Annotated in this window: 44 protein-coding genes (1 of these 44 running past the window's edge); 20 read left to right on the forward strand and 24 right to left on the reverse strand. The window is 67.9% G+C overall.

Features of this window, described 5'->3' with window-relative positions; translation table 11 throughout:
- The first annotated feature begins 120 nt into the window (after positions 1–120).
- Positions 121–1,041, forward strand: coding sequence for a LysR family transcriptional regulator (locus Q0Q47_RS21470; protein WP_293864579.1), 921 nt, complete (start codon positions 121–123; stop codon positions 1,039–1,041).
- Between the two features lie 72 nt (positions 1,042–1,113).
- Here the strand turns inward: Q0Q47_RS21470 and Q0Q47_RS21475 are convergent, their stop codons facing one another.
- Positions 1,114–2,733 (reverse strand): amidohydrolase, encoded by a 1,620-nt coding sequence (locus Q0Q47_RS21475; RefSeq protein WP_293864582.1) that lies wholly within the window; start codon positions 2,731–2,733, stop codon positions 1,114–1,116.
- A gap of 149 nt (positions 2,734–2,882) precedes the next feature.
- Here Q0Q47_RS21475 and Q0Q47_RS21480 point away from each other — a divergent pair, with 149 nt between their 5' ends.
- Positions 2,883–4,325, forward strand: coding sequence for an amidohydrolase family protein (locus Q0Q47_RS21480; protein WP_293864585.1), 1,443 nt, complete (start codon positions 2,883–2,885; stop codon positions 4,323–4,325).
- On the opposite strand, the gene Q0Q47_RS21485 is transcribed toward Q0Q47_RS21480, so the two are convergent.
- A complete protein-coding gene (locus Q0Q47_RS21485) occupies positions 4,315–5,763 on the reverse strand; it encodes an amidohydrolase family protein (RefSeq protein ID WP_293864588.1) in 1,449 nt (482 codons plus the stop codon). The genes Q0Q47_RS21480 and Q0Q47_RS21485 overlap by 11 nt on opposite strands.
- A gap of 149 nt (positions 5,764–5,912) precedes the next feature.
- Between Q0Q47_RS21485 and Q0Q47_RS21490 the strand changes: the two genes are divergently transcribed.
- Positions 5,913–7,208 (forward strand): FAD-binding oxidoreductase, encoded by a 1,296-nt coding sequence (locus Q0Q47_RS21490; RefSeq protein WP_293864591.1) that lies wholly within the window; start codon positions 5,913–5,915, stop codon positions 7,206–7,208.
- A gap of 16 nt (positions 7,209–7,224) precedes the next feature.
- Here Q0Q47_RS21490 and Q0Q47_RS21495 read toward each other — a convergent pair whose 3' ends face one another.
- The 4 genes from Q0Q47_RS21495 to Q0Q47_RS21510 all read right to left on the reverse strand — a co-directional run bounded on the left by Q0Q47_RS21495 (position 7,225) and on the right by Q0Q47_RS21510 (position 11,904).
- On the reverse strand, positions 7,225–8,310 hold the full coding sequence (locus tag Q0Q47_RS21495) for an amino acid ABC transporter permease (RefSeq protein ID WP_293864594.1): 1,086 nt from the start codon (positions 8,308–8,310) through the stop codon (positions 7,225–7,227).
- 3 nt (positions 8,311–8,313) lie between these two features.
- Positions 8,314–9,465 (reverse strand): ABC transporter permease subunit, encoded by a 1,152-nt coding sequence (locus Q0Q47_RS21500; RefSeq protein WP_293864597.1) that lies wholly within the window; start codon positions 9,463–9,465, stop codon positions 8,314–8,316.
- 114 nt (positions 9,466–9,579) lie between these two features.
- Positions 9,580–10,617, reverse strand: a complete 1,038-nt coding sequence (locus tag Q0Q47_RS21505) for an amino acid ABC transporter substrate-binding protein (RefSeq protein ID WP_293864600.1) — start codon at positions 10,615–10,617, stop codon at positions 9,580–9,582.
- A 180-nt stretch (positions 10,618–10,797) separates the two neighbouring features.
- On the reverse strand, positions 10,798–11,904 hold the full coding sequence (locus Q0Q47_RS21510) for a GntR family transcriptional regulator (protein WP_293864603.1): 1,107 nt from the start codon (positions 11,902–11,904) through the stop codon (positions 10,798–10,800).
- A gap of 400 nt (positions 11,905–12,304) precedes the next feature.
- On the opposite strand from Q0Q47_RS21510, the gene Q0Q47_RS21515 reads away from it, so the two are divergent.
- The 8 genes from Q0Q47_RS21515 to arsC all read left to right on the forward strand — a co-directional run bounded on the left by Q0Q47_RS21515 (position 12,305) and on the right by arsC (position 20,557).
- Positions 12,305–13,324 carry a Gfo/Idh/MocA family oxidoreductase gene (locus tag Q0Q47_RS21515; protein WP_293864606.1) on the forward strand — a complete coding sequence of 340 codons (1,020 nt, stop codon included), beginning with the start codon at positions 12,305–12,307 and terminating at the stop codon, positions 13,322–13,324.
- A 124-nt stretch (positions 13,325–13,448) separates the two neighbouring features.
- Positions 13,449–14,690: an ABC transporter substrate-binding protein gene (locus Q0Q47_RS21520; RefSeq protein ID WP_293864609.1), complete on the forward strand. Its 1,242-nt coding sequence runs from the start codon at positions 13,449–13,451 to the stop codon at positions 14,688–14,690.
- Positions 14,691–14,774: 84 nt separating this feature from the next.
- Positions 14,775–15,668: a carbohydrate ABC transporter permease gene (locus tag Q0Q47_RS21525; protein ID WP_293864612.1), complete on the forward strand. Its 894-nt coding sequence runs from the start codon at positions 14,775–14,777 to the stop codon at positions 15,666–15,668.
- Positions 15,665–16,504: a carbohydrate ABC transporter permease gene (locus Q0Q47_RS21530; protein WP_293864615.1), complete on the forward strand. Its 840-nt coding sequence runs from the start codon at positions 15,665–15,667 to the stop codon at positions 16,502–16,504. The genes Q0Q47_RS21525 and Q0Q47_RS21530 overlap by 4 nt, the downstream gene beginning before the upstream one ends.
- A 19-nt stretch (positions 16,505–16,523) precedes the next feature.
- Complete coding sequence (locus Q0Q47_RS21535) at positions 16,524–17,597, forward strand: ABC transporter ATP-binding protein (RefSeq protein WP_293864618.1); 1,074 nt, start codon at positions 16,524–16,526, stop codon at positions 17,595–17,597.
- A gap of 141 nt (positions 17,598–17,738) precedes the next feature.
- Positions 17,739–19,322, forward strand: coding sequence for an MBL fold metallo-hydrolase (locus Q0Q47_RS21540; protein ID WP_293864621.1), 1,584 nt, complete (start codon positions 17,739–17,741; stop codon positions 19,320–19,322).
- 25 nt (positions 19,323–19,347) lie between these two features.
- Positions 19,348–19,953: a GIY-YIG nuclease family protein gene (locus Q0Q47_RS21545; protein WP_293864624.1), complete on the forward strand. Its 606-nt coding sequence runs from the start codon at positions 19,348–19,350 to the stop codon at positions 19,951–19,953.
- 181 nt (positions 19,954–20,134) lie between these two features.
- Complete coding sequence (gene arsC, locus Q0Q47_RS21550) at positions 20,135–20,557, forward strand: arsenate reductase (glutaredoxin) (protein WP_293864721.1); 423 nt, start codon at positions 20,135–20,137, stop codon at positions 20,555–20,557.
- Between the two features lie 58 nt (positions 20,558–20,615).
- Here arsC and Q0Q47_RS21555 read toward each other — a convergent pair whose 3' ends face one another.
- The 4 genes from Q0Q47_RS21555 to Q0Q47_RS21570 form a co-directional block, all read right to left on the reverse strand.
- Positions 20,616–21,074, reverse strand: a complete 459-nt coding sequence (locus Q0Q47_RS21555) for a MaoC family dehydratase (RefSeq protein ID WP_293864627.1) — start codon at positions 21,072–21,074, stop codon at positions 20,616–20,618.
- Between the two features lie 85 nt (positions 21,075–21,159).
- Positions 21,160–21,540, reverse strand: a complete 381-nt coding sequence (locus Q0Q47_RS21560) for a hypothetical protein (RefSeq protein ID WP_293864630.1) — start codon at positions 21,538–21,540, stop codon at positions 21,160–21,162.
- A gap of 96 nt (positions 21,541–21,636) precedes the next feature.
- Entirely contained in the window at positions 21,637–22,506 is an 870-nt protein-coding gene (locus tag Q0Q47_RS21565; protein WP_293864633.1) for an NADPH-dependent oxidoreductase, read from the reverse strand.
- 78 nt (positions 22,507–22,584) lie between these two features.
- Positions 22,585–23,601, reverse strand: coding sequence for an alpha/beta fold hydrolase (locus tag Q0Q47_RS21570; protein ID WP_293864636.1), 1,017 nt, complete (start codon positions 23,599–23,601; stop codon positions 22,585–22,587).
- Positions 23,602–23,747: 146 nt separating this feature from the next.
- Here Q0Q47_RS21570 and Q0Q47_RS21575 point away from each other — a divergent pair, with 146 nt between their 5' ends.
- From Q0Q47_RS21575 to phnE (Q0Q47_RS21600), 6 genes are all read left to right on the forward strand, one after another.
- A complete protein-coding gene (locus Q0Q47_RS21575; RefSeq protein ID WP_293864639.1) occupies positions 23,748–24,947 on the forward strand; it encodes an enolase C-terminal domain-like protein in 1,200 nt (399 codons plus the stop codon).
- 174 nt (positions 24,948–25,121) lie between these two features.
- On the forward strand, positions 25,122–26,147 hold the full coding sequence (phnD, locus tag Q0Q47_RS21580; protein WP_293864724.1) for a phosphate/phosphite/phosphonate ABC transporter substrate-binding protein: 1,026 nt from the start codon (positions 25,122–25,124) through the stop codon (positions 26,145–26,147).
- A 9-nt stretch (positions 26,148–26,156) separates the two neighbouring features.
- A complete protein-coding gene (gene phnD / locus Q0Q47_RS21585; protein ID WP_293864642.1) occupies positions 26,157–27,209 on the forward strand; it encodes a phosphate/phosphite/phosphonate ABC transporter substrate-binding protein in 1,053 nt (350 codons plus the stop codon).
- A gap of 68 nt (positions 27,210–27,277) precedes the next feature.
- A complete protein-coding gene (gene phnC / locus Q0Q47_RS21590) occupies positions 27,278–28,069 on the forward strand; it encodes a phosphonate ABC transporter ATP-binding protein (RefSeq protein WP_293864645.1) in 792 nt (263 codons plus the stop codon).
- A complete protein-coding gene (phnE, locus tag Q0Q47_RS21595; protein ID WP_367278284.1) occupies positions 28,066–28,866 on the forward strand; it encodes a phosphonate ABC transporter, permease protein PhnE in 801 nt (266 codons plus the stop codon). The genes phnC and phnE (Q0Q47_RS21595) overlap by 4 nt, the downstream gene beginning before the upstream one ends.
- Positions 28,863–29,675, forward strand: coding sequence for a phosphonate ABC transporter, permease protein PhnE (gene phnE / locus Q0Q47_RS21600; RefSeq protein WP_293864648.1), 813 nt, complete (start codon positions 28,863–28,865; stop codon positions 29,673–29,675). The genes phnE (Q0Q47_RS21595) and phnE (Q0Q47_RS21600) overlap by 4 nt, the downstream gene beginning before the upstream one ends.
- 13 nt (positions 29,676–29,688) lie before the next feature.
- Here the strand turns inward: phnE (Q0Q47_RS21600) and Q0Q47_RS21605 are convergent, their stop codons facing one another.
- From Q0Q47_RS21605 to rocF, 11 genes are all read right to left on the reverse strand, one after another.
- The gene (locus Q0Q47_RS21605) at positions 29,689–30,183 is read right to left on the reverse strand and encodes a DUF3237 domain-containing protein (protein ID WP_293864651.1); all 495 of its coding nucleotides are present in this window, start codon (positions 30,181–30,183) and stop codon (positions 29,689–29,691) included.
- Entirely contained in the window at positions 30,180–30,305 is a 126-nt protein-coding gene (locus Q0Q47_RS21610; protein ID WP_293864654.1) for a hypothetical protein, read from the reverse strand. The genes Q0Q47_RS21605 and Q0Q47_RS21610 overlap by 4 nt, the downstream gene beginning before the upstream one ends.
- 43 nt (positions 30,306–30,348) lie before the next feature.
- The gene (locus Q0Q47_RS21615; protein WP_293864657.1) at positions 30,349–30,939 is read right to left on the reverse strand and encodes a cupin domain-containing protein; all 591 of its coding nucleotides are present in this window, start codon (positions 30,937–30,939) and stop codon (positions 30,349–30,351) included.
- Between the two features lie 120 nt (positions 30,940–31,059).
- A complete protein-coding gene (locus Q0Q47_RS21620) occupies positions 31,060–31,554 on the reverse strand; it encodes a heme-binding protein (protein WP_293864660.1) in 495 nt (164 codons plus the stop codon).
- A gap of 4 nt (positions 31,555–31,558) precedes the next feature.
- Positions 31,559–32,959: a Xaa-Pro peptidase family protein gene (locus Q0Q47_RS21625; protein ID WP_293864663.1), complete on the reverse strand. Its 1,401-nt coding sequence runs from the start codon at positions 32,957–32,959 to the stop codon at positions 31,559–31,561.
- A 52-nt stretch (positions 32,960–33,011) separates the two neighbouring features.
- Positions 33,012–33,827 carry an ABC transporter permease gene (locus tag Q0Q47_RS21630; RefSeq protein ID WP_293864666.1) on the reverse strand — a complete coding sequence of 272 codons (816 nt, stop codon included), beginning with the start codon at positions 33,825–33,827 and terminating at the stop codon, positions 33,012–33,014.
- Complete coding sequence (locus Q0Q47_RS21635) at positions 33,820–34,650, reverse strand: ABC transporter permease (RefSeq protein WP_293864669.1); 831 nt, start codon at positions 34,648–34,650, stop codon at positions 33,820–33,822. The genes Q0Q47_RS21630 and Q0Q47_RS21635 overlap by 8 nt, the downstream gene beginning before the upstream one ends.
- Before the next feature lie 21 nt (positions 34,651–34,671).
- Positions 34,672–36,897, reverse strand: coding sequence for an extracellular solute-binding protein (locus Q0Q47_RS21640; RefSeq protein ID WP_293864672.1), 2,226 nt, complete (start codon positions 36,895–36,897; stop codon positions 34,672–34,674).
- A gap of 338 nt (positions 36,898–37,235) precedes the next feature.
- The gene (locus Q0Q47_RS21645; protein ID WP_293864675.1) at positions 37,236–38,351 is read right to left on the reverse strand and encodes a succinylglutamate desuccinylase/aspartoacylase family protein; all 1,116 of its coding nucleotides are present in this window, start codon (positions 38,349–38,351) and stop codon (positions 37,236–37,238) included.
- Positions 38,352–38,456: 105 nt separating this feature from the next.
- A complete protein-coding gene (locus Q0Q47_RS21650) occupies positions 38,457–39,503 on the reverse strand; it encodes an ornithine cyclodeaminase (protein WP_293864678.1) in 1,047 nt (348 codons plus the stop codon).
- 1 nt (position 39,504) lies between these two features.
- Positions 39,505–40,434, reverse strand: a complete 930-nt coding sequence (gene rocF, locus Q0Q47_RS21655) for an arginase (protein ID WP_293864730.1) — start codon at positions 40,432–40,434, stop codon at positions 39,505–39,507.
- 140 nt (positions 40,435–40,574) lie between these two features.
- On the opposite strand from rocF, the gene Q0Q47_RS21660 reads away from it, so the two are divergent.
- Positions 40,575–41,030, forward strand: coding sequence for an Lrp/AsnC family transcriptional regulator (locus Q0Q47_RS21660; protein ID WP_293864681.1), 456 nt, complete (start codon positions 40,575–40,577; stop codon positions 41,028–41,030).
- On the opposite strand, the gene Q0Q47_RS21665 is transcribed toward Q0Q47_RS21660, so the two are convergent.
- Both Q0Q47_RS21665 and Q0Q47_RS21670 read right to left on the reverse strand, forming a co-directional pair.
- On the reverse strand, positions 41,031–43,343 hold the full coding sequence (locus Q0Q47_RS21665; protein WP_293864684.1) for an EAL domain-containing protein: 2,313 nt from the start codon (positions 43,341–43,343) through the stop codon (positions 41,031–41,033).
- A complete protein-coding gene (locus Q0Q47_RS21670; RefSeq protein WP_293864688.1) occupies positions 43,340–44,500 on the reverse strand; it encodes an FIST signal transduction protein in 1,161 nt (386 codons plus the stop codon). The genes Q0Q47_RS21665 and Q0Q47_RS21670 overlap by 4 nt, the downstream gene beginning before the upstream one ends.
- A 194-nt stretch (positions 44,501–44,694) precedes the next feature.
- Here Q0Q47_RS21670 and Q0Q47_RS21675 point away from each other — a divergent pair, with 194 nt between their 5' ends.
- Entirely contained in the window at positions 44,695–45,096 is a 402-nt protein-coding gene (locus tag Q0Q47_RS21675; protein WP_293864691.1) for a hypothetical protein, read from the forward strand.
- A gap of 204 nt (positions 45,097–45,300) precedes the next feature.
- On the forward strand, positions 45,301–45,780 hold the full coding sequence (locus tag Q0Q47_RS21680; RefSeq protein WP_293864694.1) for a copper chaperone PCu(A)C: 480 nt from the start codon (positions 45,301–45,303) through the stop codon (positions 45,778–45,780).
- 51 nt (positions 45,781–45,831) lie between these two features.
- On the opposite strand, the gene Q0Q47_RS21685 is transcribed toward Q0Q47_RS21680, so the two are convergent.
- A protein-coding gene (locus tag Q0Q47_RS21685; protein ID WP_293864697.1) for a hypothetical protein crosses the window boundary here: on the reverse strand, positions 45,832–57,671 show its 3' portion. It continues 6,073 nt past the right edge of the window; 11,840 of the gene's 17,913 nt are visible here — the last part of the coding sequence; its start codon lies off the right edge, out of view — the gene reads right to left on this strand; it ends in the stop codon at positions 45,832–45,834.

Genomic DNA, 57,671 nt, shown 5'->3' on the forward strand with positions numbered 1-57,671 from the left:
CGTAAGGAGTCGTCGGCAGCGTCAGATGTGTATAAGAGACAGCACCAGGACAGGCCCCCTCACCCAAAGCAACAATGAGAAGGCTGTTCAGCCCATTGTTTTGCATCTAGGAATGATCGGATGGATCGCCTGCAGGAAATGGAAGTCTTCGTGACCGTGGCCGACGCAGGCAGTTTTGCCGGCGCAGGAGCCCGCATGAGGATCTCGCCGCCGGCGGTCACCCGCGCGATCGCGTCCCTGGAGGATCGGCTCGGGGGCCGGCTGTTCAACCGAACGACCCGCAGCCTCAGCCTGACGGAAGCGGGCGCCCGCTTCCTGGAGAGCGCCCGCCGCCTCCTCGCCGACGTGGAGGAGGCCGAGAAGGCGGCGGTCGGGGAGACCGCGATCCCGCACGGGCACCTGACCATCACCGCGTCCGTCACCTTCGGCCGGTCGGCGCTCGCGCCCGTCGTCTCGGCCTATTTCAATGCCCATCCGCGCGTCAGCGCCTCCGTCGTCCTCCTGGACCGTGTCGTGAACCTCGTCGAGGAAGGGTTCGACGTGGCGGTCCGGATCGCGCCGATGCCGGATTCCGGCCTGATGGCGCGCCGCATCGGCGAAATCCGGCGCGTGCTCGTCGCGAGCCCGGACTATCTCGCCCGGCGCGGCCGGCCCCAAGTCCCGGCCGACTTGAAGCAGCACGCGTTCATTGCCTTCACGCCGCTCCTGCCCAACCGCGAATGGCGCTACACCGATGCCCGGGGCACGAACAGTGTCACCCTCGCGCCGCGCTTCGAGATCAACGACGCGGTTGCCGCGATCAAGGCCTGCGAGGCCGGCGACGGAATCACCATCGCGCTGTCCTACATGGTCGCCGAGGCGGTCCGCGCGGGGCGTCTCGTCACGGTCCTCGACGAGGTGACGCCTCCCCCGGTGCCCGTCCATCTCGTGCACGCGCAGTCTCGGCTCGTGGCGCCGAAAATCCGGTCCTTCGTGGACTTTTCGACGCCCCTTCTGAGAGCGACGCTTCAGGCTCTCACGATCGGGCCCACGGACGCATGAGACTGTCCGTCGACCCTGCTTCATGCCCCCCGCCTGGCATTCCGCGACCGGGCACACCCGCCGGCGACGCCCTCACGCCCTCTCGTACACCACCTGCCCGCCGAGGATCGTCAGGTCGCAGCGGGTGTCGCGGAGGATGTCGGCGGGGTCGGCCGTGAGCAGGTTGCGCGAGAACACGGCGACGTCGGCGAGGAAGCCCGGGGCGAGGCGGCCCTTCACGCTCTCCCGCCTCTGGGCGAAGGCGCCGTGCTCCGTGTAGGCCTGCAGGGCCTCCTCGATGGAGACGCGCTGGCGCTCGTCCATCACCGTTCCCTTCCAGGTCTGGCGCGTGAGCATGGCGTGGAAGTTGGGGAACGGGTTGGGGTCGCACACCGGGGCGTCGCTGCCCGTCGCGGGCTTCAGACCGAGATCGAACCAGGTGCGCAAGGGGTAGCTCGGCAGCGCCCGCTCGGGCCCCAGCACCTTCACGTAGGCGTCACCGAAATCATGGATGAAGACCTGCTGCGGGCAGGGATAGATGCCGGCCTTGACCATGCGTTCGTGCTGCGCCGGGGTCGAAAAGCCGCAGTGCTCGATGCGGTGGCGCCGGTCGGGATCCGGATGGGCGGCGAGGGCCAGCTCGTAGGCGCGGATCAACTGCTCGATCGCGGCATCGCCGATGGCGTGGCAGGCGAGCTGATAGCCCTTCACATGGGCGTCGAGCACCATGCGGTTGAGCTCCGCATCGTCCCACATCCACACGCCCGTCGTCCGGTCGTCCCCGAGATAGGGTGAGGTCATCCAGGCGGTGCGCCCGCCAGCCGACCCGTCGAGGAAGAGCTTCACGGCGCCGATCATCAGCATGTCGTCGCCCGCGCCGGTGATCAGTCCGGCCTCGTGGCATTGCGGGACGATGGAGCGCCCGTCGTCGCCCAAGAGCGTCAGCCAGGTGCGCACCGGCAGGCGGCCGTCGCGCTTGGCACGATGGTAGGCTGCGATCTCGCCGAAGCCGCCCTTCTGCCCGACCGCGGCATCCATGCAGCTGGTGATGCCGAGGGAGAGCAGGTAGCGGCCGCCCGCCTCGATGCCGGCGATCAGGTCCTCCTGCGTCGGGGCGGGAATCGCGGCCTGCACGGGTCCCATGGCGTTCTCGGCAAGCAACCCGGTCAGGCGCCCGTTCTCCTTCTCGATGAGACCGCCCTGCGGCGTCGGCGAGGTCTCGTCGATGCCGGCCTGCCGCAGCGCCGCGGAGTTGCAGATCGCGATATGGCCGCAGGTCCGCACCAGCATCACCGGATGGTCGGGAGCGGCGCGGTCGAGCTCATCGCGGCGGGGGTGGCGGCCCGTGTCGAGCTTGGTCTGGTCGTAGCCGCGCGAGAGGATCCACTCGCCCGGCTGCGCCGTGGCGGCGCGGGCCGAGATGGCCCCCAGGAGGGCATCCAGGGTCGGCGCGGCCTCGGGCTTCGAGTCGACCCACTGCATGGTCATGCCGAGCGAGATGAGGTGCAGGTGCGAATCGTTGAGCCCCGGCGTCGCGAGCCGCCCGGCGAGATCCACGACGCGCGTCCGGGGCCCGATCAGCGGTGCGATCTCTGCGTCGCGCCCCGCCGCCAGCACCTTGTCCCCGAAGATCGCGAGGGCCTCCACGACGCCGTCGCCGCGCCCGCACCAGATGGGCCCGTTGCGCAACACGACATCGGCTTGAACCGCCATGGCTTCCTCCCGTTTCGTTCGTCTTCGCCGGCCCTGGTCCGGCACGACGTTTTCGGACGGGGCCGCCCGCGAGGCAAGCGCAGCGTTGCGATTGACTTGAGCGGATGGGTTCGCCGACAGTCTCGCGCCTTTCAACCGCGAGCATGCGCATGGCCACACCCGTCACCGTCGTCCGCAACTGCGCCTGGGCCGTCACCCGTGCCGACGGGGAGGTGTCCCATGGCTACCGGCAGGCGATCGACATCGCGTTCGCGGGGAACACGATCTGCCATGTCGGGCCAGGCTTCACCGGACAGGCGGACACGGTCATCGACGGTCGGCGCCTCCTGGCGATGCCGGGCCTGGTCAACGTCCACTGCCATTCCGGCGACGAGCCCATCGCCAAGGGCCTGTTCGAGGATGTCGGCACGGCGGCGCTGTGGGGCAATGCGCTCTACGAGTTCTCCGCGCTGATCGACTCCGATGCCGACGCCAAGGATGCCTGCCAGACCGTGATGCTGGCCGACCTGATGCGCTCCGGCGTCACCAGTTGCCTCGACATCGCCGGCGTGCACCCCCACTGGCTCTCGCTGGCCGTCCAGAGCGGCATGCGGACCTGGCTCGCGCCGGGCTTCCGCGAGGCGGCCTGGCGGATGGAGGGCAGCCACCGGCTGGACTACGACTGGAACGCGGCGCGCGGGCGCGAGCGCTACCAGGAGGCCCTGCGCTTCGTCGACGAGGCGAGAGCCCATCCCTCCGGCCGAATCGGGGGCGTGGTCGCGCCCTCGCAAATCGAGACCTGTTCCGAGGCGCTGCTGCAGGAGGCCGCCGATGCCGCCCGCGCCAGGGGCGCCCGCATCACCATCCACGGCGCGCAGACCATGGCGGAGCACGAGGAGCTGCTGCGCCGAACCGGGGAGACGGCGCCGCAGATGATGGAGCGGCTGGGCCTGCTCGGCCCCGACCTCATCATCGGCCACTGCATCTTCCTCGACCACCACGGCTGGACGCGCCAGCGCACGCGTGACGACCTCGCGCGACTGGCGCGGTCGGGCACCACCGTGGCGCATTGCCCGGTCACCTTCGCACGGTCCGGCATGACGCTGCAGACGCTGGGCGGCTACCGGCGCGCGGGCGTCAACGTCGGTCTGGGCACCGACAGCTACCCGTTCAACATGCTGGAGGAGATGCGCGAGGCCCTCATCTGCTCGCGCGTCACCGCGGGATCGGTGTTCGACCTCGACACCGGCACGCTGTTCGACGTCGCCACCACGGGGGGCGCGAAGGCGCTCGGCCGGAACGATATCGGACGCATCGCCGTGGGAGCCAAGGCCGATCTGGTTCTGGTCGATCTGGACGAGCCGACCATGCAGCCCGTGCACGATCCCCTGCGCAACCTCGTCCATTGCGCCGCCGAGCGTGCCGTGCGCGACGTGTTCGTCGACGGCCGGCCGGTGGTCCGCGACCGGCGCGTGACGACGCTGGACGTCGAGGGCGCCGTTCGCCAGTTGCAGGATGCCCAGAAGCGGGCCTGCCGCGTCGCGGAGCAGGCCGATCCCCAGCTCCGCCCCCTCGCGGCGCTGGCGCCCCTCTCCCTGCGCCTCAATCCCTGATCGGGAACACGCGCGGGCTGAGCTGGTCGAGCCTGCGTCCGGCCCAGTCATGGCCGGGCGCGGCGGCGATGGCCTCGCTTTGGGCCTGCCGCAGCAGCTCGATGTCCTCCTCGATGTCAAAGTCGACCACGTCGCCGTTCTTCACCACCTGGCGCCCGTCGACGTAGACGTCCCGGATGGCCCGGTCGTTGGCGGAGTAGACGAGGCTGCGCAGCGGCTCGTAGTCGGGCTGCATGTAGGGGTTGCGCATGTCGACCACGGAAAAGTCAGCCTTGCAGCCGGCCGCCAGCCGGCCGAGATCCGGCCGCCGGATCATGTCGGCGCCGACGGCCGTGGCCGCCATGAACACGTCGTGGGTGGTCGAGGCCGTGAAGCTGCCGGCCACGATGCGACCGGCGTAGCAGGCCATGCGCATCTCATCGAGCATGTTGTGGGGGAAGCTGTCGGTCCCGATGCCGCAGCGGATGCCGGCCTTCACGTAGCGCGACAGCGTGTTGAGGGCGATGCCGCGCCGCGCGAACACGACGGGGCAATGGGCGACCATGGCGCCCGACTCGCGCAGCCTGTCGAAGTCGCTGGCGTGCGGGTAGTGGATCCAGGGATGATCGTTGAGGAAGATGCAGTGGCCGATGATCGTGTCCGGCCCGAGCGCCCCGATCCGGTCGAGCCACTCAATCGGGGTCGCGCCGTAGCGACGCACGATCTCCTGGAACTCGACGATGCTCTGGGCGGCGTGGATCTGAATCGGCTGGTTGCGCTCCCGCGCGGCGGCCAGGGCGTCGCGGATCTGCCCCTCGGAGCAGGTGTCGATCTGCGCCGGGCCGAAGAACCCGGTGATGCGGCCCGAGGGATGGCGCGAGGCCTCGTCGGCGATCGCGACGGCGTCCTTCAGCGCCTTGTCGCCGGCCGCGAAATCGAGCGCGTACTCCACGGAATGGCCGTTGGTGGTCTTCCACGGGCCGGACCGGAACATGCCCCACAGCACGGCCCGGATGCCGGTCTCGGCGTATTCGTCGGCCCATGTCGCGCGCGGGCGACCCAGGTCGCAGATGGTCGTCACGCCGCTCTTCAGCAGTTCCGAGACGGCCACGCGCAGGCAGGGCCTGGTGTACTGCGTGCCCACCTGGAACACCGGCATGAACTCGTAGAGCGAGCTTTGCCCGAGCTTGGGCGACCCCAGTTCCTCCAGCATCCCCTTCCAGCCGGGCTCGTGGCCCGGATGGCTGTGGATGTCGACGAAGCCGGGGATGATCATGAGATCGCTGGCGTCGATCTCTCGCGCGACCGGCCCGCGGTAGTCCCTGCCGACATGCACGATGTCCTGGCCGGAGAAGGCGAAGTCGGCTCCGCGCAGGTAGACGTGGGAGCCTGCAGCCTCGTCCCAGGCCACCAGCCAATCACAACGGCGGAAAACGGTAACGGCGGCGGCTTCGCTCATCTGCAACTCTCTGGTCGACGGATCGGGAGGGGGAGTTTAACGGGGTGCCGCGGCTTCGCCAGACCTTCCCGGGTGGAGCGCCATGCGCCTGGCATGGAGCTCGCCCCGGGCGCGTGCAACGGCCGGTGTTGTTCGACTATGGTGAGGGCATGAGCGCATACGTCGATTCCTTCTACTCCCGCACCCGCCGGCCCACCGCCCCGCGCGCCGCCTTGCACGGCAGCGTCGCGGTGGACGTGGCGATCGTAGGCGGCGGGCTGGCCGGCCTCACCGCCGCCATCGAGATCGCCCGCGCGGGACGCAGCGTCGCGGTGATCGAGGCCGAGCGCATCGGCTGGGGCGCATCGGGCCGCAACGGCGGCTTCGTCGGGCCGGGCTATGCCACGAGCCTCTCGCACATCGCCCTCATGGCGGGACGCGACGCCGCCCATGAGCTCTACCGCCTCTCGATCGAGGGCGTGCGCATCGTCGAGGAGAACCTCGCGGCGCTCGGGCCGACCGACAACGTCGCGACCTACGGCAAGCTGAGCGTCCTGCGCTATTCGGACGCCCCTGCCCTGCTGGTGCGCCAGGAGATGATGGCGCGCGACTTCGGCTATGCGCTCGAGTTCCGCGACCGCGCGCAGGTCCGCGGCATGCTGCGGTCGAAGAAGTACTACGAGGCTCTGTTCGACCCTCAGGCCTTCCATTTCCACCCGCTGAACTACGCGGTCGATCTCGCGGCAGGCATCGAGGCGCTGGGCGGACGGATCTTCGAGGGCGCGCCGGTCGTCGCCTGCGACCTCGACGGTGCGACCAAGGTCCTGCGCACGCCAGGCGGCGAGGTCCGGGCGCGGGACGTCGTCTTCGCCACGGGCGGCTACACGGGCTCGGTGACGCCCCAGCTGCGCGGCGCGATGCTGCCCATCGCGACCTACGTGCTCGTCACCGAAGTCGCCCCGCAGCGGATCGCCGAGGTGATCGGCGTGCCCTACGCCATCAGCGACAACCGTCGCGCCGGCGACTACTACCGCCTCGTCGACGGGGGCCGGCGGCTGCTGTGGGGAGGGCGTATCACGACGCGCACAAGCGAACCGGCGCGGCTCGCCGAGCAGCTCCGCGCGACGATGGTCTCGACCTATCCGGAGCTCGCCGGCATCGGCATCGACGCGGCCTGGTCCGGGCTGATGTCCTATGCCCGCCACCTCATGCCGATGATCGGGCAGGCGAAGCCGAACGTCTGGCACTGCTTCGGCTTCGGCGGCCACGGGCTGAACACGACCGCCATCGGCGGGCGGGTCGTCGCCGAGGGGATTTTGGGCACGAGCGACCGCTACAGGCTCTATGCGCCGTTCGGGGTGAACTGGGCCGGCGGCCCGTTCGGGGTCGCGGCCGCGCAGATGACCTACTGGACCTACCAGGCGATGGACTTCGTCCGCGAGTTCCGCTCCGCTCGGGCGGGGTGAAGGTCCATCCCGCGCGTCAGTCGTGCCCCGTGCGGAGCCTGCGCTCCAGGTAGCGGCTGTAGGCGCCCATGCCGTACGAGAACACGAGGTAGACGGTGGCGGCGAACAGATAGGCCTCCAGCACGGCCGCGCCGACCCATTGCGGATCGAGCATCGCGGTGCGGATCGTGGACAGGAAGTCCAGCAGGCCGATGATCGTCACCAGGGTCGTGTCCTGGAAGAAGCCGATCGAGATGTTCACCAGCGGCGGGATGACGATCCGGAGCGCCGGCGGCAGCACGATGAGCCGCATGGCCTGCCAGTAGTGCAGGCCCAGCGAACCGGCGGCCTCGTACTGGCCGCGCGGGATCGCCTGCAGGCCGCCACGCACGGCTTCCGCGATGTACGCCGCCGCGAAGATGATGATCGCGATCTGGGCCCGCAGCAGCTTGTCCACGGTCATGCCGGTCGGCATGAAGAGCGGCAGCATCACCGAGGCCATGAACAGGATCGAGATCAGCGGCACGCCGCGAATGACCTCGATGAAGAAGATCGCGATGACGCGGATGGCGGGCAGCTTCGACGCCCGCGCGAGGGCGAGGACGACACCGAGCGGGAAGCCCAGCGCCAGACCGACCGCGGTCAGGATGAAGGACAGCGGCAGGCCGCTCCAGAGCGTGGTGGCAACCGGCCTGAGGCCGAAGACGCCGCCCGCGATCAGCACCATGCCGGCCACGACGACGAAGGCCCAGAGCGCGAGGAGCCAGCGCCCCCAGAAACGGGGCGCCATCGAGATGCCGACGGCGACGAAGAACAGCGCCATCGCCAGTGCCGGGCGCCAGTGCTCCTCGTAGGGATAGACCCCGAAGATCATGAAGCGGGCCTTGGCGGCCAGGAAGGGCAGGCAGGCCCCGCTCCCGGCCCGGCAATCCGCCGACGTGCCCTCGACGACGGCCCGCGTCACCATCCAGCCCCAGGCGCCCTTGGCCGCGAGCCAGAACAGCCAGAGACAGGCGAGCGAGATGATGGCGTTGACCGGCGTGCCGAACAACGGCTTGCCCAGGCGCTGCCAGTATCCGGGCTTGGGAGGCGGCGCGATGGCCGCCGTGTCCGTCGACGGCATGGCTCAACGCTCCTTCAGCGCCACGCGGGCGTTGTACCAGTTCATGAACAGGGAGATGATCAGCGATATGCCGAGATAGACCAGCATCATGATGGCGATGCCCTCGATGGCCTGGCCGGTCTGGTTCATCGTCGTGTTGGTCACGAGGACCAGGTCGGGATAGCCGATGGCCGTCGCCAGGGACGAGTTCTTGAACAGGCTCAGATAGGCGCTGGTGAGCGGCGGGATGATGACCCGCAGCGCCTGGGGAAGCACGACGAGGCGCAGGGCGAGGCGGCGGTCGAGCCCGAGCGATCGCGACGCGTCCCACTGGCCCCTGTTCACCGACAGGATTCCGGAGCGGACCGTCTCGGCGATGCCGGCCGAGGCCGACAGCGTCAGGCCCATCAGGAGGGCCGTGAACTCCGGCTTCAGGTGGGCGCCGCCCGTGAGCCGGAACCGGCCCTTCTCGGGATAGTCGATGGTGATCTCCGGCTGGAACACCAGGAGGGCGACGAGCGCCGGCCCGAGCAGCGCCAGCAGCACCCACGGCCACACGCGGCGCTCCACGCCGGTGGCAACGCGCGTCGCCACCATGCGCCGGCGCACCGCGAGGGACAGCACGGCGCCGGCGACGAGGGCCAGGAGCACCTTGGTGTGCGCCGGTGTCCAGTTCATCGCCGGGATGGTCACGCCGCTGTTGGAGATGAAGACGTGCGGCGCCAGCTCGATCGCCTCGCGCACCGGCGGCAGCGTGGTCACGATGAGCCCGTACCAGAGGAACAGGTAGAGCAGCAGCGGCACGTTGCGCAGCGCCTCGACGTAGACGAAGGCCAGCGCCCGGAGCAGCGGATTGGCCGACAGGCGGGCGACGCCGACGAGCAGGCCGATGATCGTCGCGAAGACGACCGCGAGCGTCGAGACGAAGATGGTGTTGAGAACCCCCGTCAGCAGCGCCCGCGCAAAGCTGTCCGTGGGCTTGTAGTCGATCAGGCTGGTGCTGATGACGAACCCGGCCTCGCGGCCGAGGAAGGCGAAGCCCGTCGCGATGTTCTGGTCCGCGAGCTTCTGCGAGACGTTCGAGGCGAGATACCAGCCCAGCGACACGACGCCGAGGACCGCCAGCACCTGGTAGAGGACTGCGCGCACGCGCAGATCGTAGAACAGGCGCGTCATCGCGGCGTGCTCGTTCGGCTGGACGGGACAAGGGGGGATGAACGGGCAGACGGCCTTCGCGCCGCCTGCCCGCAGGTTCGGTCAGGTCCGATCAGGGACGATCGGCCGGGCCGCTCAGCGGAACGGCGGCGAGTAGAGCAGGCCGCCTTCGGTCCACAGCTTGTTCGGGCCGCGGGTCAGGCCGATGGGCGTGTCGGGTCCGACGTTCTTGTTGAAGATCTCGGCGTAATTGCCGACACCCTTGATGACGTTGTAGGCCCACTTGTTGTCGAGGCCGAGCATCTTGCCGAAGTCGCCGTTGACGCCCAGCAGGCGCTGGACTTCCGGATCCTTGCTGGTCAGGAAGGTGTCGACGTTCGCCTGCGTGATCTTCAGCTCCTCGGCCGCCACCATGGCGTAGAAGGACCAGCTCACGATGTCGCGCCAGTTGGCGTCGTTCTGGCGCACCACGGGGGCCAGCGGCTCCTTCGAGATCGTCTCGGGCAGGATCACGTGGGCCTTGGGATCGGGCGCCACCGCGCGCACCGACGCGAGGTCGGAGCGGTCCGTCGTGATCGCGTCGCAGCGGCCGGTGAAGTAGGCGTTGCGCCACTCGTCCGAGTTCTCGAACACCACCGCTTCGTACTTGATGTTGCGGGGCCGGAAGTAGTCCTCGAGGTTCTGCTGCGTGGTCGTGCCGGGCAGCACGCACACGACGGCGCTGCCGAGTTCACCGGCGCTCTTCACGTTCAGCTTCGCCGGCACCATGATGCCCTGGCCGTCGTAGAAGACGATCGGTCCGAAATCGAGGCCGAGCGAGTTGTCGCGCGTGAAGGTCCAGGTGGTCTGGCGCGAGAGCAGGTCGACCTCACCCGACTGCAGGCCCTGGAAACGCACGTTGGTGCTGAGCGGGATCGACTCGACCTTGTCCGGATCCCCGAACACGGCGGCCGACACGGCCCGGCAGACGTCCTGGTCAAAGCCGCGCCGGACGCCCTTGTTGTCGGCGTAGGAGAACCCGGCCGCCACGGGCGACACGCCACACAGCACCTTGCCGCGCTTCTTGACGGCATCGAGCGTGGCCTGCGCATGCGCGGGCGCAGATACGACCATGCCGAGACCGAGTGCGATGCCGACGCCTGCAACCAGACCCAACGCCTTGTACTTTTTCATGAAGATCCTCCCTGCGCGGAGTTGGAACACCCCGCTACACGCCAAAGCTATATCAGTGCAATCGGCTCGACAATTCGCGTGCAGCCTGCGTCACCAGCCATCTCTTCGTTGTGCCGGCGGGCGTGCGGCACCGCCCGCATCCGGCCGGTCGCGGTGCGCTGGAGCGGCGCCTCGGGAAGGCTAGCGCGACGTCGTCCCGTCGACGTTGTCCACGGCAGCGTGGGTCGACGACCTGACGATCAGGTCGGGCTCAAGCATGGCGCGAACCGGAGGCCCGCCGTAGCGGCCATGAAGGCGGTCGGTCAGGAGGCGCATCGCGACCTGGCCGACCGACGAGGGATGAGAGTCGACGCTCGTCAGGGGCGGATCCAGGGATCGCGACCACAGATTGTTGGCAATCGAGACGACCGACACGTCGAGCGGAACGCGGAGCCCCGCCAGGCGCAAGCCCTGCAGAACGCCCATGGCCGTCACGTCGTTGCGGGCAAAGACGGCGGTGAACCGAACGCGCTCGCGCACGAGGTCCTCGACGGCCGATCGCCCGGCCAATTCGGACGGTACATCGTAGCGCCGCACGAGCCGCGGGTCGATCGACAGGCGACGGTCGCGCATGACGTCGCTGTATCCGTCATAGGGCGAAAAGCCCGGGAGACGGGGAAGACCCTCGACATAGGCGATCCGTTCGTGTCCGAGCTCGGTCAGGTGGGCGACGGCCTGGCGGGCCGCCACGCGATAGTCGATGCAGACGCCGTCGCATGCCACGCCGTTCGGCCAGCGCCCGATATACACCAAAGGCTTGCCCGACCGCAGAAACTGCAGGACGCCCTGCGACGCCCGATCCACGGACCCCGGCACGACGAGCGCTCCGCACACCGCCGGATCCGATGCCGACTGGATCAACTGGAGACTTTCGCTGTCGGCGGAGTAATCGGACTGCCCGACGGCCAGGCGAAGCTCGGACAGGCGCGCCTCCTTCTCGATCCCGTCGATCATCTCGCCGTAATAGGGATTGGCGAAAGTCGGGATGATGACCGCCACGGACTGCCGCTGCATTCCGCTCGACAGCTTGGGGCCGCCGGCCGCGTCGGCGACGAATGTCCCCCGCCCCGGATGGCGCTCCAGCCGTCCTCTTTGGACCAGATCGTCGATGGCGCGACGGACGGTGGTTCGCGACAGCCCGAACTCCTCGACGAACTGCCGCTCGGACGGCACCGCCTGTCCCGCCGGATAGCGCCCGCTTTCGATCCGCTCCAGCAGTGAGTCCACCAGGATACTGGTCTTGTTCATGCGGCCTATTGACGGTTGGTATGGTACATGTATCTTTACTGGTATACCTTTCGCAGGCGGGGTGCCAGCGTCAGGCGTCACGGCTCGACCGATGTCGCTGAACAAGCATACACATGACGAGCGAACTGGGACAACCCTTGCTTCTTGTCGTGTCGTAGTGCATCCCGAGCCCTGAAAAGACAGGGGAGGATAAAATGGGACGCGGTTGGGCCCCTCCCTCAGGGGCGCCGATTCTGCTGGCGCCGTTTGGCGCTGGGACGAAGAGCGGGGCGCCTCCCGGTCTTTTTCAGATGATACCAGTATAAGATACCGGTCTGAGCCTACGCGCTCCTCGGGCCCGCCCCGCCCGAAGCCGTCGCGGATGAGCACGACCGTCCAAATCTCCTCCAGAGAGGTCAGCATGAAGACCGGTTTTGCATTGATTGGCGCGGGCCTTTTCGGAGAGCGGCACGCCCAGGCCTACAGCCGCCACCCCCTGGTCGACTTCAAGTATGTCTGCGACCTCGACGAGGCCCGTGCCCGCTCGATCGCCGACACCTACGGAGCGGCTCGCTTCACGACGCGCCTCGAGGAGGTCCTCGCGGACCCGGAGGTGGTCGCCGTGTCGATTGCCACGCCCGATCATGCCCACAGGGCCGTCACGCTCGCCGCGGCGGCCGCCGGCAAGCACATCCTCGTCGAGAAGCCGCTGGCGACGACCGTCGAAGACGCGGAAGCCATGATCGATGCTGCACGGCGCGCCGGCATCAAGCTCATGGTCGACTTCCACAACCGCGCCAATCCTCCGATGGTCGCCGCGAGGGATGCCGTCGCGCGGGGAGACATCGGCAGGCCCTCCTATGTCTATGCACGGCTGAGCAACACCGTGGCCGTCCCACGGGACATGCTGAAGTGGGCCAGCAATTCCTCGGCGCTGTGGTTCCTGGGAAGTCACATGGTCGACATCGTCGGCTGGATCCTGAACGACAAGCCGGTCAAGGCCTATGTGGTCTCGCGCGAAGGCGTCCTGCGCGACCTCGGCATCGATGCTCCCGACTTCCATGTCGCGACCGTGGAGTATTCGAAGGGGACAGTCGTCGTCTTCGAGCACGCCTGGATTCTTCCGACGACCTACAACACGGTCAAGGACCTCAAGATCGAGCTCCTCGGCAGCGAGGGAGCCATCAACATCGATGGCTCCCACAACAGGACGATGGAGCTCTACACGAGCCGCAAAGGCACCTTTCCCGACATGCTGGTCCCTCCCTTCGGCCCGCATCTGACGGGGTTCGTGCTCGACGCCGTCGTCCACTTCATCGAGGCCGTGATCGACGACAGGCCCGTCCTGGCCACCGGCGAGGAAGGCCTCGAGAACACGAAGGTGATCAGCGCCCTGATCGAGGCCGCTCGCCTGGGGCACCCGGTCAGGCTGGACCTCTGACCCGCCTGCCCCGACGTCGGGTCCCTGCGAGGCGAGACGTCACTTCAGCACGCCTTCGGACCGACGAACGGTTCGATCCATTGAACCCGCCTCCAACACCCCATGCCCCGAGGAGAAACCCGAGATGAAGAAAGTCATCGTGTCTGCGGCCCTTGCCGTGGCTCTCATGTCCGCCACAGGGCATGCCAAGGCCGCTGACCTGAACGTTCCCAGCTGGATGTGGGAAGAAGGCCAGGTCGGGCAGTGGCTCAAGGCCAACACGGCCCTGTTCGAGAAGGCGTCGGGCGCGAAGGTCGTCCCGACCCAGATCCCGCCGGCGGATTTCGAGAAGGTCGTCATGACCCAGATCGCCGGCGGCGCCGCTCCGGACCTGATGACCGCCTTCACGAGCATGCTTCCGCCGATGATCAAAGCCGGGACGCTGGCGCCACTCGATCAGTGCATCGCGACCGGGGGCTTCGGCGACCGCCTGCTGCCGTCCGTGGACTTCGCGAAGGTGGACGGCAAGACCTACGGCGTCCCCTTGACGATGAGTCCCTGGTCGGTGGTCGTGAACAGGAAGCTCCTTGCCCAGGCCGGCGTGGAGATGCCGAAGACGGTCGATGAGCTCTACGCCGCATCGAAGGCCGTCAAGGCAAAGACGGGCGCCTATGGCTATGCCTTCGGCAACGACCTCGCGGCCCCGCTGCACGTCTACATCAACGCGATGCAGTGGGTCCTCGGCTTCGGTTCGGACTGGTCGAAGGCGGACGGTACGATCACCGCGAACGACCCGAAGAACATTCAGGCCATCGGCTGGATCAAGCGCTTCATGGACGAGGGGCTCGCCCCCACCGGACTGGGCGTGACCCAGGCGCGCGACCTGTTCGTCGCAGGCAAGGTCGCCATCATGTTCGAGGGTCCCTGGCTGATGACGCAGATTCAGCAGCAGAAGCCCGACCTGATGGCGGACGTCGATTTCGACGTCGTCCCCACCCCGACCCACGTGGCGGTCACGGGCGGGGCCTTCTACGTCATCCCGGCCAAGTCCCCGAACCCGAAGGAAGCCTGCAACCTGCTCACGACCTACATGAAGGAGGATGCGCAGCGCCGCTGGCTCGAGGACCTGAAGCAGATCCCCGGCACGAAGGTGCAGGCCAGCGCCGACTTCCTCGCCAAGAATGCCTGGGTCGGCAAGATGGCCGACATCGCCGCGAAGTATCCCGGCGGAATCGGCTATGCTCCTCCCGGATACACCATCCAGGCGGCCGAATTCCGCCAGATGGTCGTCGACGCCCTCGCGAACATCTATTCGGGAAAGACGTCCGTCGAGGCAGGGCTGAACGCCCTGCAGAGCAAGCTCGTGGCCTGGAAGAGCACGCTCTGAAGACGAGGCCCCAAGGACCTCGCGGAGCGGGGGCGCCCGCCTCCGCTCCGCGTGGGATCAGGACCAGGTCCGAGGACAGACGCCATGTCGCTTTCCCAGGTACGACGCCAGAACCTCTTGCAGCTGTGGCTGCTGGGGCCGGTGGGCGCCGTCCTCATGGTGATCCTGATCTGGCCGATCCTCCAGGGGGTCGCGCTGAGCTTCTACAACACCAGGATCCTGACCTACTCGGAAGGCCGCTTCATCGGCCTCGCCAACTTCCAGGTGCTGCTGCAGGACGAATACTTCTGGAATTCGCTCCAGGTCACCGCGATCTACGGCGCCGCCACGGTCGTGCTGACCTACGCGCTCGGCCTGAGCTTTGCCCTGATGCTGAACCGCTCGATCCCGGCCAGGGGAATCATCCGCACGCTGTTCATCCTGCCCTGGGCCATTCCCGAAGTCGTGGCCGTCATGATCTTCGCCTGGATGCTCGATCCGCAGTTCGGCGTTCTGAACTATCTGTTCGTAACGCTGGGCTTTATCGACCGTCCGCTGGCCTGGCTGTCCCAGGCAAACCTGGCGCTGCCCGCCGTGGTGATGCTGACGGCCTGGCAGCAGTTTCCGCTGGCCATGCTGATCCTGCTCGCGGGTCTCCAGATGGTGCCCCGCGAAGAGTATGAGGCGGCGATGATCGACGGCGCCGGCGCGCTGTCACGCTTCATCCACGTCACGCTGCCCGGCCTGCGCTCGGTCAACATCATCCTGATCCTGCTGCTCATCCTGAACTCGTTCAGGCGGGTGACCATGATCTACGCGATGACGAAGGGCGGGCCCGCACGATCGACCGAGACCTTGTCGGTCATGACCTACAACACGGCCTTCGAATACCAGAAGATCGGCTATGCCGCGGCGGTCGGGACGGCGCTGCTCGCCATCCTCCTGGTGTTCAGCCTCGCCTATTTCCTGATGATCATGCGGAGCAGGCCATCGTCATGACGACCGACCGCCAGAAGCGATCCCCCCTGCAGATCGCCATGCTCGTGGCCACCCTCGCTTGCGCCGGCGTGGTCGTCTTTCCGTACTACTGGATGTTCGTCTCGTCTGCGGAGACGGCAAGCATGTTCAGCTGGCCTCCCCACCTTCTTCCCGACCGCCCGACGCTGACTTCCTATTGGACCATCTTCAAGGAGCGGGCCCTCGGCCGCTGGTTCGTGAACACGCTGATCGTCGCGGGATCCACGTCGATCTTTTCGACGGTGATCGCGATCAACGCGGCCTACGCGCTGTCGCGGTTCAAGACGAGGATCACCTCGTTCTTCACCTTGATCATCCTGTTCTCCCAGCTGCTGCCCGCCGCGCTGATCGTCGTCCCGCTGTTCGTCATCTTCCAGCAGCTCGGGCTTTACAACTCGCTCGCCGGTCTCGTCATCGCGGACACGGCTTTCATCCTTCCCGTCGCGATCTGGCTCCTGAAGGGGTTCTTCGACCAGATCCCGGTCGAGATCGAGCAGCAGGCCATGATCGACGGGTGCTCGCAGCTGGGGGCCTTCTATCGCGTCGTCCTCCCCCTGGCGCTTCCAGGACTCGTCGTCGTGGTCGCCATGTCCTTCATCTCGGGCTGGGACGAGTTCTTCCTCGCCAGAACCCTCATTGCCTCGCAGGACAAGTGGGTGCTTTCGGTGGGCCTCACGTCATTTCGGGGCGAGTACACGCTGGACTGGAGCCAGATGATGGCCGCCGCCGTCGTCTTCACCCTGCCGGCGCTGGTGTTCTTCCTGTTCGTGCAGCGCTACCTCGTCGCCGGCCTCGCGTCGGGCGCGGTGAAGGGCTAGACCTCCGGAGAATAGTCACGTGGCGAATGTAAAGGTCCGGAATCTCAAGAAGGTGTTCGGGTCCGTCGAGGTCATTCCCGGCATCTCGATCGACGTCACCGATGGCGAGTTCGTGGCCCTTGTCGGACCGTCGGGCTGCGGCAAGTCCACCTTGCTGAGGATGATCGCGGGACTGGAGGCGATCGACGCCGGGACGATTGCGATCGGGGAGCGGATCGTCAACGACGTTGCCCCGAAGGACCGCGACATCGCCATGGTCTTCCAGAACTATGCGCTCTATCCGAACAAGACGGTCGCCGCCAACATCGGATTTCCCCTCTACATGGCCGGGATGGGGCGCGCCGAGAGGACTGAAAAGGTCAACGCCGTCATGCGCGCGCTGGCTCTGGAACCGCTGGCCGCGCGGTATCCCAAGCAGTTGTCCGGCGGCCAGCGCCAGCGAGTCGCGATGGGGCGGGCCATCGTACGCAACCCGCAGGTCTTCCTCTTCGACGAGCCGCTCTCGAACCTCGACGCGAAACTTCGCGTCAAGATGCGTGCCGAGATCAAGGAGCTCCACCAGCGCCTGAAGGTCACGACCATCTACGTCACTCACGACCAGGTCGAGGCCATGACGATGGCCGACAGGATCGTCGTCATGCGCGCGGGGCACATGGAACAGGCCGGCAGGCCGCTGGACCTCTACGACCGGCCGGCCAACCGGTTCGTTGCCGGCTTCATCGGCTCTCCGAGCATGAACTTCGTCGATGGGAGCGTGACGGTCACCGGCAACGGCGCGTCCTTCGTCAGCACCAACGGGCTCGCAATTCCCCTGCCTGCCAAGGACGCGGAGCGACTCTCGGGGGCGAAGACGCTCGGCATTCGTCCCGAGCACATCGACATGCAGAACGAGGAGGCGGAGGGCTTCATTCCGATGTCGGTCGTCATCGTGGAGCCCACCGGAAACGAGGCGACGTTCATCGTGCGCTCCGGTGCCGACGAGCTGGTCGTAGCCCTCAACGGCCGGCACGATCATCGGCCCGGAGATACGGTCTGGTTGCGCCCCGCCGCCGGAAAGCTCCATTTCTTCGACGCAAAGGGTGACACGGTCTGATTTGATCTGGCCCGCGGCGGAACGGGCGCGTGCCCAGGACGGTCGCTTGCGAATGCGCAATCCCCCCGCCGCCGATCTCGGTCATACTGCGCGCCTGAACGCGCCGGCGGCCTCGCGGCGCGCGGCAAGGAAGGATGCCCGATGATCCGCCTCAGCTTCCATGGAGCCGCACTGGGCGTGACGGGGTCGTGCTTCGCGCTCGACACGGGCCGGAGCCGGATCCTCGTCGATTGCGGCCTCTTCCAGGGATCGAAGACCGAGAAGGAACTGAACTACCGGGACTTCCCGTTCGATCCGCGATCCATCCAGGCCGTCCTCCTCACCCACGCCCACATCGACCACAGCGGGCTCCTGCCGCGGCTGGCGCGGGAGGGGTTCTCCGGGCCGATTCACGCGACCGCGGCGACCGTGGACCTGTGCTCCGTCATGCTCCCCGATTCCGGGCACATCCAGGAGATGGAGGTCGAGCAGTTGAACCGTCGCAACGCGCGGCGGGGCAAGGCGGCGGCGGTGGAACCGATCTACACCGCGCAGGACGCGGTCGCCTGCCAGCGCCTGTTCAGGCCGGCCGCGTTCGGCACCTGGATCCAAGCCGCGCCCGACATCCGCGCCCGCTACTGGAACGCCGGCCACCTGCTGGGCTCAGCCTCCGTCGAGGTGGAGGTGACGCAGGACGCCGTCGCGACACGGCTGCTGTTCTCCGGAGACCTCGGCCCCGCCAACAAGCTCCTGCAGAACGAGCCGGAGGGACCCGCGGGCCTCGACTACGTGATCTGCGAGGCGACCTACGGGGACACGGACCGGCAGGATGCGACGCCGCAGGCCCGGCGCGCGCTGCTGCGGGCGGAGGTGGGCGCGGCGGCCAGGCAGGGCGGCGCCCTGCTGGTCCCGTCCTTCGCCGTCGAGCGGACCCAGGAGCTGCTCGTCGACCTCGTGGGCCTGATGGAGGCCGGGGAGGTGCCGCAGGCGCCGGTCTTCATCGACTCGCCCCTGGCCACGCGCGCCAGCGCCGTCTTCGAGGCGCACGCCGCGGACGGCGCCAACGGCGAGGCACTGCTGCGGGCCTTGCGCTCGCCGCACGTGCGCTTCACGGAGACGGTGGACGAGAGCAAGGGCATCGCCCGGATGCGCGGCTTCCACATCGTCATCGCCGCCAGCGGCATGTGCGAGGCTGGCCGCATCCGCCACCACCTGAAGGAGTGGCTGTGGCGCGACCGCGCGACGGTGCTGCTCGTGGGCTACCAGGCGCAGGGCACGCTCGGCCGCATCCTCCTGGACGGCGCGACACGGGTCCGCATCCAGGGCGAGGAGATCGACGTCCGCGCGCGCATCCGCTCCCTGGACCTCTATTCGGGGCATGCCGACGGGCCGGAACTGGCCGCATGGCTGGACGCCCGCCGGCCCATCCGGCGCGCCCTGTTCCTGGTGCATGGGGAGGAGGCGGCGATCTCGGGCCTGCGGAGCCGCGCCGCCGGCCTGCTCGATCCGGACAGGATCGTCGTGCCCGGTCTCGACGCGGCCTTCTCGCTGACGGCGGACGGCGCAGCGCCGATCGCCCCCGACCGGCCGGGCCGGATCCGGCCGAAGCAGGTCGCCCGCCTGGACTGGCACAACGATCTGTCGCGTCTCCTCCTCGACATCGGGGACGCTGTCCGCGACGCGGCCGACGAGCGAGGGCGACAGACGATCATCCGCCGCCTGCGGCGAGCACTGGACGACGAGTGACGGGGGCGGGGTGGCCGGTGAACACATGATTCAGGCTCGTGCGGCAGACTGCACGCGCACGACGCTCTTCATCGTCCTCACCGGAGCCACCATGGCGCCCCATGAAGATCTCCTGCTGTCCCGGATGAACCACTGGAACCGGGCCGTCCCCGAACGGGGGGCGGGAGTGTATCTCTACGCCACGCGCGAACCGCTGCCGTGGCCATCGCTCGGCGCCATTGGCGCCAACCTCTACGTGGGCAGGAGCGACAGTTCCCTCGCAGCCCGGTGCCATTTCGACCACGCCCACAGCGGCTTCTCGACGTTGCGCCGATCCCTCGGCGTCCTTCTCCAGAACGAACTCGACCTCGTTCCCAGGCCACGCGCGCCCGGGCCGTCCCGCTCGAACCTCCTGAACTTCCGCTTCGACGACGCCGGCGAGGCGCGGCTGACCCAGTGGATGCGCGACACCCTCCAATACGCGCATGCGGCCGTGGACGAGAACGTCGCAGCGGTCGAGAAGGATCTGATCGCCTCGTTGCAACCGGTCCTGAATCTCACCGGGTGGAAGAACCCGAACAGGAGCGTCCTCAAGAGCCTGAGGGCGGAGGCCGTCCGACGTGCCGCCAAGGGAAACGAGGCGGTCAGCTGACGGGTGGAGGGTCCGACGACAATTGACGTGGCCATCGAGAACGCCTCTCTGGAGCGGTCGACCCGATTGGATGAGGTCGACCGCTCCAGGTTGTTGTTTTGTCGCATGTCCGTTCGACGAACCGGAATCCACTTCGTCGGAAAATGCTCCAGGCCGCGTACGATGAGAGGAGGCACTCATGATGGACGTCGTCATCCACCACAACCCGGACTGCGGCACCTCGCGCAACGTGCTCGCGATCATCGAGGCGGCAGGGTACCGGCCCACCGTCATCGAGTACCTGAAGACAGGCTGGACCCGGCCGCAGCTTCTCGCCCTCTTCGCGGCGGCCGGCCTCACGCCGCGGGACGCCCTGCGCACGACGAAGTCGCCCGCCGCCGAGTTGGGCCTGCTAGATCCCTCCGTCGCGGACGAGGCGCTGTTGGATGCGATGCTCGCCCATCCCGTGCTGGTCAACCGGCCGATCGTCTGCACGGCGAAGGGCGTCCGCCTCTGCCGTCCGAGCGAAACGGTCCTCGACATTCTCGAGCGGTGGCCGGCCGGTCCGCTGACCAAGGAAGACGGATCGCCGCTCATCGACGCCGAAGGCCGCAGGGTGGGCTGAGCAGCGCCCGCACACAGCCGGCTCCGCCGGTGATGTCATACCGCCTTCAGCGGGACGCCTAGGCCTTCGGTCGTTTGCGCTGCAGGCCAGTCCGCTTGCAGTGCGCCACGAGCTCGTTGCGCTGGTTGTAGGCGCGGTGGAGAAAGACGACGATCCCTGCATCCGGGCGCGACCGGCTTTCGCGCAGCTCGACGACCTCCGTCTCCACCCGCACGGTGTCGCCGTGGAACAGCGGCTTGGGGAAGCGCACCTCGTCCCATCCCAGGTTGGCGATGGCGGTGCCGAGCGTCGTGTCGCCGACGGAGATGCCCACCATCAGGCCCAGCGTGAAGCCGCTGTTGACGAGGCGCTGGCCGAACTCGGTCTCGGTGCGGCAATACTCTTCGTCGAGATGCAGGTAGGCCGGGTTGTGGGTCAGCGCGCTGAACCAGACATTGTCGGCCTCGGTGATGGTGCGGCGGATCTCGTGCCGGAAAACCTGCCCCACCACCATCTCGTCGAAATACAGCCCGGCCATTGGTCCACCTCCCGCGTGACTGCCCCATCAGTGAGGGCAGTCACGGGGGGAGTCCAGCCCGGCGGCCGAAGATCCGGGGGAGCCCTCAGCGCTCCGGGAACTTCCGCGTGGCGGTCGCCGTCGCGAGCACGCGGCCGGAGGCGTCCATGGCCTTGGCCGTCCACTGGTAGTCGTGGACCTGGGGGAACGGCGGAGAGGGTCCCTCGTAGCCGCTGAACGGGATCGAGCCGCACGGGATCGTCTTGCCGCCCTTGTAGGCGACTTTCCCGCCGCCATGCCGGTAGGTCTGCACCTGCAGGTCCATCATCTGCAGATCGAACTGGGTGGTTTCCTTCGGCACATTGGCCACGGTGAATTCGGGCGTCTGCGATCCGCACCATTTCACCGCCAGCGTCATGTCGGCGGCCTGCGCCTGCGCCGCACACGCCGCCGCGAACACGCCGGCCAATACGATCCTCGTCGTCATGTCTCACTCCCGGTTACGCAACCGGGGTCATTGCACCACGAAATCGTGTGAAATCCGTGAGTCGCCCCGGACACGCGCGCGTCACCGCCCGCGCGCTCACTTCAGGCCAAAGCCACGCGCGACCAGGGCCTCGCGCAGCCGGTCTCTGCCGCTCAGCGCTTCCGGACCGCGGACGCGGTGCAGCATGGTGTCCGACCAGCCCGACTGGGTCATGCCCTGTTCGGCCTGGAAGCTGCGCAGGGCCGCGTCGTAGTCCGCCACGAGCGCCGCCGGCACAGGACCGGCATACTGCTCGCGATGGAGCACGGCTTCGACCGGCAGGCGCGGCTTCACCGAGGCCGGGCGCGTCTCGTCGGGGCGCCCGACGCACAGGCCGAACACGGCCACGACGTCCGGCGGCAAACCGAGAACCTGCGCGACGTCCTCCGGCCGGTCGCGCATGCCGCCGATGTAGACCGTGCCGTAGCCGAGCGACTCGAACGCAGCCACGGCGTTCTGGGCGGCGAGCGTCGCGTCGACCACGCCGAGCATCAGGCCCTCCAGATAGTCCAGGCCGGTGGTCGGCTTGCCGCGCTCGGCACCGAGCACGCGCAGGCGCGACAGGTCGGCGAGCCAGACGAGGAACAGCGGGCATTCCTCGATGTGGCGCTGCCGACCCGCGAGTTCGGCCAGCCGTGCCTTGCGTTCCCTGTCCTCGACCGCGACCACGCTCCAGACCTGGAGATTGGAGGACGTCGAGGCGGACTGGGCCGCCGCCATCGCCATGGCCAGCACCGGTGCGGGGACGGGATCGGGGCGGTAGGCCCTGACAATGCGGTGGGAGAGGAGCGTCGCCAGCACCTCGTTCCAGGGGAGCGGCCCGGCGCCGGGCTCCCGGCGGTAGCGTTCGACGAGGGCGGCCGCGGCGGCGGGCTCGCGCGGCATGCGGTTGTCGTTTCCCGATGTCATCTCTTCAGCGCGCGTCATCTCGGTGTCCGATCGGTCGGGGGGGCAAGGAGCGTCCGGTTCGGACGGAAGCACGTCGCGGGCGGCGAAGGGCCACCCTCATCCGCGCGCCAGCCAGTCGGCGACGGCGTTGCGCAGGAATGCCTTGTCGGCCGGGTTCGCCGCAGGGTTGCCCGCCCTGTGGCCCCAGATGCTGGGAATCGGACGCAGCTCGGCGTGCCGCAGGTGGGGAAGCTCCGCGGCGTTGTCGGCGACTGGGAAATACTGGTCGGTGCGCGAGGGCAGGAGGAGGACACGCGCCTCGATCGCCTGAAGGGCGCGCACGAGGTCGCCGCCGTAGAGGGCATTCGCGCTGATGTCCGATGCCAGCCATGTGGAGCATTGGGCGTAGAGGTTCTCGGCCTTGCGGCGCAGGAAGCCGGGCGCCCAGACACGGTCGAGGAAGTCGTCGAGCGAGGTGGCGCCCGAGGCCTGGAGGTGCAGGTTCTCGCGATACCAGTCCTGGCTCAGCGCCATGGTCGCGTAGATCCGGGCGAAGGCCCGCATGGCCGCGTCGGGCTGGCGCGAGAAGCGACCGCCGCCCAGATGCTCGGGCGCGGCCTCCAGCGTCGCCTGCAGCGCGTGCAGGAACACCCTGTTGTGGACGGACGTGCGCGCGGTGCCGCAGACGGCGATCGCGGCGCGCACGGCCTGCGGAAACAGTGCAGCCCAGTGATAGGCCTGCTGGGCGCCCATCGAGAAGCCGTAGACGCAGGCCACCGTCTCGATGCCGAACACCTCCGTGAGCAGCCGCCGCTGCGCGCGCACATTGTCCGCCGTCGTCACGAGCCCGGGATAGTCCTCGGTGGTGCTGGGGCTCGACGACAGGCCGTTTCCGAACATGTCGGGGATGACGATGAACCAGCGCGACGGGTCGAGGATCCCGTCGGGACCGATCAGCCATTCCTGGTCCATGTGCTGGGCCGAGTAGCTCGTGGGAAACACGATGGCGTTGTCGCGCGCCGGCGACAGCGCCCCGTAGGACTTCCAGCTCAGCGTGGCGCCCTTCAGGAGGGCACCGGACTCCACGACGAGGTCCCCGAGCTCGAAACGTCCGGTCTTCGTGTCTGCGGTCATCGGCGCGGAACTCCTCTTCCTGTCGCGGGCGACGTTAGGCCCGCAGCGCGCGGCACGCCAGACCGGACCCTCGTGCATGCGTGGACGCCTTCACGCGGTGTGGTCGCACCTGTAGCGTGGGCAGCGCAATGCCTGCGGAGGACGCGATGTCCCGGATCACCTCGCTGCGTCCCGTCCTGCTGAGCGCGCCCTATGCGGATCCGGTCGGCAACGCCGAGGTGCTCCTGCACCTCCCCCATGGCCTGCGCACGACCGGTCTCATCGAGATCGCGCTCGAGGGAGGCATCCGGGGCCTGGGCGAAGCCTACCTCGCGGTCTTCGCGCCGAAGGTCTTCCTGGAGACCGCGAAGCTCCTGGCGCCGCTCGTCGAGGGGCGCGACGTCGGGGATCTTCCAGGCATCGTCCGGGCGCTGCAGACGGCGACGGGATATTGGAGCTACCAGGGGGCGGCGCAGCACGTGTTGAGCGCCTTCGAGATCGCCCTGCAGGACGCCCGCGCGCAGCTCATGGGCGTGCCGCTGTGGAAGGCACTCGGGGGGACGCAGGCCCGTGCCCTGCCCGCCTATGCGAGCGGCGGCGATTCCGTTTCGCCGCGGTTCATGGAGGACGAGTTCGCCACCGTGGCCGGGTTGGGCATCGACGTCTTCAAGATCCGTGCGCGCGGGTCGCAAGTGGCCAAGGCACACTGGTGCCAGAGGGCCGGGAGCGCGGGAGGCCGGGGGATCACCGTCGCCGTCGACATGACCCAGAACCTCGCGGTGCCGTCGCAGAGCGTCGACGAGGTGCTCGCCTTCGAACGCAGCTTCGCCGAGGCGGGGCTGCGGGCGCCGGCCTTTCTCGAGGAGGTTCTCGGGCCGCTGGCGGTGAAGCAGTTGCCCGCCCTGCGCCAACGCGCGGCGACGCCGATCGCCGGCGGGGAGATCGTCACGACGGCCACCGAGCTCAACGACCGCATCGAGGCGGGCAGCTACGACATCGCGCAACCCGATGCCACGGTCATCGGCGGCGTCGGGCCGGTGATGGAGGTCTTCGGCGCGGCGCGCCGTGCGGAAACGGCGGTCTACGTGCACTGCTGGGGCGCGGGCGTCGGCATGCTGGCCAACTATCATGCGGCGCTGGCCGGCGGCGGCGAACGGGTGGAATGGCCCGTGCCGCGATACCCCCTGCGCGAAGCGCTGTGGGCCCATGCGCCCCGGATGGAGAACGGCCGGGTCACGCTGGCCGACGTGCCCGGCCTGGGCGCCGCCCTCACGCCGGCGGTGGAGCGTGAATTCCCGTTCCGGGAGGAGGCGGTCTACCACTGCCTGGTCGACCCGGCGCGGATCCCTCCGGCCGACTGGATTTGACTCGTCGTCTCGCGCCGGCCCGCAGACTGCCGGTTGGCGAGACGGGCCGGCCTGCTTACGATGGCGTGGGAGCAATCGAGAGCGCGGGTCACCGCGCCGCACCGTCGAGAGGAAATCATGCCCAGCCCGATCCGCCATCTCCGCCGCGCCCTGTGGAGCGGCAGCGCCGTCGCCATGCTCGCGTTCGTCCCCTGGTCGCCCGCCGCGGCGCAGGACGCCTGCAGCCATCGCGGGCAGCTCGACACGCTGTACTGCGACGCCGACAACGACCTCGTCGCCGACGCGCCCAAGGACCCCAAGCGGTGGCGCGATCCGTCCACGCTGGTGTGGGCCTACACGCCGGTGGAGGACCCCGCCGTCTACGCCAACATCTTCAAGCCGTTCACCGACCACCTCGAGAAGTGCGTCGGGAAGCGGACCGTCTACTACCCGGTGCAGTCCAACTCGGCCGAGATCGAAGCCATGCGCTCGGGCCGCCTGCACTTCGCGGGCTTCTCGACGGGGCCCACCGGCTTTGCCGTCAACCTCGCCGGCGCCGTGCCGTTCGCGGCCAAGGGACTCGGCACAGAGGTGCGCGGCTACAACCTGGCTGCCGTGGTGAAGGCCTCGAGCCCCTATCAGAAGCTCGCCGACCTCAAGGGCAAGAAGGTCGCCCACACCTCGCCGTCGTCCAACTCCGGCAACCTGGCGCCGCGCGTGCTGTTCCCGGACCAGGGCCTCAAGACGGACGAGGACTACAAGCCGCTGATGTCCGGCGGGCACGACAAGTCGCTGCTGGGCGTCGTGTCGGGCGACTACGACATGGCGGCGGTCGCCTCGGACGTCATGGAGCGCATGATCACGCGCGGAACGATCAAGCAGGCCGACATCCGCGTCCTCTACCGCAGCCCCGTGTTTCCGACGTCCTCGTTCGCCTATGCCCATGACCTGAAGCCCGAGCTCGCCGAGAAGCTGAAGGGCTGCTTCTTCTCGTTCCGGTTCACGCCGGAGATGCAGAAGGAGTTCAACGGCGACGACCGGTTCCTGCCGATCTCGTACGCCAAGGACTGGGCCGTCGTGCGGGAAGTGGCGGAAAAGTCCGGCACCCCGTACAACAAGGCCGCCTACGATGCGGAGAGCAAGCGGGAAGCCGCCGAAGCCGCGAAGAAGGCCGCCGAAGCCGCCAAGCCCGCCGAGCAGCCCGCCGCACCCAAGCCCTGAGGACCACCGATGACCCGCACCACCCTCCTCGCCGCCCTCCTGCTCGCCGGGGCCGCTCTCCCGGCGTCCGCGCAGGACACCTGTTCCAACCGGGGCCAGCTCGACACGGCGTATTGCGACGCCAACAACGACCTCGTGGCGGACACGCCCACCGATCCGGCGAAACAGAAGGATCCCTCGACGCTGATCTTCGCCTACTCGCCGGTCGAGAATCCCGCCGTCTACCAGGTCGTCTACCAGCCCTTCATGGACTTCCTGGGAACCTGCACGGGCAAGAAGATCGTGTTCTTCCCCGTGCAGAACAACGCCGCGCAGGTGGAAGCCATGCGGTCCGGCCGGCTCCACATTTCTGGTTTCGCCACGGGCGTCGTCGGCTTTGCCGTCAACCTCGCCGGCGCGGTCCCCTTCGCGGTGATCGGTTCGGAGAAGGGCGTGTCCGGCTACAAGCTCTTCGCCCTCGTGAAGAGCGACAGCCCCTACAAGACGCTGGCGGACCTGAAGGGCAAGAAGGTGGCGCACACCGCCCCGTCCTCCAATTCGGGCCATCTCGCGCCGAAGGTGTTCTTCCCCGAGCAGGGGCTGAAGCCCGACGAAGACTACAAGGTCCTGATGTCGGGCGGCCACGACAAGTCGGTCCTGGGCGTCGCCTCCGGTGACTACGACATGGCGCCGGTCGCGTCCGACGTCTACGAGCGCATGGTCGCCCGTGGCGCGGTCAAGGCCGACCAGTTCCGCGTGATCTGGCAGAGCGAAACCTTCCCGACCTCGTCCTGGTCGATGCCGCACGACCTGAAGCCGGAACTCGCCAGCAAGATCAAGGGCTGCTTCATGGACTACAAGTGGTCCGAGGGCCTCAAGAAGGAGTATGCGGGCGAGGATCGCTTCCTTCCGATGACCTACAAGGACACCTGGCGGCCGATCCGCGAGGTCGCCGAGAAGTCGGGCACCCCCTACAACAAGACCGCCTACGAGGCGCAGACGAAGCGCGAGGCGGAGGCCGAGGCCAAGAAGGCCGCCGAGGCCGCGGCCAAGGCGGCCCAGCCGGCCGCGCCGAAGCCCTGACGTTCCCTGGACGGCGGGCTCGGTCCCGCCGTCCGCTTCCTGTCCGCGCGCCCGGCGAGACCCCTTTCATGACGATGTCCGTGTCCGCCACCGCTCCCGTCGCGGGCAGCCTGCTCAGCGTCCGAAACCTCCGCAAGGAGTACCGTGCCGGCCAGCCGGTTCTGAAGGACATCACGCTGGATTTTGCCCCGCGCGGCATCACGGCGATCATCGGTCCGTCCGGGACCGGCAAGTCGACCCTGATCCGGTGCATCAACCGCCTCGTCGATCCCACCTCGGGCGAAATCATGTTCGAGGGGCGTGACATCGCGAGGGTCAGCGGCAGTGCCCTGCGGCTGGTGCGCCGCCGCATCGGCATGGTGTTCCAGGAGTACAACCTCGTCGAACGCCTCTCGGTCATCGAGAACGTGCTGTCGGGCCGCCTCGGCTACGTGCCGGCCTGGCGGGCCTTCCTGCGCAAGTTCCCGGCCGAAGATGTGACCCGCGCCTTCGACCTGATCGACGCGGTGGGGCTCAACGAGGAGTTCGCGACGCGGCGGGCCGACAAGCTCTCGGGCGGCCAGCGCCAGCGCGTCGGAATTGCCCGCGCCATCATGCAGGACCCGGCCGTCGTGCTGGCGGACGAGCCGACCTCGTCGCTGGACCCCAAGACCTCGGTCGAGATCATGGAGCTGATGGCGAGCCTCTCCGCCTCCCGCTCGATCCCGATCATCGTGAACATCCACAACGTCGATCTGGCGCGCCGCTTCGCGAGCCGGGTGATCGGCATGACGGGCGGCAACGTCGTCTATGACGGCCCGCCCGGCGGGCTGGAGAGCCACCACCTCGCGACGATCTACGGTGGCGAGGACTGGCAGTGAGCGCAGCCCCCTCCCCCCGGGTCCGTCCGGCGGCCTTTCCGGCCAACTGGGTCGCGCGCGGCGCGCTGCTCGCGCTCGTCCTCTACACGGTCTACGCGACCTCGATCCTGGCCATCACCTGGGAGCGCTTCGCCAAGGGGCTGGACAACGGCGCCCGCTTCCTCGGCCGCATGTTCCCGCCCAACATGGCCGCCGACAAGCTGGCGCTCATCGCCGACGGCATGGTCGAAAGCATTCAGATCGCCATCCTGGCGACCTTCTTCGGCGTGCTCCTGTCGCTGCCGCTCGGACTGATGGCGGCGCGCAACCTCGCGCCCGGCTGGCTGTCGTGGTCGGCACGCGCGCTCATCGCCGTGCTGCGCTCGTTCCACCCGGTGATCGTCGCCATCCTCTTCGTCAAGTCGGTCGGCTTCGGCGCCCTGGCGGGAGTTCTCGCGCTCATCATCTCGTCGATGGGCTTCGTCTCCAAGCTCTTCGCCGAGATCGTCGAGGAGATGAACCCGAAGCAGGTCGAGGCCGTGCGCGCGACGGGCGCGTCCTTCTTCAACGTGCTGATCATGGCGGTGGCGCCGCAGGTCATGGCCCGCTTCATCGGGCTCTCGGTCTACCAGCTCGACTCGAACCTGCGGAACTCGACGATGGTGGGCATCGTCGGCGGAGGCGGCATCGGCGCCGCGCTGTTCACGGCCTACCAGCGCTTCGACTACGACGTGGTGCTGACGATCCTGATCATCATCATCGCGATCATCATGCTCATGGAACTCGTCTCGGCCCGGGTGCGGAGGGTCTTCCAGTGAGTGCCCCCGCTTCCACCGGCGCGCAGCGGACCTGGCAGCGCTTCACGCCGACCGAGCGCGTCGCGCGCTCCATGGTGTACATCGTCACGGCAGTGGCGGTCGTCTGGTCCGCCCGCACCGTCGAGGTCATCCCCGAATTCCTCTACGACGCGCCGGAGCAGACGGCGGACCTGTTCAAGCGCATGTGGCCGTTCGACTGGGGCTTCTACCCCAAGGTCGTGCACGAGACGCTGATCGAGACGTTCCACATCGCGACGCTCGGGACGATCCTGGCCATCGTGCTCGCCCTTCCGCTCTCGTTCCTGGCGGCGCGGAACTTCACGTCGAACCCCTTCCTCAACATCCTCGCTCAGTTCATCTTCGTCTCGTCCCGCTCGGTGAACTCGCTCATCTGGGCGCTGCTGTTCGTGGCCGTCTTCGGCCCCGGCGCCCTGTCGGGCGTGATGTCCATCGCCTTCCGGTCCATCGGCTTCATCGGCAAGCTCTTCGGCGAGGCTCTCGAGGAGGCGCAGACCGGCCCCATCGAGGCGCTCACGGCCACCGGCGCGCCGCGGTCGATGATCCTCGTGAAGGGCTACTGGCCGCAGGTGGAGCCGGCCTTCTGGTCGGTGGCGCTGCTGCGCTGGGACATCAACATCCGCGAGTCGGCCGTGCTCGGCCTGGTCGGTGCCGGCGGCATCGGCGTGGCGCTCGATGCCGCCCTGAACAATCTCTACTGGGACCAGGTGGGGCTGATCCTGGCCGTGATCTTCGCGGTCGTCGTCGTGACGGAGATCGTCACCTCCGCGATCCGCTCGCGGATCATCTAGGCCCGACCGGCTCTCACGTGGCATCCGCCTCCCAGGCGCGGATGATCACGGCCTCGCGCGCCGGGCGCGCCGGCTGCAGCGTGCCCAGGATGAGCCGGCGGTTCAGCCAGTCGAGCGGGCCCAGCGGCGCGGTCACCTCGATGCGCGAGAGCGCGTAGCGCGGGGTGCGGCTGTCGTCGACCAGGACGCGGTTGCGGATGTTGAGGACGATGCCGGCCTTCGTACGCATCTCGTAGATCGCCTCGAGCTCCTTGACGCCGTCCCGGCGCAGAAGCTGCCGGTCGGCGCCGCCCGGGAGGATCTCCCCGTCCAGCCCCTCGATCCCAGGGCCGCCTTTGAACTCGCCGCCCTTGATCGGCACCATGAACCGCTGGCCCAGCGGCCCTTCACCGAGATCCATGCGAGGCTCGATGTCGGCGATGGCCTGCCAGAGCAGCCGGAAGCCCAGCTGCGGGAGAGGCACCCGCTCGAAGAGGGCGTTCGCGTCGTCGGTGCCGGCTGCACTCATGGGGACGTGCCTTTCAGATGGGCGGCGAAGGCCGACACGGCCGGGCTCGCGCGCTCGGGTTGCCAGAGAAATCCGGTCGGCCTGACCGTCTGCGTGAGGGGCGTGCGCAGTTCGACGAGCACGCCCGTCTCGAGCCATTGCCAGAGGGCCAACAGGAGACCGACCTCAGTGGACTTGGGGCGTGTTGACCCACAGCATCCGCGCGGTGACCTCCCCGGTGTTGCGGTAGCTGCTGGTCAGATGATTGCGATAGTGGAAGCTGTCGCCCGGGTTCAGCGTGTAGGCGGTGTTCTCGATGGTGAGCTCGATCTGGCCCTCCAGCACGTAGCCCAGCGTCTCGCCCTGGTGCGTCACCTTGTCGACGCGTCCTCCACCCGGCTCCACCACGTGGATGTTGGCCTCCAGGATGTTGCCGCGCCCGAAGGCCACCATCCTCTCGTAGCTGATCCCCTTGCCGTCGCGGATGGGATCGTTTGTCGTGCGCAGGCGCTCGCCCGCGCGCTGCACGATGCCGGGTGAATTCAGGTTGGCGCCGAAGAAGGAGGACAGGTCGCGGCCCAACGCTTCGACGATGCGCTGGAGCATGGGCAGAGAGGGAATGACGTGGCCGTTCTCGATCTTGGAGATCGAGCTCTCGGCGCAGCCGATCTTCTCCGCGAGTTCGCGCATGCGGATACCGGCGATGATCCGCGCGTGCTTCACGCGCAGGCCGACCTGGAGATCCGTGTCCGCTGAAGGCTTGGGCTGCTTGGCCATCACTCGTCCGCTCGCTTCGGCGTGCCGGGCCGGCCCCGCCTCGGGCCGCCGGGCGCCCGACTCGCCGCGATACTCGGAAAGACGAAGGGCCAAGGCAAGGCCGGGTCGCGTGAGCCCACGTCAGTCACGAACCGCCTTCGGGTGGGACCCGCGGACGATGCCGGTATCCTCGGCTCCCATCGGGACGAAGCCGTCGAACATGTCCGAGCCGGCGATAGCCGCCGCCCCGGCACGGGCCACGGCGAGATCCTGCGCTCCGGTGCCGGAACCCGCGGCCACGGCGCCGACGACGATGCCCCCGATCCTGATCGGCAGGCCGCCGATGAGGTTGGTCCACTTGTTCTCCGACGCCAGCGCGATCTGGATCTCCACGTCCGCATGCGCCCCGCCCGTCGGCTCGGCGCTGAGCGCGGCGGTGCGCGCCTTGTTGGTCGACGAGATCACGCTGAGGGCCTTCGATCCGTCCATCCGCGCGAAGGCAAGCAGGTTGCCGCCCGCATCGACCACGGCGATGCACATGGGCCGCCCGATTCGCTCGGCTTCGGCCATGGCTGCGTGCAGGACCTTCAGCCCGCCTGCCAGCGTCAGGTTCCTCGTCTCGGCGATGTCGACCATGGGCCTAAACCCTGTGCAGGTCGAGCGGCGTGTGCCGGCTCAGGTTCTCGAAGCCGTCCTTCGTGACGACGTAGAGGTCACCGACGTTGCAGCCGGCGACGAGCGGCTCGACCCACTGGGTGTGGAGCACGAAGACCATGCCCTCCTCCAGCCGATCGTAGTTGTGGGACGAGACGTTGAAGCTGTTGCTGGACCCGGCCATGCCGATCGAGTGCCCGAGGTTCGGATTGTGGGGGCCGTACTGCGCCGGGTAGACGTGCATGAGCTTGCGGCCCTGCGCCTCCCAGTCGGCGTCCGGCACGTATTGCCGCTTCACGGGGCGCGGCTTGCCGTCCGCCCCGCCCTCCCAGATGTAGGGCATGCTGCGCGCCTCGGGCGAGGTGAGCATGCCGTTCTCGATATAGGGCTCGAAGGCGGCGTTGTTGACGTCGCGGAACAGGGCGCCGGGACGGATCAGCTTTTCCGCGCGCTTCACGCCTTCGACGCAGGCGGCGATCACCTTCTCCTGGTGCCGGGTGATGTCGCCCACGGCGATCATGCGCGCCGTCTGCGCGGTGTAGCCGCGGAAGGTGACGTTCGAGACGTAGAGGTTGATCAGGTCCCCGGGGCGGACGACGCGTCCGTAGGGCTTTCCGCAATGGGTGCCGTACTCGTTGATGCCGATCTGGTAGCCGTCGCCCGTCTCGCCGCCCAGCGCCAGCTGCGCGAAGGTGAAAGCCGAGTAGATCTCGAAGTCGGTCACGCCGGGACGGGTCACGTGGTAGGCGGCCTGTGTGGCGACGCTGACCATCTGCGCCGCGGCACGGAACACCGCGACCTCGCGCGGCGTGCGGACACGCTGCATGCGATCGATGATGCCGTTCTCGGGCACGAACTTCGCCGAGGGCATGAGCTCGGCGAGCTGGGCCCACAGGGGCAGGGTCTTGGCGTCGCCGATGCGGCCGATCTGCGGACGCGGGCCGAACATGTCCACCAGCATCTCCGCCGCGGCCTCGATGGCGCGGCCCGAGGAGGAGCCGGGGCGGTCGGCGTATTCGCGCCCGATGGCGCCGACCTGCCAGATGTCGTCCACGAGCAGCGGCTCGCCGCCGGGCGGCAGGATCACGGACTCGGTGAAGAAGGTGAGGAGGCGCAGGGGTTTGTCATTGTCCGTCGGGATGACCAGGATGCCCTCGCGCATCCAGTCGATCATGTAGCGCAGGTAGGCGTTCGAGGTGTGGAACCAGCCGACCATGTCGGTCAGGACCACGATCGCGTCATGGCCGGCGACCACCGCCTCGCGGCGCACCTTGCGCAGCCTCTCCTCGTACTCCTCGAGCGGCAGCTGCGGCGGCGGCACGAAGTCGAAGTCGGCGACGAAATCGCCCATCAGGGCGGCGATGCTGGGGCGGGCCGGGGGCGTCATCGGACTGGTCCCTTGCTTGTTGTGGTCGGTGGCGCGCCGGGCGCGGGGAAGCTCAGGTGGAGCGGCGGGGGTCGAGCACCTTCTGGGCCAGGAAGAGGCCCGCGAAGGCGATGGCGATGAGGCATCCGGAGATCGCAGCGACGCGCACGTCGAGCGACTCCTCGATCATCTGGAACATGCGCAGCGGCAGCACGGAGGTGCGGGCGTCGGCCAGGAAGAGCGTGACGGAGACGTTGTCGAGCGACTGCATCATCACGAGGAAAGCGCCGGCCAGGATGCCGGGCACCATCAGGGGCAGCGTGACGCGGACGAAGGTCATGAACGGGCCGACGCCGAGCAGCGTGGAGGCCTCGACGAGCGAGGGATCGAGCCGTTGCGCGATGGCCGCGCAGGCGCGGTACATCAGCGGACCGAACACCACCACGTGCCCGACCACGACGAGCGGGAAGGAGGGCCGCAGGCCGATGCCGCTGAAGGTGATGAGCGCGGCAAGCCCATACACCAGAGTCGGCAGCACGAGCGGCGCGAGCATCAGGGGCTCCACGGCCGCCGCCGTCTTCGGCCCAACGCGTGACGCCCCATAGGCGGCCGGCATGGCGAGGAGGAGCGCGCCGACCACGGCCAGGAAGGCGATGCGCACCGAGTTCCACAGGGCCGTGTGGATGGGCGCTGACTGCACGGGATCCAGCAGCGCGCGGTACCAGCGCAGCGACAGCCCGTCGGGCGGAAACTTCAAGGTCTGCCCCGCCGTGAAGGACGTGGCGAGGCCCACGAATATGGGGGCCACCATGAAGACGATCGCGAGCCCACCGACACCGTAGAGCGCGACGCGGTAGGAGAGGTCGCTGAAGCGCATTCGACTAGCCATGGCTGGCGAGCCTCGGATGGCGGGACAGCGCGGCCACGGCCAGCATCACGACGCCGGTCGAGGCCAGCAGGACGAAGGCGATGGCGGCGGCAGAGGGCCACTGGAACAGGATTCCGACCTCCCGGTAGACATACTGGGGCAGGTAGATGTGCCGGGCGCCGCCGATCACCGACTGGGTGACGTAGGAGGTGGTGGCGCTGGCGAAGACCAGCACCCAGCCGGCCAGGATTCCCGGCGCCGCGAGCGGAAGGATCACGGTCCAGAGGATCCGCCAGGGCCCTGCGCCCAGCGTCTCCGCCGCGGAAACCAGGCTGCGGTCGGCCCGGGCCATCACGGCCATGACGGGAAGCACGAGGAGCGGCAGCTCGATCTGGCTGAGCACCACGACGACCGCCGTCTCGTTGAAGAGCAGGCTCTTCGGGACCGGAAAGATGCCGAGGCTGACGAGCGCCTGGCTGACCGGCCCCTGGCGGCCGAGGATGACGATCCAGGCGAAGGTGCGCACGACGTTGCTGGTCAGCATCGGCAGCAGCGTGAGGAACACCAGCACGCTGCGCTGGCGCGGACCCGCATGCCAGAACAGCATGGCGATGGGGAGGCCGAGCAGCGTCGTGAGCACGACGACCTTCGCGCCCAGGGCGAGCGTATCGACGAGGACGCCGAGGGCGAAGGGGTCGGCAAGGATGCGGCGGTAATTCGCAAGCGTCAGCCCCCCCGCCGGATCGGCGAAGCTGAAGGCTCCGAGCACCATCAGGGGCACGAGAAAACCCGCACCCGAGAGGATGACCATCGGCGCGAGGAACGGAAGACCGCCGCGGTTCATGATGCCGACCCGCCGTGCCCGTTACTTCTTCACGATCTTGTCGAATTCCGTCGTCCAGGCGGCGCGGTTCGGATTGATCTTGGCCCAGTTGGGGTAGATCAGGTTCTTGATGTCGGCATCCGTGACGTAGTTCTTGATGCTGGCCGTCAGCGGCACGTCGACATTGGTGGGGATCATCTCGGTCGGCGGCTCGGCGAGCTTGGTCTGGGCCTCGGCGGAGATCACCGCGTCCATGTACTGGTAGACGCCCTCGGCGTTGGCCGAGCCCTTGGCGAGGTGCAGCGCGACCGGCAGCGCCGGGGATCCCGTGGTCGGGTGGACGAACTCGCAAGGAACGCCGAGCGACTTCAACCGCGCCACGTTGCCCGTGCTGGCCATGAACACGGCGACCTCGCCCTGCTGGAACAGCGACATCTGCTGGTTGCCGTTGTTGGCGATGGCGCCGACCTTGGCCAGGTGCTTGGCCAGCATCTTGAAGGCCGGCTCGATGTTGTCCTCGCCTCCGCCGAAGGCCTTCGCGACCTCGATCCAGGCGAGCGTCGCCGTGTTGGATCCGAAGCCCAGCCACGCGACCTTGCCGTCATAGGCGGGGTTCTCGAACAGGTCCTTGTAGGTCGAGGGCTTCGGAACCTTCGTGGGGTTGTAGGCGATGCCGGTGATCTCGACCGTGACGTTGGGGCCGTACTCCGTCTGGGCCGACTTCGGCAGCTTGCTCCAGTTCTTGAGCTTGCTCGGATCGATCTTCTCGATCAGCCCCTTGGCGACGGCCTCCGTCGTCTGGCCCGGCGACATCATGACCGTGTCGTAGGCGGGCTTGCCCTGGCTGGCGAGCAGCTTGGCGAGCTGGTCCTGCGCCAGCGCGGGCGAGATCACAAGCTCGGTGCCCTGCTTGGCGACCAGCGGCGCGATGATGGCGCGGTAGGCATCCTCCCAGGATCCCGGGAAGGCGGCGGCGACGATGGAGCCGGCGGCGCGGGCGTTGCCGGCGCCGAACATCGGCAGAGCGGCGGTGCCGGCGAGGGCGGCCAGGACGTGACGGCGGGACAGGATAGTCGCGGACATCGGAGTGACCTTTCTGATGGGGTGCAAGGAACAGGACGCTGGAAAGATCTGGCAGTGGTCGAGGGCGAAGGTGACGAAGACGTCCTCCTCCGGAGGCGGTGCAGGCGCATGCGGGAGGCGTTGCGCGACGGCCTTGAGGGCCGTGCCGTCGGCAAGAACGAGGTCGTGCATGAGCAGCGGGCCCTGCGGCACGCTGAGGATCCGGCGCGCCCGCACGGCGCCCGCGACGGGCTCGGCGTGCAACGTGACGTGCTCGGGCCGCACGACGAGGGCGATGGGCGCGCCGGGCGTGAAGCCGACGCGGCGGTCGAGGGCGAGACGCTCGCCGGTGGACAGCCCGACCACGGCCGAGGACTGGCCGTAGTCGACGACCGTCGCCCGCAGGACAGAGGCCTGCCCGACAAAGGTGTTCACGAACAGCGTGCGCGGCCGGTCGTAGAGTTCGGCAGGCGTGCCGACCTGCTCCACGCGCCCGGCGTTCATCACGATGAGCGTGTCGGCGACGGCCTGCGCCTCCTCCTGGTCGTGCGTGACGAGGATGGTGGTGATGCCGAGCTCGCGCTGGATGCGCAGGAACTCGAACTGCATGTCGGCGCGCAGGGCGCGGTCGAGCGCGGCGAAGGGCTCGTCGAGCAGCAGCAGGGCCGGTCGCGGCGCCAGCGCCCGCGCCACCGCGACGCGCTGCTGCTGGCCGCCCGACAGCTGCCGGGGGAGCCGGTCCGCGTAGGTCTCGAGGCGCACCAGCGCGAGAAGCTGTTCGACGCGCGCCTTCCGCTCGGCCCGCGACAGGGCCGTGAGGCCGTAGCCGACGTTCTCGGCCACCGTCATGTGCGGAAACAGCGCGTAGTTCTGGAAGACCATGCCGACGCGCCGCTCGCGCGCTGGAACCTCCGTGACGTCCCGCGCTCCGATCCGCACGCGGCCGGCCTTGGGCCGCACCAGACCGGCAATGATGCGCAGCATGGTCGACTTGCCGCAGCCGCTTGGACCCAGGATCGCGGCAACGCCGGCCGCCGGTACGGCAAAGCCGACGTCCTGGACGGCAGGAGCACCCGAATAGGCGTGCACGACGCCCTCGACGGCGAGCCCTTCCCCCAGCCTGCCCGGAACGGCCTCGGCACCGATCCGGACCGGAAGGTTGGTCGGGCTTTCGCCATCGGCAACGGTTTCGGCACTCTGGGTCATGCGGTCTCGGCGGGGGTTGCGAGGACTGCGGGCGACTGCGAAGCGAGCTTTCCTCAGCGGAAAGTCTCCAGAGCTTTGCAAGGCGCGTGCCAGAGATTGATTTTCTGTATTTTTGTTTAATTTCCGTGGCTTGATAGTCGCCGCACAAAACGTGGGCAATGGCGACTGACCCGCGGAATGTGATTTTGCATCATAATCGCGCAGGGACTGATCACCTGCGCGTTTGCTCCGAAGGCCGCGGTGTCCGCGAGATGGGCCCACCGGCCAAGCGGGCCGCGGCAGCGGGATGGCGCCTGCGAGACCCACGACGGGCGGATGGCCCGTCGTGGGTCGCTTCCTCACGCACCCAGCAGCTTGCCGGTCCGATGCGCCACCCGCCCCGCCACCTTGCCGAGCCGCCGCCCGGGCCGCGTGAAGCGGCCCATGACCCGGGCGAACAGCACCCCGTCGCAGGGAGAGGGGATGGTGGTCACGGCGCCGCTGATCGGATCGGTCACGTCGGCCACCGGCTCACCGGCCCGAAGGGTGGCGCCCACGTCGTGGCGGAAGGTCAGCACTCCGCCCACGGGGCAGACGATCGGTTCGGAGGCGGCGAGCGGCGTCGCCTCGCACAAGGCGTCAGGGGCCGGGTCCGCTTGTCCCGCCAGAACGCCGACGTCCTGAAGGAAGGCCAGGATCGCCGTGGCATCGGCTTCCGCCAGCGCCGACGACACGTCGTTCTGGCCGCGCAACTCCACCGTCGTGGCGTGACAGCCCAGGGCGACCGGCTTGTCCGGTATCGCAGCGGCCAGTTCGGCCCAGGGCCGGCTCAACGCCTCGTCGAACGGGTCGCCTCCCGAGACGTCCGCGATGAGATAGGCCAGGGCGCGAAGGCGGGCGGCCAGCGGCGCGAAGGTGCCGGCGGAGTGGCTCGTGGTGTAGAGATGCACCACGGCTTCCGCGTCGCAGTGCAGGTCGAGGACGATGTCCGCCTGCGCGGCCATGGCCAGCAGCGCCTTCTTGAGATGCTCGGCCGGGGTCTGGGCCGGCAGCGCGGCGATCAGGTCGGCGAGCGCCTCGCGCACCAGCACCGTGTTCTTGTCCCGGTCCATGGTGAGAGCGGCGCGCACCCGTTCGACGAGGGCCTCGCCGAGCGCAGCGTGCTCGCGGTTGAAGTTGACGCCGCTCGCCAGGTCGAAGCGCCCGATCTCCGACCCGAGGACGGCCTGGGCGAGCCCCACGGGGTTGGCGACGGGAACGAGGACGACCTCGCCGCGCAGGGCCCCTCCCCTCTCAAGGCTCTCGAGCCGGCGGCGAAGCACGATGGCGCAGGCCATGCCGGGAATCTCGTCCGCATGAAGGGCGGCCTGGATGTAGACCTGCGGCCGGGCCCCCGTCTTGCCGAAGCGCATCAGGGTCAGCGCGTGCTGCGTGCCGACGCTGGGGCCGGGAATGGCGATGTGGTCCGTGTTCATGCGCGTGCCTCCGCAGGCTCGGCCGCTTTCGGCCGGAGCTTCTTCAGGTAGCGGCGCGCGAAGAGGTTCACCAGCCCCCACCGGCACGAAGGCGATGGCCGAGGCTCAGGCGGCTTCGGCCCGCAGCAGCATGCCGAAGAGGTCGCGCGGATCGTCCGGATCGGCCAGGAGATCGAGTTCCTCGTAGAGACCCCTGCGCGCCGCCTCGCCCGCGAGCCAGCGTAGCGCCGAGAAGTCCTCGATGGCGAAGCCCACCGAGTCGAACAGCGTGATCTCCCGATCCGAGCGGCGCCCCGGCACGCTGCCCTCGATCACGCGCCAGAGCTCGGTGACGGGATGGTCGGGCGGCAACTGCTGGATCTCACCCTCGACGCGGGTCTGCGGCGGGTACTCCACCACGATGCTGGCCCGGCGCAGGATGTCGGGGTGGAGCTCGGTCTTGCCGGGGCAATCGCCGCCCACGGCGTTGATGTGGATGCCAGCCCCGACCATGTTGTCGGTGAGGATGGTGGCGTTGGTCTTGTCCGCGGTGACGGTGGTCACGATCTCGGCTCCCAGCACCGCGGCGTCCACCGACGGGCAGATCGCGATCTCGAACCCGAAGCGTTCCAGATTGCGCGCGCAGCGCCGGCTCGCCTGCGGATCGATGTCGTGGAGGCGCAGCCTGTCGATGCCGAGCAGCGCCTTGAAGGCGAGTGCCTGGAACTCCGACTGCGCCCCGTTGCCGATGAGGGCCATCGTGCGCGCGCCGCGTGGCGCGAGGTGGCGGGCCGCGAGTGCCGACGTCGCCGCCGTGCGCAGCGCCGTGAGGATGGTCATCTCGGTGAGCAGCAGCGGATAGCCCGTCTCGACGTCGGCGAGAACGCCGAAGGCCGTGACGGTCTGGCGGCCGTCGCGGATGTTCCTGGGATGCCCGTTGACGTACTTGAACGCGTAGCGGCTGCCGTCGCTGGTCGGCATCAGCTCGATGACCCCGTCCGGGCTGTGGGACGCCACCCGCGCCGTCTTGTCGAACTGCTCCCAGCGCCGGAAGTCCGCCTCGATGCAGGTGGCGAGGTCCGTCAGCGCGCGCTCGACGCCGATGGCGAGCAGGAGCTTCATCATGCGATCGACGCTGACGAAGCGGACCACGTTCAGCTTGCGCGGATCCATGTCAGTAGCTCCGGGTCGGGCGGTCGAGCACGGAGCGACCCATCAGGCTCGCCGTGAGGTCGACCATCAGCCGTGCCGTGCGGCCGCGGTCGTCGAGGAAGGGGTTGAGCTCCACGAGGTCGAGACTGGTGACGCGCCCGCTGTCGTGCAGCATCTCCATGATGAGATGGGCCTCGCGGAAGGTGGCGCCGCCGGGTACCGTCGTTCCGACACCGGGCGCGATCTCGGGGTCGAGAAAGTCGACGTCGAGGCTGACGTGCAGGATGCCGTCGGCAGCCTCCACCTCGGCCAGGAAGCCGCGCAGCAGCGCGGCGACGCCGTTTTCGTCGATGGCCCGCATGTCGTGCACCCGGATGCCGCTCTGCGCCAGGATGCGGCGCTCGGCGGCATCGACGCTGCGCAGGCCCATCATGCAGACGCGACGGGGATCGAGCGCCGCCGCGAGCGGCGGGAACCATCCCTCGAAGCCCGGAAGGCCGAGCGCATAGGCCATCGGCACCCCGTGCAGGTTGCCGCTCTCGGTCGTCTCGAGGGTGTGCAGGTCGGGATGGGCATCGAGCCACAGCACGAAGAGGGGCCGGCCTTGCTCCGCCGCGCGCCGCGCGTGAGCCGACAGCGTCCCTGCCGCCAGGCTGTGATCGCCGCCGAGCACGATCGGCATGCCATCGGCACCGGCGAGGTAGACGGCATCGGCCAGCGCCGTGGTCCACCCCACGGTTTCGGGCAGGGCCCGGATGCGGTCGTTGGGATGCGGCGTGCTCGGGGTGGCTGTCGGGACCAGGTTGCCACGATCGACGACGCGGTGCCCGAGCGACTCCAGGGCGGGGCCGATGCCGGCCGCCCGGAAGGCACTCGGCCCCATGTCGCAGCCGAGCCGCCCGGTTCCGTCCTGAACCGGTGCGCCGAGCAGGATGCAGGTCCTGGTGTCCATCGTCTCCTCCCGCGTCGCACGCTCCACGACATCGGCCATGACGGTAGGCTCCGACGATGGCGAAATGAACGCACGAAATTGGCAAAGCGGACGGCATGACTTATCATTCTGGCATGTCATTCTGACCGAAGCGGCACATCATGGACGAGCTGGACCGACGCTTGATCTCCCTGCTGCGCCATGACGGGCGGCGCAGCGTGTCGGACCTGGCGCTGGAGCTCGGCGTGTCGCGGGCCACGGTCCGCGGCCGCATGCAGAGGCTGGAGGCCTCGGGCGAGGTCATCGGCTACACGGTCGTGCTGCGGGCGGACGTGGTGTCGGCGCCGGTGCGCGGCCTGACGATGATCGAGGTGGAAGGCCGCGCGAAGGACCGCGTCGTCGACGCGCTGAGCGGTTTCGCCGAGGTGACGGCCATCCACACCACCAGCGGCAAGTGGGACCTGGTGGCGGAGCTCAGCACCGACAGCCTGCCGGCCCTCGACACGCTCCTGCACCGCATCAGGCTCATCCAGGGGATCGTCTCGTCCGAGACGCATCTGCTGCTGGCGACGCCGCGCAGCAGCCAGGCCCGTCTCGGCGGACGCGGCCGGGCCTGATCAGGCGGCGGCGCGGCCCCGGGCCGACGCGGAGGCGAGGAACTCGAAGCAGTGCTGGCCGGGTTGCGCGGCGGCGGCCCGCAGGTTGTGGGCGGCCGCGAACTGCAGCGCCTGCTCGGGCTCGAGGGGCGGCGCGAAGGCATAGCCCTGGATCACGTCGCAGCCGAGTTCGAGGAGCACGGCGACCTGCTCCGCGTGCTCGGCGCCTTCCGCCACGGTCTTCATGTTGAGGCCGCGGCCGAGCGCGAGGATGCCCTCCAGGAGGCGGCGCGCACGCGGCGACGTGACGATCGAATCGATGAAGACCTTGTCGATCTTCAGCTTGTCGAACGGCAACTGGGTCAGGTAGCCGAGCGAGGAATAGCCGGTCCCGAAATCGTCGAGCGCGAGCGTCACGCCGAGCCCCTTGAGATCGGCGAGCACGTTGCGGATGCGGCGTTCGGTGCGGTCGGCCAGCAGGCTCTCGGTGAGTTCGAGGCAGAGCAGGTTCGGCGGCAGGCCCGTTTCGGCGAGGATTGCCTCGACCTCGCGCGGGAAGTCGGAATGCCAGATCTGGGCCGCGGAGACGTTGATGGCCACCTCGCCGGCCGGCGCGCCGATGTCGAGCCAGGTGACGGCCTGGCGCGCCGCCTCGCGCAGGATCCACAGCCCGAGGTCGCAGATGAGCTGCGAGCTCTCGGCGATGGGGATGAACTCCGAGGGCGGGATCGAGCCGAGCGTCGGATGGTTCCAGCGCAGCAGTCCCTCGAAGGCCGTGACCATGCCGCTGCGGGCATCGACCTGGGGCTGGTAGCGGGCCGACAGGCCGAGGCTGCGCGAGATGGCCTGGCGGAGTTCCTTGGCCAGCACGAGCTTGTGCTGCACGGCCGAGCTCATCTCCGGCCGGAAGAATTCGAACCGCGCGCGACCCTCGTCCTTCGCCCGGTATAGGGCGAGATCGGCGTTCCGCTGGACGTCCGACAGGTTGCCGCCATCGCGCGGCATGACGGCGATGCCGATGCTGGTGCTAATGGCGACGTCGCCGCGCTCCAGGAGGAAGGGCTGCGACACCCGGGCGATGATCCGGGCGGCGAGTGCCTCGGCCGCCGCCTCGTCGACGATGTCGCTCATGATGATCGCGAATTCGTCGCCCCCGAGCCGCGCGAAGAAGCAATGGGGCCCCAGCATCGGGGAGATCAGCTGGGCGACACGGCACAGGAGTTCGTCGCCCGAACTGTGGCCCAGGGAGTCGTTGACCTCCTTGAAGCCGTCCAGGTCGAGCAGCATCAGGGCCGCCTTCTGGCCAGTCCGCGCGCAGCGCGTCAGGACGTCGTTGACCTCCTTGCGGAACAGCGCGCGGTTCGCGAGCCCGGTCAGCGGATCGAAATAGGCCAGTGTCTCGAGTTCGCGCTCCAGGCTCTTGCGTTCCGAGATGTCCTGCACCGTGCCGGAGAACCCCACGATGCGCTCGGCCGCGTCGAGGATGGGCTTGCTGGTGACGACGAAGTCGCCATAGGTTCCGTCGCCCCTGAGCAGCTGGGCATCGATGCTGACGATTTCGCGCGAGCGCGCGATGCGGGAGTGGGCCTCGAAGAGACGGCGCGTCACGTCCTCGCCGCACCGCGAGAGGGCGTCCTCCAGCGACGGGTCGCCCTCGCCCTGCTGCATGCCCAGGAGATTGTAGATCTGCGGCGACCACCAGACCGTCTTCTGGCCGAGGTGGAAGCTCCAGTCGCCGATCTTGCCGATGCGCTGCGCCTCGAGCAGTTCCTCGGAGCGCTTCTTCAGCGCCTCCTCGCGCCGCTTGAGATCCGTGATGTCGACGCGGATGCCGATGCTGCCGCCACTCGTGGTTCGGCGCTCCTCCACGCGGACCCAGCGGTCGCCACGCAAGTGCTGCTCGAACGCGCTGTGATGGCCCAGGTGCCGGGCGGCGCGCTCGGCGAGCCAGGCCTCCTCGCGCCCGACCGCTTCGAGATAGTGGCCGCGCTCGACGCCGATGCGGACCGACTCGGCAAAGCTCGCCCCGATCTTGATGGCGTCGCTGGCGGTGTCGTAGAGCTCGAGGAACTTGCGGTTGAAGAGAACGTAGCGTCCCTTCGCATCCAGCAGCACCAGCCCTTCCGAGACGACCTCGAAGGCGTCCAGGAGCCGCTCGTTGGCTTCCTGCAGCTCGTCGGACATCAGGGAGATGGCGCGGTCCGTGCGCTCGCGGTCGTTCTCGGCCTCGAGATAGGCGGCCTCGACGAGCCCGGCCAGCGCGTCGATGTCGACCCGGCCGTCCGGCCCGGTCGCGCGCGCCACCTGGCGGGCGAAGAGCCTGCGCATGCTCATCGCTGGTTCCCCGCCGTCTCGCGCAGGGTCGTGATCGTCATGGTCTGGTTGTGCAGTTCGCACTGGCGTGACGTCGCGTGGGGCGCGATCTCGCCGTAGGCGTAGAAGCCGAGCTTCTTGTAGCCGGGCCCGAGCGTGGAGGCGGCGGCATCGACCTCGTCGGAGATCCGCTGTCCCATCAGCAGGCGCCGCCCGATGCAGCTCACCATGAGGGCGACGCCGTCGCCCTCGACGGGCTCGTGCACGGCCCCGGCCACGGCCTGCGACGCGGCCTCCGCGGCCCCCTCCGCCAGGCGGCTGAAGTGCCCGCGCATGAGCTGCGCGCGCCATCCCGTGGGCACGTCGCCGGCGAAGGTGAGGGAGCCCTGCTCCCGGTCGACAGCCAGGATGGTGCGCACGATCTTGTGGTCGGGATTGGCGGCGTCGTAGACCTGCAGGGGGAACAGGAGCCCGGACCCGGGCAGGCCCTCGGCCTCCGGCCCGAGATAGCGCTGGTAGAGATCGAGGGCCGGCTCGCCGTCGAGCTCGAAGAGCACATTGCCCAGCGACCGCGTGATCCGGCGGACCGGCCCGAAGACGTTCCAGCCGCCCGCGCTGCCGTGCCCGATCTGAATGGCGTCGCCGTAGAAGCCGACCGCCGCCGCCACGTGGCTGCGCGGCGCCGCGTCGGCGCCCACGAGGGTCGCGCCGAAGCTGGGACCGTCGCCGGCGAGACCTCCGGTGACCGGGATGCCCGAGCCGAGGATATCGGTGAAACCGGCGACCAGTTCGCTGCCGTTGACGTTCAGCCCGTCGGACAGCACGAAGATGCCCTTCAGGTCGTCCGCCCGCAGCGTCTGCGCGAGCATCGTGCCCGCCGCCCGCGAGGTGCCGGGCGAGCGGATCTCGGCCTGAGCGAGGCGAAGCCGCGTGCGTTCGAAGCGGATGGCGAGGCAGGCGATGTCGTCGTCCACGACCTCGGCGTCGAGGAACTGTCCGCCGGTGGAGCAACCGAAGACGATCGCGTCCGGGCAGGCCGTTCGCAGGGCCTGGAACACCTCCGGGGACGACAGCCTGTGCCGCTCGCCGAAGTACAGCACGAGATCCGGGCGCAGCATGGACAGCGCCGCCAGCGCCCGTTCGTCCCGCCCATCCCAGAAGAGAGTCCTGACGCGCATCGTGACCGCCTTCAGCGGCGAAACGACGGACTTCTTCCGCCGGACCGCCCGCAACGCTCTAGCCCGTCTCGTTTTTCAATCGCCGGTGGGAAAGATCGCGTTAGGAAAACTGTCTAATCTTTTCCTAAGGTGCCCCGCACCTCCGGGATCTCCCGCGGATTGGCGGCTGCGCCGGAGGTTGGTATGGATGGGCCATGAGCATCCTGGCCTCCCTGCACCGATTGCTGCGGGCGCGTGCGCCCTGGGTCGTGGCCCTGTGCTACGCCCTGCTGCTGCAGGCTGCGCTCGCGCCGGTCGTGAGGGCGGCCCAGGATCCCGCCCTCACCGACCAGGTCGCGGCCGTGCTGTGCCTGGCCGATCGGGACCAGGGAAGCCACCCGCAGGGTGACGCCGCGCACGACATCGGCTGTTGCCTGTCGGCACCCCGCGCCGGCCTGGAGACGGCAGCGCTGGCGCCCGGTGTTCCCATCGCCCTTCCGCACCCGCCGCGCCAGCCGGCGACGCGGCTTCCCGAGACCGCCCGGCTTCAAGGTCCGCCATCGGTCGATCTGCCGACGCGACCGGCCAGGGCACCTCCCGGCGGTGTCGCCGCCTGAGCCGGTCACCGTCCGGTTCGCGTTCTCGCCTCAGCGGCGGGCCCCTTCGGTCGCCCCGCCAGCACGTCGCCTGCGTTCCGCACACGGCCCGGCCATGACGCCCATTGGCTGCGGCCACCCGGTCGCAAACCACGGCTCGTCGAACTCCGATGAGCGGGCGCCCGCCACCTTCAGCCTCTTTCAATCTCCACCAGGGACCTTCCCATGCAGCGCCTCACCCTCTCCGCCCTGGCCCTCGCGGCCTCCCTCGCGCCGGCCGCCGCCCACGAGTTCAAGGCCGGCCCCCTCGTGATCGACCATCCCTGGTCGCGCGCGACACCCGCCGGCGCCAGTGTCGGCGGCGGCTACCTGACGATCAGGAACACGAGCGACAAGCCCGACCGCCTCATCGGCGGCACCTGGGGCGACGGCGGCAAGATCGAGATCCACGAGATGGGCATGGCCAACGGCGTCATGACCATGCGCCCGCTCCCCAACGGCCTGCTCGTGCCCGCCAGCGGCTCGGTCGAGCTGAAACCGGGCAGCTACCACATCATGATGATGGGGCTAAAGGCGCCGCTGAAGGAAGGCCAGTCGCTCAAAGGGACCCTCGTGTTCGAGAATGCCGGAACGGTGGCCGTGGACTACGCCGTGGGGCCGCTGGGCGGACCCGCGCCGGCGGCGCACCAGCATACGGGGCATTGACCAAGCCGGGGCATGGCGGACCGTGGCAGGCCAGGCCGGCCACGGTCTCCATCACGCAACGAACTGAAGCTCGAGCTTCTCTCCGTTGGTGAGCGTCAGGGTGGTATTCGTCCCTGTCACCCCGTTGATCGTATCCCCGGTATTGTACTGGATCGTCAGATACGCCGACGATGATTGCACCCCGGTGATGTTTCGGACGTCCTGCGCCGTGAAGCTGACGTTCGCGGAGACCCCGGCGTTCCTGAAATCCAACACTTCGACATTGGTGAGGACCGCCGCGACATTCGTGCCGGCCGTCGCGGCCGTCTGGGAGCCCTGGGTCCACGACGCGAAGGAGACGGTGTCCGTGTCCCCGGCGGCGGTGCCTCCATCGACCGAGCCGCGCGCAGTGACCGTGAGGAACGTACTGTCGATCGAGAAACGATCGGAGCCCGTCCCGCCGATGAGCGTATCGTTCCCCGTTCCAACCAAGGAGTCGTTGCCGGCGCCCCCGTTGAGAATATCCACCCCGGTGCCGCCGAGCAGCGTATCGTTGCCGTCGCCACCCATGAGGGAGTCGTTGTTGTTGTCTCCGGACAACACGTCATCCCCCCCGCCGCCATACAGCGTGTCGTTGCCGTCGCCGCCGGAGAGCGAGTCGTTCTCGGACCCGCTCGAGTCCGAACTGTCGTTGCCGCCGAAAAGCACGTCGCCGTTCGCTCCACCGATGAGCGTATCGGCGCCACCGCCGCCGATGAGAGTGTCGGCGCTCGCGTTACCGGTCAGCACGTTCGCCAACCCATTGCCCGTCATTGCAATGCTCGTCGACGAATTCATGGTGATGTTTTCGATGGAGGCGTTCGCCGCGATGGAATAGGACGTCGCGCTGTAATTGAGCGTGATCTCATCGATCCCACTTCCTCCGACGACGCTCACACCGGCACCGTCTACGTTGAACACATTGTTCCCGCCCCCGCCGATGAGGGTATCGTTGCCCGACCATGACGTGAGAGTGTCGTTTCCTCCGCCTCCCGTGATCACGTTGTTGGCGGAGTTTCCGGTGAAACTGACGCCGCCGTCTGCGGATGTACCAGTGGGATTCCAGTAACTCAGGTTTTCGATGTTGGCTTGAAGTTGATAATATGTAATACGGGTGCGGATCTCATCGACATCCCCAGGAGCCGTCCCTTCTGTAATTGTAACGCCATCCGCCTCAACGATGTAGACATCACTGCCGGCGCCTCCGGACAAAGTATCACCTGTATTGCCCTGCAGCGTATCGTTGCCGGTGTTCCCCGTGATCAGGTTTGCCTGGCTGTTGCCGGCGACCCATGCTCCGACCGCGGTGGAAGAACCGACAGCGGCGACGATCGAGAGGTTCTCCACGAACTCACCCATGACGTAGGGCGTCGTGTTCGAAGCCGCGAGACCCAACCGGATCGTGTCCGTTCCGCCGCCTGCCGCTTCGATCACGGTGTCGCGGACGTCGCCGATGAAGTAGGTATCGTTTCCACCCAGCCCTTGCAGGACGTCACCCCCGCCATTGCCGGTGATGCTGTCGTTGCCGGCAGCGCCCACGATGGTCTCGGTCGCCGTGCTACCCGTCCCCGTGAAGTTCCCACTTCCCGCGAAGACGAGCCTCTCGACGTTTGCGGGCAGCGTGTAGGAGGTCAGCGTGGTTTCGATCGTGTCCGATCCCTCTCCTGCTGCTTCAATCACGCTGTCGTTGGAGGTGTCGACCCTGTAGGTATCGTTGCCCAATCCTCCATACATCGTGTCATCACCGGTGCCACCGTCGAGAGTGTCGTTGCCCGAGAATCTCGTCGACAGGGGATCTAACTCGTCGCCATACAGGACGTCATTGCCATTTCCGGTGAAGATGAAGTCATTCCCACCATTTCCAATGATGGTCTCCTTCGCAGAATCGCCGAGATAGCTCCGAATCGAATTGTCCGAATCGTTTCCGTTCATGTAAAATGACGTGACCGGGACTGTATAGATGAGATTTTCGACGTTATCCGGAAGCCGATACGGCCGAAATCTATTGTCACTCAATGCCGCCAATGTGAGGAAAATCGTGTCAGTCCCCTCCCCGGCATTCTCCGTGACCGACGTCTGAGTACCTCCGGTACCCCACACTGCAAGATAAACGTCGTCTCCGATGCCACCCGCGAGTGTGTCGGAGCCGGCCCTACCGTCCAGCGTGTCGTTTCCTTGGCCACCCGAGAGATTGTCGTTGCCACGTCCACCCACGAGAACATCATCGCCGTTTCCACCGACGATCGTATCGGCCCCCGCTCCGCCACGAAGCGTGTCGTTCCCGTCGCCTCCGTCGAACCTGTCGCCAACTGCGTCAGTCCCATTCGAGGTTGGCGTATTGGCATCGTTAGACATCAAGTCCGAGCCACGCGAGGCGGACGAGACCCAGGCATTCGCCTCGTCGGCCGTCCACACGGCCATTGCACCTGTCGGAATACCCGCGATGCCAGGCTGGCTCCACAACGTCCCCATTTCGGTCGATGTGAGGGACCGATCGAAGTAGGCCATGTCATCGACGGACACGGTCATGGCAGACCCCGAGCCGACATAACCGAACTTTGCGCCAACGCTTGGGAGCAAACCCACCAAGCTCTGGGTCGCGAAGGCGTTGCCGTCCACGAAGATCGTGCCAACGTTGTCTTTCACGGACAATGTGAATTGGTGCCACGCCCCATCGAACAAACTGACCTGTCCAGGCGTATCCCAACGATTGATCTGCGTGGCGCCCCGCATCAAGCGAATGGCCGTTCCCGTCGGATCCAACTCCAGGGACAGGGAGTTCGCATCGTTCACGGTGCGTGTTGCTCCCAGAGCCATGTAAAGGCTGTACCGGTCGGTGGTCGTTCCCCCGGTGGATGCGAAGCGGAAGGACATCGCGAACTGTGAGCCCGCCAGACCTACGGAGGTGTTCGAGGTGATGGGGATCGTCGTGTCCAGGTATCCGCTCAGCACCGTCCCACCCACGAGGGAATAGGACGAACCGGCAAGCCCGCTCTGGATGAGGTCGGCTCCAGCCCCGCCACTCAGGGTGTCCGAGCCCGCATTGCCCAACAGCGTATCGTTTCCAACCCCACCGCTCAGGGACTCTCCGCCCGTCGATCCGGTAAATTGATCAGCCAAGTCCGACCCGGTATAATTTTCAAGGCCGCGCAATTCTCCGCTCGCAAGTCCTATGCTGTAGGTTCCCACCGGACCGGCTAGATTGATCGTGATCCCACTGGCGGCCAATGAGAAATCGACAGTGTCACCGGAGGCCGCGTTTCCTCCGCCGTCAATCGTTGCTTCTCCGGTCGTGACGATGAAGGTGTCGTTCCCCAACCCGCCGGCCAGAGAATCTTTTCCACCCGCACCGGTGATCGTGTCATTGCCGTCCCGACCGTCGATAGTGTCGTCCCCGGTTCCGCCGATCAGAAGATTGTCCGAGGCATTGCCGCTCAGCCGGCTACCGACAGTGGCCGCGCCTCTGACACCCTCGATGTCGCTGCCGAAGCTGTCGGCTCCGGCTCCGCCCGTTTGATCGTCGGTCAACGTTCCGGTCTGAGCAAGATCGATCGACACCGAGCGCTGCGATGAGCTGTAGTCGATGATGTCGAAATCTGCTCCACCGACGAGACTATCGTCGCCGAGTCCGCCGGCCAGAGTATCGTTGCCGGCGCCACCCGACAGCGTGTCGTTGCCGTCGCCGCCCTGGAGGCTATTCGCCAGGGCATTTCCGGTGCCCGTCGCGTTGATGCTTCTCGGCAACGGCCGCGTCATGTCGGCGGCAAAAACCAGGTTCTCCAGATTGGTGCCGAGGGTGTAGTTCGCGAGCGAGGTTCGTACGGTGTCGGTGCCAGCGCCTGCGAACTCGACGATGCGATCCCCGGAATCATCGACGAAGTAGGTGTCGTTCCCGGCACCGCCACGCAGGGTGTCTGCACCCAGGCCGCCATCCAAGGAGTCGTTGCCCGCCCCGGTCTCGAGCGTGTCAGCGGCAGCGCCGCCGAAGAGGGAGTTGCCGCCGTCGAAACCTCCTTCGAAGCCGCGAAACGAGCTTGCCACAGCATTGGTGACGAACGTTCCCGCATTCACCCCGGCTCCCGTCGCCGTGGGAGCGAACGAGGAGTCGAAGTCCCAGCGCGCCAACAATCCGCTGGTAATCGACGACCCGTCCGTCGAAGCCAAGGTCTGTACCTCCGAGACGCTGAGCGCCCTCGTGAAAAGGGCCAGGTCGTCGAAGTAGGCAGGGGAGAAATTCGGCGTGGTCGACGAAAGAGTGACCGAACGATCCTGGCTTCCTGACGCGAGCAGGTTGATCGCCCTCGTCAGGTAAGCTGCTCCGTCGATGTACAAGGTGGCCTGATTTGACGTGTCAACGGTCAGGACGATCGAGTGCCACGTGCCGTCGCGCGTGGCGGGTTTGCTGCCACTGAACGTCGTGCTGGCGGTCGGACCCGAGATCTGGACGGTCACCGAACTCGCGGCATCCGTGATCGTAAAATACTGATCCGGAACACCCGACAATGAAGGCACGCCTATGGCGACGCTCGCCGTATCGCCGCCTCCTGTTGCGTTGATCTTGAACGCGATCGTAAATCCTGCCGTATTGGCGCTGCTACTCAGGAAGTTCGCGGAACCGATGCTGGCGGAAGTCCCTGCCGTGGCGTTGACCCGGAGAGCAGCACTGCCACCACGGCCGAGCAGAACGTCGGCGCTGTCTCCACCGATCAGCGTGTCGCTGTCCAGGCCCCCCGACAGAGCGTTTGCACCACTTCCGCCCGTGATGATGTTGGCGAGTGCGTTGCCCGTCCCCGTGAAGGCGGAGGTCCCCGTGTAGGTCAGGTTCTCGACGGCGGTCAGATCGCCGCGCGTGAGCGAGAGGGTCGTGAACACTCCGGTTTCAACCGTATCCAGGCCGTTCCCGTTGGCCTCGGACACGGTATCGAGAAGGCCCAGCTTGTAGAGGTCGTTCCCAGCGCCGCCGATCAGCAGGTTTGCGCCACCGCCACCATCGAGGGTGTCGTTGTTGAGGCCGCCATCGAGAGTATCGTTCCCGATGCCGCCCTTCAGGCTGTTGGCAAGCTCGTTCCCGGTGCCGGAAAACGTGCCGCTCGCCCCCGTGAACTCGAGGTTTTCGACCCCGGACCGCCCGGCCAACGAGTAGGCGGAGGCCGTTGTCTGCACCGTGTCCGTGCCGCCTCCGCCCGTGATCTGCGCGGCAGAATCGGGGACGATGAACACGTCGTCGCCCTCTCCGCCATCGAGAGTGTCGTTTGCGCCGCCGCCCGTCAGCGTATCCGCACCCGCACCGGTCCTGATCAATTCGGCGCGCGAGGTGCCCGTGACCCTGAATCCGGCCGAGCCATTGGTCACGGCCGATGCGTCGACGTTTTCGAAGCCGCGGATGTCAGCGATGTCGCCCGTCGTCTGATCCGCGACCAGTTCGCGAAGGTCGATGCTGATGGCGGCCGCATGGGTGGCGGAGAACCTCAGGGTGTCGCCGTTGCCACTGGTGTTGGAGCCCCCGAAGATCGCCGTTCTCGCGCCGTCAGCGTAGTCGATCGTGTCGCTTCCCGCCCCTCCACTCGAGGTGCCGCCAGCACGCGTACGGACCACCGTCAGCGCGATGCCGTCGCCGACGGCCGAGCCGTCGAGATACTCGAAGCCCGTGACGGTGACGCCGTCGTCAACGACGTCGCTGATCCCGCTCTGGTCTCCGGTCGCGCTCATGTCGAAGCGAAGCGTGTTGACGCTCGGCTGGGCCGCCGCGATGACCAGCGTGTCACCTCCTCCGACGTTTTCCGTCCCTCCGGCGAAGCTGGCGCCCACGAACCTTCGGTAGGTCACCTGGTCGTCGCCACCGTCGGCATCCACCGCGTCCAGACCCGACCATCCGTCGATCGTGTCGTTCCCACTCCCGGTCCGGATGTCGTTGGCCTGGTCCGATCCGGTCACGGTGAAGGCGACGGCGGTGTTGCTCGCGTCGATGCTTTCGAAGTTGGACACGCTGGTCGGCCCGCTGGCCCCCGAGATCTGGCCGGTGGACTGGGCCAGGCTCACGGTGAGGCTGGTGAAGCCTGCCAGGGCCGTGGCGGTGAAGACGAGCTTGTCCTGGCCATCGCTGCCGTCGAGCGTTGCTCCGTCAGCGAAGTCGACGGCATCGTTGCCGCGGCCGGTCGTGACCGTGCTCCCGGATTGCGTGTTGACCACAGTGATAGCGACCGAACTCGACAAGCCCGAGGCGTCCAGGTTTTCGAAGTTGGTCACGGTCACACCATCGTCCAGCGCGTCGCTGAAGCGCGTCTGGTCGTTCGTCGAGGCGCCTGAACCCATGTCGATTCTGAGGGTCGTCACGCCTGCCGGTTGCGCGGAGGCCATGACGAGGGTGTCACCGGCCGTGCCGTTGCCACCTCCGCTCAGCGATGCGCCGCTGGCTTGGGTATAGACAACCCGGTCGTCGCCCTCCCCCGCATCGATGAGATCGGCGCCGCCCTTCCCGTCGATGGTGTCGTTGCCCGATCCGGTGCGGATCGTGTTCTTCGTTCCCGTGCCCTCGACGTCGAAGGCGACGCCCGAAGTGGCAGAAGCAGCGGTGAGGTTCTCGAAGTTCCTGACCATGGTCGCGCCGGTCGAGACCTGGCTCGTGCCGGCCGCAGCGTTCAACCGGATCGTCGTCAGCGCCGTGGCGTAGCTGGCGGCAAAGACAAGGGTGTCGCCGGACGTGCCTTCGCCGTTGCCGTCGAGCACCGTGCCGGCACCGTTCACGTAGTCGACCGTGTCGTCACCCGCGCCGCCCGTGATCGTCGATCCGGCCTGCGTCTTGACGATGGTCAGCGCGACCGAGCCGCCGCTGGCGTCCACGTTCTCGAAGTTGCTGACCTGGGGGTCCGTCGTCAGAACCGTCTGATCGGTCGCGCTCATGTCCAGGGACAGGACCGTCGAACCGTCCCGGCCGTCCACGACCAGCGTGTCGACCGCTCCCGCGTCCGCGCCGCCGTCGAGGATCGCCGCGTCCCGGCGATAGGCCATGCGATCGTTACCGCCTCCTCCCCGGATCGTGTCAGCCCCTCCTCCGCCGTCGATCGTGTCTGCGCCGGCACCGCCGCTCAGTGCGTTGGCGTCGCCGGTGCCCGTGATCGCAAACCGCGCGGTGGTGCTGGTCACGGCCGAGGCGTCGACGTGCTCGAAGTTCCTGACCCTGGCACTGACATTGAGAACCTGGTCGACCAACGGGTCCGTCGTCAGGACGATCGTGGTCAGCGACGCCGCGTACGGACTCGCAAAGTTCAGCGTGTCGCCGGAGAATGTTTGCGGCGCAACCGGGCTGCGCTGTCCTCCCGCATCGAGGACCGTGCCGGCGCCGTCGACGAAGTCGATCGTGTCGTTGCCGGTGCCCGTGACGATCGAGCGGCCCGCCTGGCTGTTGGTGACCGTCAGGTCGGCGCTCGCAGTTCCGGCGGCCAGGTTCTCGAAGCCGCTCACGACGGCATTGTCGTCGGTGTTGGCATCGAGGCGTGTCTGGTCGGTCGCCGTCGACAGGAACGTGATCGCAAGCTTGCTCGGGGCTCCCGAGCTGATCACCAGTGTGTCGCCGGCGTTGCCGACGCCGGTGTTCAGCCCGCCCGCCAGCGTGCCGGCGTTGGAGTAGACGACCCGGTCGTCACCGTCGCCGGCGTCGATCGCGTCGGCCCCGCCGCCGCCGTCGATCGTGTCGTTGCCGAAGCTGGTGGAGATCGTGTCGGCGCCCGTCCCGCCGGACACGCTGTCGGTCCCCGCACCGGTGCTCACCGAGCGGCCCGTGTTGCCCGTGATGACGGTCAGTGCCGTCCCGCTCGATGCGTCGCGGCCATCGAGCGTCTCGAACCCGGTGACCTTTGCGCCGTCGCTCCCGCCACCCACGAGCGATGTCTGATCGACGGCGTTGTCCGGGTCGGACAGGTCGATGCGCAGGGCAATGGTGCCCGACGCGGCAGGGATGTAGAGCGTGTCCGTCCTCACGCCCCCCGCGATGGTCGCCTCTCCGCCGGTGCTGCCGTAGTACCAGACCTGGTCGTTCCCCCCGCCGGCATCGATGAGGTCGGCGCCTCCGCCTCCGTTGATCGTGTCGGCGCCCGCTCCGCCCCAGATGCGGTTCACGCCGGTGCTGCCGCCGTTGAGCGTGACGCCAAGCGTCGACGGCAAGGCCGATGCATCGACGTTCTCGAAGCCGGTCACCCGAGTGACCCCGGTGGGAATGCCCGTGCCGCTGACCTGGTCGCCGGTGCTCCCGAGATTGACCGTGAACCCCGTGATGCCGGCCAGCGCAGCCTGCTTCAGGACCAGCGTGTCGCCGAATGAACCCTGACCATCGGCAGACAGTGTGGCGCCTTGCGCATAGTCGATCCGATCGTCACCGCTGCCCGTGCTGATCGTCGCGTTCGCCAGCGTATTCGTGACCGTGATCGAAATCGTCGCGCTGCTGGCAGAGACGTTTTCAAACCCTGTGACGGTGGTTTGGTCGCCCGCCGATTGATCGGTCACCCGGCTTTGGTCGGAGAAGTCCAGCGTCAGAGGGGATGTGACTGCGGCGTCGACCACGAGCGTGTCCGTGTCGGCCCCGCCCGACAGCGATGCTCCCACTCCCGCGCGGTAATAGACCCAGTCGTCGCCTTCGCCCGCCGAGATCGTGTCTTTTCCGCCCAGGCCATCGATCGTGTCTGCGCCCGCCCCGGTGCTCAGCGCGTTGTCGTCGCCGGTGCCCTTGACCGAGAACCGCGCCGCGCTCGACGTGACGGCCCAGGCGTTGACGTGCTCGAAGTTCCTGACCCTCGCGCTTACATTGAGAACCTGGTCGGCCAAGGGGTCCGTTGTCAGGACAATGGTCGTCAGGGACGTCGCGTAGGAACTCGCGAACGTCAGCGTGTCGCCAGTGTAAGTTTGCGGCGCAACGGGGCTGCGCTGCCCACCCGCGTCGAGGACGGTGCCGGCGCCGTCGACGAACTCGATCGCATCGTTTCCTGTTCCCGTGACGATCGAGCGCCCAGCCTGGGTGTTCGTGATCGTCAGGTCGGTGTTCGCCGCGCCAGCGTCCAGATTCTCGAAGCCACGGACCGTGGCGCTGTCGTTGGTGCTGGCGTCGAGGCGCGTCTGATCGGTCGCCGTCGACAGGAACGTGATCGAAAGTTTGCTCGGGGCTCCCGAGCCGATCACAAGCGTATCGCTGCCGCTGTTCTGAGCCGTTCCACCGCCGGCAATCGTCCCCGCGTTGTAGTAGACGACGCGATCGTCACCCAAACCGGCGTCGATCACGTCAAGCCCGCCACCCCCATCGATCGTGTCGTTCCCGGCGTTGGCGTAGATCGTGTCCGCGCCCGTCCCACCGGACACGCTGTCGGCCCCCGCGCCGGTCGAAACCGAGCGACCTGTATTTCCCGTGACGACGGTCAGCGCCGTCCCGCTCGACGCATCCCTGCCAATGACGGCCTCGAAGCCAGTGACCTTGGCACCGTCATTCCCCCCGCCGACGAGGGACGTCTGGTCGTCGGCATTGTCCGGGTCGGACAGGTCGATGCGCAGGGCAATGGTGCCAGATGCAGCAGGGATGTAGAGCGTGTCGGTCCCCACGCCGCCTGAGATGGTCGCCTCTCCACCGGTGCTGCCATAGTACCAGACCTGATCGTTCCCACCGCCAGCATCGATGAGATCGGCGCCGCCCTTTCCGTCGATGGTGTCGTTGCCGCTGCCGGTCCGGATCGTGTTCTTCGTTCCCGTGCCCTCGATGTCGAAGGCGACGCCCGAACTGGCAGAAGCAGCGGTGAGGTTCTCGAAGTTCCTGACCATAGTCGCGCCGGTCGAGACCTGGCTCGTGCCGGCCGCAGCGTTCAACCGGATCGTCGTCAGCGCCGTGGCGTAGCTGGCGGCAAAGACAAGGGTGTCGCCGGACGTGCCTTCGCCGTTGCCGTCGAGCACCGTGCCGGCACCGTTCACGTAGTCGACCGTGTCGTCACCCGCGCCGCCCGTGATCGTCGATCCGGCCTGCGTCTTGACGATGGTCAGCGCGACCGAGCCGCCGCTGGCGTCCACGTTCTCGAAGTTGCTGACCTGGGGGTCCGTCGTCAGAACCGTCTGATCGGTCGCGCTCATGTCCAGGGACAGGACCGTCGAACCGTCCCGGCCGTCCACGACCAGCGTGTCGACCGCTCCCGCGTCCGCGCCGCCGTCGAGGATCGCCGCGTCCCGGCGATAGGCCATGCGATCGTTACCGCCTCCTCCCCGGATCGTGTCAGCCCCTCCTCCGCCGTCGATCGTGTCTGCGCCGGCACCGCCGCTCAGTGCGTTGGCGTCGCCGGTGCCCGTGATCGCAAACCGCGCGGTGGTGCTGGTCACGGCCGAGGCGTCGACGTGCTCGAAGTTCCTGACCCTGGCACTGACATTGAGAACCTGGTCGACCAACGGGTCCGTCGTCAGGACGATCGTGGTCAGCGACGCCGCGTACGGACTCGCAAAGTTCAGCGTGTCGCCGGAGAATGTTTGCGGCGCAACCGGGCTGCGCTGTCCTCCCGCATCGAGGACCGTGCCGGCGCCGTCGACGAAGTCGATCGTGTCGTTGCCGGTGCCCGTGACGATCGAGCGGCCCGCCTGGCTGTTGGTGACCGTCAGGTCGGCGCTCGCAGTTCCGGCGGCCAGGTTCTCGAAGCCGCTCACGACGGCATTGTCGTCGGTGTTGGCATCGAGGCGTGTCTGGTCGGTCGCCGTCGACAGGAACGTGATCGCAAGCTTGCTCGGGGCTCCCGAGCTGATCACCAGTGTGTCGCCGGCGTTGCCGACGCCGGTGTTCAGCCCGCCCGCCAGCGTGCCGGCGTTGGAGTAGACGACCCGGTCGTCACCGTCGCCGGCGTCGATCGCGTCGGCCCCGCCGCCGCCGTCGATCGTGTCGTTGCCGAAGCTGGTGGAGATCGTGTCGGCGCCCGTCCCGCCGGACACGCTGTCGGTCCCCGCACCGGTGCTCACCGAGCGGCCCGTGTTGCCCGTGATGACGGTCAGTGCCGTCCCGCTCGATGCGTCGCGGCCATCGAGCGTCTCGAACCCGGTGACCTTTGCGCCGTCGCTCCCGCCACCCACGAGCGATGTCTGATCGACGGCGTTGTCCGGGTCGGACAGGTCGATGCGCAGGGCAATGGTGCCCGACGCGGCAGGGATGTAGAGCGTGTCCGTCCTCACGCCCCCCGCGATGGTCGCCTCTCCGCCGGTGCTGCCGTAGTACCAGACCTGGTCGTTCCCCCCGCCGGCATCGATGAGGTCGGCGCCTCCGCCTCCGTTGATCGTGTCGGCGCCCGCTCCGCCCCAGATGCGGTTCACGCCGGTGCTGCCGCCGTTGAGCGTGACGCCAAGCGTCGACGGCAAGGCCGATGCATCGACGTTCTCGAAGCCGGTCACCCGAGTGACCCCGGTGGGAATGCCCGTGCCGCTGACCTGGTCGCCGGTGCTCCCGAGATTGACCGTGAACCCCGTGATGCCGGCCAGCGCAGCCTGCTTCAGGACCAGCGTGTCGCCGAATGAACCCTGACCATCGGCAGACAGTGTGGCGCCTTGCGCATAGTCGATCCGATCGTCACCGCTGCCCGTGCTGATCGTCGAGTTCGCCAGCGTATTCGTGACCGTGATCGAAATCGTCGCGCTGCTGGCTGCGAGATTCTCGAACCCGCGCGTGTCGACATTGTCGTCCGTGCCAGCATTGACGCCCGTCTGGTCGGCGATGCCCTGGGTCATATCGACCGACAATTGCGTGACGCCAGCGGCACTCCCGACGACGAGCGTATCGGTATCGTCGCCGCCATCGATCGTCGCCCTCTTATCGGCCGACGGGCCGTTGACGTAGGTGACGCGGTCGTTGCCGGCCCCGGCATCGATGCTGT

Source organism: uncultured Alsobacter sp. (assembly GCF_945952055.1).
Lineage (GTDB): Bacteria > Pseudomonadota > Alphaproteobacteria > Rhizobiales > Beijerinckiaceae > Alsobacter.

Excerpts from the sequence above, each read along its gene's own strand:
- Q0Q47_RS21470 (WP_293864579.1), top strand. The coding sequence starts at position 121 with ATGGATCGCCTGCAGGAAATGGAAGTCTTCGTGACCGTGGCCGACGCA.
- Q0Q47_RS21475 (WP_293864582.1), bottom strand. The coding sequence starts at position 2,733 with ATGGCGGTTCAAGCCGATGTCGTGTTGCGCAACGGGCCCATCTGGTGC.
- Q0Q47_RS21480 (WP_293864585.1), top strand. The coding sequence starts at position 2,883 with ATGGCCACACCCGTCACCGTCGTCCGCAACTGCGCCTGGGCCGTCACC.
- Q0Q47_RS21485 (WP_293864588.1), bottom strand. The coding sequence starts at position 5,763 with ATGAGCGAAGCCGCCGCCGTTACCGTTTTCCGCCGTTGTGATTGGCTG.
- Q0Q47_RS21490 (WP_293864591.1), top strand. The coding sequence starts at position 5,913 with ATGAGCGCATACGTCGATTCCTTCTACTCCCGCACCCGCCGGCCCACC.
- Q0Q47_RS21495 (WP_293864594.1), bottom strand. The coding sequence starts at position 8,310 with ATGCCGTCGACGGACACGGCGGCCATCGCGCCGCCTCCCAAGCCCGGA.
- Q0Q47_RS21500 (WP_293864597.1), bottom strand. The coding sequence starts at position 9,465 with ATGACGCGCCTGTTCTACGATCTGCGCGTGCGCGCAGTCCTCTACCAG.
- Q0Q47_RS21505 (WP_293864600.1), bottom strand. The coding sequence starts at position 10,617 with ATGAAAAAGTACAAGGCGTTGGGTCTGGTTGCAGGCGTCGGCATCGCA.
- Q0Q47_RS21510 (WP_293864603.1), bottom strand. The coding sequence starts at position 11,904 with ATGAACAAGACCAGTATCCTGGTGGACTCACTGCTGGAGCGGATCGAA.
- Q0Q47_RS21515 (WP_293864606.1), top strand. The coding sequence starts at position 12,305 with ATGAAGACCGGTTTTGCATTGATTGGCGCGGGCCTTTTCGGAGAGCGG.
- Q0Q47_RS21520 (WP_293864609.1), top strand. The coding sequence starts at position 13,449 with ATGAAGAAAGTCATCGTGTCTGCGGCCCTTGCCGTGGCTCTCATGTCC.
- Q0Q47_RS21525 (WP_293864612.1), top strand. The coding sequence starts at position 14,775 with ATGTCGCTTTCCCAGGTACGACGCCAGAACCTCTTGCAGCTGTGGCTG.
- Q0Q47_RS21530 (WP_293864615.1), top strand. The coding sequence starts at position 15,665 with ATGACGACCGACCGCCAGAAGCGATCCCCCCTGCAGATCGCCATGCTC.
- Q0Q47_RS21540 (WP_293864621.1), top strand. The coding sequence starts at position 17,739 with ATGATCCGCCTCAGCTTCCATGGAGCCGCACTGGGCGTGACGGGGTCG.
- Q0Q47_RS21545 (WP_293864624.1), top strand. The coding sequence starts at position 19,348 with ATGATTCAGGCTCGTGCGGCAGACTGCACGCGCACGACGCTCTTCATC.
- arsC (WP_293864721.1), top strand. The coding sequence starts at position 20,135 with ATGGACGTCGTCATCCACCACAACCCGGACTGCGGCACCTCGCGCAAC.
- Q0Q47_RS21555 (WP_293864627.1), bottom strand. The coding sequence starts at position 21,074 with ATGGCCGGGCTGTATTTCGACGAGATGGTGGTGGGGCAGGTTTTCCGG.
- Q0Q47_RS21560 (WP_293864630.1), bottom strand. The coding sequence starts at position 21,540 with ATGACGACGAGGATCGTATTGGCCGGCGTGTTCGCGGCGGCGTGTGCG.
- Q0Q47_RS21565 (WP_293864633.1), bottom strand. The coding sequence starts at position 22,506 with ATGACGCGCGCTGAAGAGATGACATCGGGAAACGACAACCGCATGCCG.
- Q0Q47_RS21570 (WP_293864636.1), bottom strand. The coding sequence starts at position 23,601 with ATGACCGCAGACACGAAGACCGGACGTTTCGAGCTCGGGGACCTCGTC.
- Q0Q47_RS21575 (WP_293864639.1), top strand. The coding sequence starts at position 23,748 with ATGTCCCGGATCACCTCGCTGCGTCCCGTCCTGCTGAGCGCGCCCTAT.
- phnD (WP_293864724.1), top strand. The coding sequence starts at position 25,122 with ATGCTCGCGTTCGTCCCCTGGTCGCCCGCCGCGGCGCAGGACGCCTGC.
- phnD (WP_293864642.1), top strand. The coding sequence starts at position 26,157 with ATGACCCGCACCACCCTCCTCGCCGCCCTCCTGCTCGCCGGGGCCGCT.
- phnC (WP_293864645.1), top strand. The coding sequence starts at position 27,278 with ATGACGATGTCCGTGTCCGCCACCGCTCCCGTCGCGGGCAGCCTGCTC.
- Q0Q47_RS21605 (WP_293864651.1), bottom strand. The coding sequence starts at position 30,183 with ATGAGTGCAGCCGGCACCGACGACGCGAACGCCCTCTTCGAGCGGGTG.
- Q0Q47_RS21615 (WP_293864657.1), bottom strand. The coding sequence starts at position 30,939 with ATGGCCAAGCAGCCCAAGCCTTCAGCGGACACGGATCTCCAGGTCGGC.
- Q0Q47_RS21620 (WP_293864660.1), bottom strand. The coding sequence starts at position 31,554 with ATGGTCGACATCGCCGAGACGAGGAACCTGACGCTGGCAGGCGGGCTG.
- Q0Q47_RS21625 (WP_293864663.1), bottom strand. The coding sequence starts at position 32,959 with ATGACGCCCCCGGCCCGCCCCAGCATCGCCGCCCTGATGGGCGATTTC.
- Q0Q47_RS21630 (WP_293864666.1), bottom strand. The coding sequence starts at position 33,827 with ATGGCTAGTCGAATGCGCTTCAGCGACCTCTCCTACCGCGTCGCGCTC.
- Q0Q47_RS21635 (WP_293864669.1), bottom strand. The coding sequence starts at position 34,650 with ATGAACCGCGGCGGTCTTCCGTTCCTCGCGCCGATGGTCATCCTCTCG.
- Q0Q47_RS21640 (WP_293864672.1), bottom strand. The coding sequence starts at position 36,897 with ATGACCCAGAGTGCCGAAACCGTTGCCGATGGCGAAAGCCCGACCAAC.
- Q0Q47_RS21645 (WP_293864675.1), bottom strand. The coding sequence starts at position 38,351 with ATGAACACGGACCACATCGCCATTCCCGGCCCCAGCGTCGGCACGCAG.
- Q0Q47_RS21650 (WP_293864678.1), bottom strand. The coding sequence starts at position 39,503 with ATGGATCCGCGCAAGCTGAACGTGGTCCGCTTCGTCAGCGTCGATCGC.
- rocF (WP_293864730.1), bottom strand. The coding sequence starts at position 40,434 with ATGGACACCAGGACCTGCATCCTGCTCGGCGCACCGGTTCAGGACGGA.
- Q0Q47_RS21660 (WP_293864681.1), top strand. The coding sequence starts at position 40,575 with ATGGACGAGCTGGACCGACGCTTGATCTCCCTGCTGCGCCATGACGGG.
- Q0Q47_RS21665 (WP_293864684.1), bottom strand. The coding sequence starts at position 43,343 with ATGAGCATGCGCAGGCTCTTCGCCCGCCAGGTGGCGCGCGCGACCGGG.
- Q0Q47_RS21670 (WP_293864688.1), bottom strand. The coding sequence starts at position 44,500 with ATGCGCGTCAGGACTCTCTTCTGGGATGGGCGGGACGAACGGGCGCTG.
- Q0Q47_RS21675 (WP_293864691.1), top strand. The coding sequence starts at position 44,695 with ATGAGCATCCTGGCCTCCCTGCACCGATTGCTGCGGGCGCGTGCGCCC.
- Q0Q47_RS21680 (WP_293864694.1), top strand. The coding sequence starts at position 45,301 with ATGCAGCGCCTCACCCTCTCCGCCCTGGCCCTCGCGGCCTCCCTCGCG.